Source organism: Cohaesibacter haloalkalitolerans (assembly GCF_003574655.1).
Classification (GTDB): domain Bacteria; phylum Pseudomonadota; class Alphaproteobacteria; order Rhizobiales; family Cohaesibacteraceae; genus Cohaesibacter; species Cohaesibacter haloalkalitolerans.
The window spans coordinates 1-57549 of record NZ_QNUM01000010.1; the positions used below are offsets into that span (position 1 = coordinate 1).

Below are 57549 nucleotides of genomic sequence, written 5' to 3' on the forward strand. Positions count from 1 at the left end.
CAGTGGACCGTTCGTGAACAGAATGATCTTATTGCCCTTCTCTTCGGACTTCAAAAAGTTAACGAAGCATGAAAATGACGCCGATCACAGGATAAATAGGGCCTACTTAAAACTTTGCGACGAGCCCCTTCTGGGAAAGCTTCGATTTTAGGATCATCTCCTCTGAAATAGCTGTCAAATGCCATCAGAGCATAGTCTTGCGCATTTTCTAGATTCGAACTAGCCATTCTCAGAATCTCCTAAAGTACATTTTTTCTAAAAGGTCGGGAAGAGACGGATGGAATGAGCCGACGAATCCCGGAGTGAGCCGGTTCCCCGAATTGTCTGAAAGCCACGGTAATCGGTGCAGAATACCCGTTGTCATCGGTCCGTTTGTAGTCGTGAGGCTTGCGCCGACAAACTTTACATTCTTGCCAAGTGTAGTTTCTGGATGATTAGGAAAAACACGCCTGACACTCGTAGAATTCTTTTCATCTTCAAAAGTCACCATAAGGGGCATATCTTGTGGCGGAATCTCACAAGATCCCGAAACGCGGCCCGCCATTCTGATCAGACTTGCGGGACCTTGGCGTTCGTTTTTCTCGTACAATTTACATGCGTTAAGGAACAAAAAGTTTATCCCACCATTGCCCCCCTTAAAGGCCCCATCTCTACCTGGGATCGCCAAAAGCGCGAAAACAGATTTTCCACTTGGTAAGTCAACGATAACAGCCTCACCATAGGTCCGGCTGTTAAACTCTCCAAAACTTAACGGCACTCTATTACGCACGATGGTGAATTTCTGTACGCCACTTCCCGTGACAGGAATGCCATCCACTTCAAATGTTACATCAAGACGATAGTAGATTGTGCGACTTGGGATAAATAGCTCCAAAATCAGCCAGCTGCAAAAAAGGAGGATGGCTAGACATATTACTAGCTGTTTAATCCGTTTCTTGTTGTTGGAAGACATTCCCTCACCCTTATCTCTTCCACTGGGACTCCGACTACTTGACAATGAACCAACCCTTGGGGGCAGTTAGCTATTTCCCATCTCTTTTTGATACTTTACCTTCAACTTGCTTTGGATAGCTTCCGGCCCCGAAATCAGCACGAGCCATGGGATATCTCCGCTTGTCCAATCTTGAGGAGCAAGTTTGAACTGGGCTCCTGATTCCTTTTGGGCTTTAAGCTTTGTGTCGACTTCTTTCGATACTTTCGCCCACAGGGCCAGTCCAATCGGTATTGTCGCGCCAGTTTCTTCACCATCTCCATTCTTCACCTTGCCCCGCAAGGTCATAAACTGGTTTGCAAAGATTGCTGGAGCTATCAGCCATTCGATATCGGCAAGGCTAGCGTACCGCCATTTAGGATCCCGTGCTAGCAACATGACTGCTTCGCCGATACTGGCATGAATGGTCGCAAGAAGCATTTGCGGGGAAGGTGCTTCTCTCTTTTCAACTTTCATAATTTCTGGTTGAGTATCGCTTTGATCGTGGATTGCAGTCATTACTAAGGCCAGTTTGGATAAAATCTGATGTAAACTTGTTGCTAATTATATGATATATTGGAAATTTAGCATCTTTCTGCCAATTTCAATTTGTTTCAGTCTGGACAATTTTGATCAACATGTCACGACAAAAATTACAATTTCAGATAGGTTGAATTTTGAATGGCAAGCTCAATCGTCTAACCAGTTCAATTTTAGATAGAATTTTCTTGGGGAAAGTGGATTGCAAGAATGGCTCACCAGGGGTTGTTGCTACTGAGAGTAACACTAATTTTTCTCGATCGAGTCCATTATCGCTTCGATCGGCTCTGTTGCAAAAATATAGTTGCATCTGTTCTAGACTGACGCTTACGAAGGGAGATGGGCAGTTTGGACCTGCAGTAAGTCCCAACTTTGGACCGCCGGGAATTAGATTTTTCCGGCTTTCATCACAGTGACGGGCTGGTTACGCCACCGGGATTATGCAGAGCAATCGGGACGTTGTATCCGATTGCCGAATGAGGCCGATCCTCATTGTAGTGCTTGAGCCAAGTCTCCAACTTTTCGCGCGCATCCGCAAGGGTCATGAACCAATTTGCATTCAGACATTCTGAGCGAAGCTTGCTGTTGAAGGCCTCAATGAAGCAATTGTCCGTTGGTTTCCCTGGTCTTGAGAAGTCCAGGACCACCCCGTCTAAATGGGCCCATAGGTCGAGATCGCGGGAGCTGAACTCACTGCCGTAACACCTTCGGAATGATGTTGATTTGAGGTTATGATTGCCTGCACAGCCCTAAATAGCGTAGCAGGCGATCATAGCCGCACCTCAGACCAAACTATCAAAATATGGCAACGCCAGATTACGCCGCTCATTATCGATGACTAATGACCTCGATACAGGCATCAAGGAAGCGCAATTTTTGCATTGCGTCGCCTATTGGCAAAACGCTTGTCGGCTCAGCCTGTGATCTGCAGTTCGAATGCCACCATTTGTGACCATTTTTCGCTTGCATTTGTTGAGGCGTTGGCTCACTTCCGACACAGTTGTCTTGCCCTTGGTTGAACGATGCAGAAACCTGCCGTGATTTCTATTGTGACTAGTCGACGGATCGCCCGAGCAAGCCGGCGTCTTCGAGCGCTTCCATATCCGGCAGGTCTCTGAGGGTCTCGAGTCCAAACACGATCAGGAAATGCTTTGTCGTAATGTAGCTATAGGGCGCACCGGGCGTTGGACTTCTCGGCCCTGAGGCAATGAAGCCGGCTCCGCGCAGATTGCCGATCAGATCACGGGACACGTCCTTGCCGAACAGTTTGGTCAATTCATTGCGGGTGATGGGCTGGAAATAGCTGATCGCGGTTAACACAGCGGCCTCAAATTGGGATAGTTTGGCAGCGGTAGAGCGTGTGGGCGCGTTTGATGCCCGAATGGCCTCGGCAAACCGAGCCCGGGTCCTGTGCTGCCAGCCTCCGGCGACAGAAACAAGCTCGTAGGGTCGATCACGCAAGTCCTCGATGAGATCCTCAATCAGCAGATCGACGCTGCAATCCTTCCCAACGACCCTTTGTAACTGCTCGCGAGAAACCGGTTGCGCAGAGGCAAAAATCACGGCCTCAACGCGCAGCATCCATTCCCGCCAGCGCAGCTGCGCTGGTAGATCAAGGAGCTCCCGATCAAGAAGGGTATCGTCCGATGCCGGGCTGTTTTGTGCCCCCCTGCCCTTTGCATGCTCTCGTCCCATCATCACAGTCCATATATCTTGAAGGATGCGCGTCCGGACAATTCCCTGATCGCCCCCAAATCCAGCAATCGCTGGAACAGGCGCCGGCTGGCCCAACGCGATAAATGAAACCCGGGGGCTGATGCCAGCAGGGCGTCGTCATCAAGCAAGGCCTTGATAACAGGTTCGGCTCCTCTGGTACGAAGCTTTGGCGCCATCGCAACAAGGCAGTCAGCGCGACGCGCGATTGGTCGGGCCGATTGCAAGGCATGGTCTGCCGCATGGATCAGGGACAGGCACACGGCTCGCTGAAACGCTGTCTCTCCTGGCTGCACACGCCGGGAGTCTGCCGGAAGGCGAAAGGCTTTGGCATAGCGCTCGGTGACCAGCAGCGGCACGGGGGAGTGCCAGCCAAGCCTTGAGGCAATCAGCCAGTCTCCCAGCAACCAGGCGAGACACTCGGCATCGGGTCTCAAGGCCATCGCTGATGCCAACAGGTCTGCTACCGCAAAAGGCACAGCCTTTCGTACCTGCAGCGCGTCGTCAAAGAGAGTGACAAATCTGGCAAGCGCGTCATCCCAGGGCACACCGAAGGCGTCAGCCAACCTCCGGAGCGTCTTGGTATTGACCGTCCCGTTTGATTTGGTCCAGTTCCTGTAGCCAGTGGCGATACGGCCAGCCGGGCCCGGATCATCCCCCGGGGCCGTGAGCAGGAGCATGTCTCGCAAGGCCGCAGCTTCCTGGCGACGCCCCATCATTTGCGAGGTCACAACCGCACAGGTGAGGGCTTGGCGTGCCCGCCAGCAACCGGCCCAAATCGGTTCACTTTTAACGAGATTATCGAGAGAAGTGAGGGCGATACCGGCAGAAAAAGCCGCGTCTGAGAGAGACAGGTGGGTTTCATCCATACGTCCCCAATGCGGGATTGCAGGGATCTCGCCTGGTATGATTGGCGGTTGAGACAGCGGGAAAGTCATGCACAGGGCAGCCAATTGATGAGCGGTTTATAAGGATAATATTGCATAAAAGCGCACAGCTTGTCTAACGATAAGAATGAATGATAATGTTGCATTATCAGTCGTTTTTCGATAGACATGAAATCATGGCCCCTGATAGCGAAAAGTTCGACCAAATAGCCCCAAACGCCTCTGTGCCCGACGAGAACGGCACTGCGGATAAAGCTGCGCCCACAGAGAAACATGGTCATGGCACATCAGCCCTCCCATCCTCTCCCCAGCCCCATCTGGCACCCCTGATCGATCGTGCCCGGGACTATGTCGAAGCGGCATCCTCTGCCAATACCCGGCGCGCCTACGCATCCGACTGGAAGCACTTTGTCGGTTGGTGCCGCCGCAATGGCGTCTCCGCGACGTCAGGAGAGCCTCAAACGGTTGGCCTCTATATCACGGCCCTGGCTTCAGGAGAGGCAACCCCGACCAAGCGCCCGGCAGCGGTTACCACCATTGAACGTCGCCTGTCAGCCATTTGCTGGAACTATACGCAGCGAGGTCTGCATCTGGAGCGCAAGGATCGCACGATCGCCACCATTCTCGCCGGCATCCGTAATCGCCATGCTGCTCCACCACATCAAAAGGAAGCCATTCTGCCGGAAGATCTCATGAAGATGCTCGACACCCTTGATGCGGGCAGCCTCAGGGGCCTTCGGGACCGAGCCATGCTGCTGCTCGGATTTGCAGGTGGGCTCCGGCGCTCGGAAATCGTCGCCCTTGATCTCGGCCGGGACCAGACAGAGGATGGCAACGGCTGGATTGAAATCCTCAATGATGGTTTGCTTGTTACCCTGCGTGGCAAGACAGGCTGGCGAGAAGTAGAAATAGGCAAAGGCTCTTCGAGCGCGACCTGCCCTGTCGAAGCCGTGCAACAGTGGATCAAATTTGGCAAGATCGCTCACGGTCCGTTGTTTCGCAGGGTGACTGGCAGAGGCAAGAGGATTGGGCCGGATCGCCTCAATGCGCAAGAGGTGTCCCGCCTCGTCAAACGGACGGCCGCAAGAGCAGGTATCCGGGGAGATCTCCCTGGGGAAGAACGCGAGAAACTCTTTGCCGGCCATTCCCTGCGTGCCGGTCTGGCGTCCTCCGCAGAAATAGACGAACGCTACGTTCAAAAGCAGCTCGGTCATGCGAGTGCTGAAATGACGCGCCGTTATCAGCGCCGAAGAGATCGGTTTCGTGTCAATCTGACCAAAGCGGCGGGGCTTTGAAGACTATCTGGTAGCCGTTCAGCTGTTACCAGCAAGGGCTTTCGGGCGTTCGCCGTTTTGGGATGTCGCTCATGGTAAGTCGTTTTCTCAGTATTCCTGCCATGAAGAGCAATCGCAGGCACCATCGCCGGCAAGCGGCGACCGGGCTCTAGTCGCTTTGCTCCCCGAACCCCTGCGGGTTTCGGCCATGGGGTTACGATCCCTTGGTGATGTATTTGCCACCACGGCTGAAGACACTCTTCCCTCCCTACATCGGGCGCGTTCCCTTGGGGCCTATGGCCCGTTGGTAGGGCGCAATGCGCCCTTCTCCTCCCTGTTCTCTGGCTAGGGCCAGATCAGCGGCAAGGCTAAACAGCTGCGCTGCATCCGATCCCCCTTCCTCCATTCCCTGCGGTCATTGCGTGCAGGCGGTCCCCTCACCGGCGTTCGGATCTACTGGCCTTGCCCCTGCCCCGGCCTGTCGCACGACGAGAGAATGTGAAAGGCGAGCAAACGAGCCGCCAGCTACAATCCAACCGCATCGAGGTATGCATCATGACTTTCATCCCAACGGCAAAAGGGTCGCTCGACCCCAAAACTATAAGTTCCAGTAAGCCGCTTTCATTTGGCAATCTGATCGATCTGGTTCAGACCCTGCCTGACTTCAAACTCAAACAGGGACAGTTCATTCCAAGCCATAAGAAGATTCTCTATTGGACACACCGTGGCTACGACAGTTTTGAGCTTGAGAATGGTGGCCGACTGATCACCTACAAATTCATTCCTCATGATGATGATGCAGACGAGTTGATCGGTCTTTCCTTCCAGACTGCCGAAGCGTTCCTCGTTCTCTTTCTTCAAACCGGCTGGCGCGATACCGCATTCGCCGCCGCCAAAGACCTCGCCTGATCCAATTCCCAATCCAAACACATAGGGTATGCACCATGACAAAGAAATCTGCTTCCAAAACCATCGCCAACTTCCCGCTTTCCAAGCTGGTCCTCTCACCTATCAACCCGCGTCAGGACGTGGACGCCGCAGACATTGAAGCCCTCGCCCAATCCATCAAGGCTTGTGGCCTCCTGCAGAACCTTATCGGCATCAAGGAGGGTGACACAATCGGCATCGTGGCCGGGGGACGCCGTTTTCGTGCCCTCACCCACCTACTCGAAACCAATGACATTCTGGCAAGCTTTCCGGTGCCTGTTCGCATCGCGGATGATGAAGAGCAGGCCCTTGAATGGGCCAACACCGAGAATAACGCCCGTAAAGACCTCAACCCCGTTGAAGAAATCAAAGCCTATGGCACCATGGCGCAGAAAGGCTTCACCTCTGAAAAGATTGCGATTGCCTTTGCCCAGACCGTGCGCCACGTCAAAGGTCGCTTGAAGCTGGCAAACCTTGCCCCTTGCATTCTTGAAGCCTTGACAAAGGGCGAAATCACTCTCGACACAGCCGCCGCTTATACCGTCTGTGATGATCAGGAAAGACAGGCTGACATTTTTGAAAGCCTTAGCCATTCATGGGGAGGTGATAACGCTCGCACCATCAAGCGGCTTCTGATGGAAGAAGCCAACACCGCCACGGATCGCCGTGCCCGTCTTGTCGGCCGGGAAGCCTATGAAGCGGCTGGTGGCAAAGTGCGCGAAGACCTGTTTGGGGAAGAGGTCTATTTCCTCGACTCCGATATCCTTGAACGTCTGACCCGCGAAGCCCTTGAAGCCGAGCGCCAGACCCTTCTGGCCGAAGGCTGGAAATGGGTCGAAGTCGGGGAGGATATGATGTCCTACGATGAACGGGCCAAGTTTGACCGCCTGTACCCGACCCCATTCTCTCTTTCAGAAGAAACCCAACGCCGCTTTGATGCTCTGATGGTCCTCTATAACGAAGGCAAGGCAACCGAGCTGGAAGTCGAAGAGTTGACTGGACTGGAAGAGGTTCAGAAACCCCAATTCCTCCCTGTTGATATGGACTTCTCAGGCGTTTACCTCTGGCTTGATGGTCAAGGCACGATCCGTGCAGACGAAGGCTATGTGCGACCTGAAGATCGCGAGGGAGCGGTCAAAGCTGGTCTTCTGGCAGAGAGCGAGGCTGTCGCAGAACCCGCCGTGATCAAGGAAGAAAAGCCGGATCATTCCCAAGCCCTGCTTGCTGATATGGCCGTAATCCGTACCGGGGCGTTGCAAGCAGCCATTCTCGAAGACGACGACCTTGCCAAGGACATTGCCATCTTCGCCATGGTGACAAAGGCTTGGGAAAGTGCCCTGCCCTGTGATATCGCCTCTGGTCTCGCGCAGAACGAAGTTGAGGAACATGGCCAGACCCTGCCTGAGGCTTTGACTCTCGGGCTCGACTGGAACCGCCCAAGCGCCAATGTCGTGGCCGAGCGGTTTGCAGCCTTTCGCAAGAAGACAGATCAGGAAAAGACCGATATTCTAACCGCTGCTGTTGCTCGCTCTTTGACCGCGAACATCCATGTTGGCAATCCTGTCCCTTTTGTGGACCTGTTAGCTGACACAGTGAAGCTCGATGTCCGCAACACATGGACACCCAACAGCACCTTCCTTAAACGCCTCAAGTCGCCTCAATTGGACGAGATCATGAGCTTCATTGATAGCAAGCCTGTTTCTGCCAACTTTGCCAACATGAAAAAGAGCGACAAGGTGGCACGGCTCCATGGCCTGTTCAACAATGAAGAGGACCGCAACGGCCTTTCACCAGAGGCAAAGGACCGCATTGCATCCTGGGTGCCGGACTGCATGATCAACCAGCCCTTGACCCTTGAGCAGACCTCCTGCCAAGAAGAAGACGAGCAAGACCTCGCAGCCTAAACCAGCAGTCCCGCCGCGACCGGACACAAAAGTCTGGCGCGGTGGGTTCCCTCTTGAATTGAAGACACCGATTTGATAGATTGTAGCCTGTAGGATACAGTTAAATGATTGAAGTGAGACAAACAGAGGTATTTGAAAAATGGCTGAGCCGTTTGAAGGATACCAGAGCGAGAGCCAAGATATTCGCTCGCTTGAGAAACGTAAGCTTGGGGAATTTCGGGGACGTGGAGCCAGTTGGGCAAGGTGTCAGCGAACTCAGAATTCATGAAGGCAAAGGCTATCGGGTTTATTTCGTGCAGAAAGGTGACGTTCTAGTCATTCTACTATGTGGAGGTGACAAGAAATCCCAGCAGCGAGACATCAATGAAGCCAAGCGCCTTGCAGAGCAATGGAGAGATTGAAATGCCATTGAAGACAACGCTGTTCGATGTTGCAGACTATCTGACGACTGAAGAAGACATAAAGGCATATCTCGACGAGGCTTTGGCTTCTGGTGATAGCCGCCTTGTTGCCGCCGCGCTCGGTGACGTTGCCCGTGCGAAGGGAATGACCAAAATTGCTGAGGAAACCGGTCTATCTCGTGAGAGCCTTTACAAATCTCTCAGTGACAAAGGAAATCCAGAATTTGGGACCGTATTCAAGGTGCTGAAGGCCCTCGGCTATTCTCTGCATACCGGAGACGCCGTTGCGGACATCAGAGAGGCGTCCTAACCCGTCCGACATATTTGAAGCTCTTGCATTGCATACCCCGCGAGAGCTTCAGAAAGCCCTTCCCGGTTTGGTTCGGGAGGGGCTTTTTTTGTGTCTTGGACCAGAAAACCAGAAGCGGGAAATGGAAGGGCGCAAAGCGCCCTGCTCTATCCGTGTTCCTCTGGCTTGGGCCGTAGCGGGGTCAAGGCTGAACAGCTGCGCTGCAACGTGTCCCCTTCTTTCATTCCCTTCGGTCATTGCGTGCAGGCGATCCCCTCACTGGCGTTCGGCGCTTATGACCTCGACCCCGCTCCGGCCTGTCGCACGACGAGAGAAAGTGAAAGGCGATCAAACGAGCCGCCAGTTCCAACTCGAACGCATAGGGGTATGCATCATGAAACTCACCAAAGCACAGACCAAAGCCCACAACGAAGCTGAAGCCATCCTGACCAAAGACCGCCTGACTGATGACGAAAAGCTTTTTGTCCTCGACAACTGGCAGGAAGGCGCAAGCCATAACAACGCCTATGCCGGTGCATTCTTCACGCCTAGCGGTCTTGCTCGCGACTTTTCCCTTGAAATTATGAATGGCCATGTCATCGACCTTTGTGCTGGCATCGGGGCTTTGTCCCTTCATGCCCTTTGGTCGGGCCGCGTCGAAAGCCTGACGTGCGTAGAAATCAATCCTGCCTATGTCGAGATTGGCAAGAAGATTGTCCCCGAAGCCAATTGGATTTGTGCATCTGTCTTTGATTTTGCCCCTACCCGTCGCTTTGATTGTGCCATCAGCAACCCGCCGTTTGGTAAGGTTCGGACCCGTTCAGAAAAAGGAATGGATTTTGAGTTTCAAGTGATCGAAATTGCATCCCGCATGGCTGAGTTTGGTGCTTTCATTCTACCCCAGACCTCAGCCGGTTTCCGCTACTCTGGCGAACGCTACTATCTGCGCTCCGAAAGCCGGAAGTTCAAAAGCTTCTCGGAGAAGACCGGGATTACCATCGAGCCGGGATGCGGCATCGATACCGAAATCTATCGTGGCGACTGGAAAGGGGTTTCCCCCAGCGTCGAGATTGCGGTTTGTGAGTTTCCCGCTCCTACCATTTCCGTGCCCTTTCAAACAGACCTGTTCGATATGGTGGCATAGGCTGGTTGGCTCGGAGGGGTGAAAGCCCCTTCAGAGCAGATCGCCTTGGGGCAAACCCAACCGGATCGACCGGCTGGCTTTGCCTCGAGGGGGCCACACCCGCCCCTCGAACTCCCCTCCGACCGGGCTACCGGTAAAGGTGAGGCGGAACATTCGACCCTTTTGATCCTCCTTTCCTCGCCGTTCTTATTCCACCATCCAAAGGCTAATCGGGGAAGGGCGCTCGCGCCCTGCTTTGTCCCTGTTCTCTGGCTAGGGCCAGATCGGGGTCAAGGCTGAACAGCTACGCTGCACCGCGTCCCCTTCCTTCATTCCCTACGGTCATTGCGTGCAGGTGATCCCCTCACTGGTGTTCGGCGCTTGTGACCTTGACCCCGCTCCGGCCTGTCGCACGACGAGAGAAAGTGAAAGGCAATCAAGCCGAGCGAACAAGGAGCATGTCAATGTCGAACACCGAAACCAAAATCGAACGCGTTGAAGGCGTAGAAGCCACCTATTCCCCCGAGGACAACAAACTTCGCCTCTATTCCGATAGCAGATTGGATACGGCTACCTACGCGCTGGTGACGAAAGAAGGATTCAAATGGGCACCCAAGCAGGAGCTTTTTGTAGCCCCGAGTTGGACCCCTGCCCGCGAAGACTTCTGCCTTGCGATTGCTGGTGAGATCGAGCCAGAAGGCACGACCCTTGCCGAGCGCGCCGAGATGAAAGCCGAGCGGCTGGACGCCATCGCCACTAACAAGACCCGCAAGGCCAATGCATTCACCGCCACTGCCGACACGCTGTCCCGTGCTTTCGAGTTCGGCCAGCCGATCCTTGTGGGGCATCATTCCGAGCGCAAGGCACGCCGGACCCAAGAGCGTATGCATAACAATATGAGCAAAGCCGTTGAGAGCAGTTGTGCGGCTTCTCACTACCTCTACAGAGCCGAGAGCGTGCAGCGTCATGCTGACTACAAAGCGCGGCCCGATGTACGCGCCCGCCGCATTAAAACCCTACTCGCTGATCTGCGCGACCATCAACGCACGCTTAACAGCTACGCCAAAGCGCTGGAAATTTTCCAAGCAAACCTATCGCATAAGCTCATTATAAAGTTGGTTGGCGTCGGTCAAATCGGGACCGTCTGCATTGCCCCCTTTGGCACATGGCAGAGAATGGTCGATGGAGAGATCGACCCGCAAGCCTATCGGCTCGACATGATCGAAAAGCTTACCCGCCTTGTAAATGACAGCATTGCCCATCGCTGGATTGAGCATTTGTTGAACCGTCTTGCCTATGAGCGTGAGCTACTGGGAGACGTGGTGCGCTTCGAAAACGCTCTGACCCCAACCATCCTTCAGGCTTTTGCCCGGGAGCATGGAGCCGAGAAGCCGAAGGCAACAAGGACGGAGGAGGGGAGCTTCAAACTCGAATGCCTTGTCCCGCTGCCTCTTCATCTGGTCGGCGGCACGTCTACCAAATACCTCATCCTGTCTGATGATGCTTGGCGCGACCTGATGCAGAATACCGGTTATCAGGTACCAGCCAAGAAAACCGCTAAGCCTTCTATCCTCAATTTCAAAGCCGAGACGCTTGATTCCGAGAACGAGTATCATCCTGGAGAAGTGATAACCTACACTCAGATCGAACTCACCAAGGCTGAATACTCCGCCATTGCCTCCTGCTATCGCGGCACCCGACTTTCCAAATGCAAGACGTTCCGCTTCAAGACCTGTCTAGACCCACGCAAGCGGCGGCCCGGTCAGTATCCGCAATGGGTTGCTGTCTATCTCTCTGACAGCAAGACCCACCCGATCCCGGAGAGTTTGCAGACTGAAGAGGCCAAAGATGCTGCGTAAGCCGGAGCCAGTCAAGAAGGACACGGCGCGAAGGCGCCGTGACTTCATCGCCATGCAGGAGCCAACCCGCAAGCGCTCGATCTTCGTTCTTTATGAGAACGGGCGAAGCGTCGATGTCGCGTCGGACCTTCGAAGTGCCAAGCGGTTCATGAGAGGATGAGTCCTGCCGCTACGAGACGAGAGCGAAGGGCAGGGGGCAAGCATCGCGGCGCAATTCCTGTCGCGCTTCCCGCGCCTGGAATTGCGCCCTCGCTCCTGTTGTCGCTCATCGGCTTTATATGGTAGGAATGTGTGAAAACAAAAAGAGGTTAGCTAACCCCCTACTTAACACATTGAATTTATTATCTATGGTGACTTTGGATGGCCAAAATGCAAGACAAAAAACTCGATCCTAAGTAACTTACCGGTGATGAGTATAATCGGTAGGCTACAGGGAGAATCGATTCTGACATATTGAGACTTAATTGAACTCTAGGGGGAGAGTCCACTGTTATCCCTCAGGCTGGGATCTCGAAATATTTGCTATGTTTTCATAAGGTTAAACCGATATTAACTCTCTATTAACCCTATCTTGCTTGACAGGATGGGACTCCTCAAACATGATCTGCTTACGATTTTTTGCGGGCCTTGATCTATATTCCGTAATTTTTTGGTCTGCTAGGAGATGGCTACGTTATGGACGCTGTTCAGGAAACAGATACGGAAGAGTTTCTTTCTGAAATGTCGTTGCTGTTGAATCAACAGATCAATCGCATTTGGACCGCAACTTATCCGCCCGAAGCCAAAAAGACCCTAAGGTCTTTTACGGCCAAGGAAGCTGCGTCGCTTATTGGTGTAACAAGCACCAGATTGCGACAACTGGAACTGGATGGTGAGATTCCGCCAGTTGCTCGACTGGGGAATTCGGCTCGACGTTATACTCTCTCTGATATTGACGACATTCGTCAATACTATGCCACTAAAAAGGCTTCCGATGCATTGAGGTTCCTTCCACGCAGACAGGGCGAGGAAAAACTACAGGTCATCACTGTCGCGAACTTCAAAGGTGGGTGTGCCAAGACGACAACGAGCATTCATCTGGCACAGTATCTCGCATTGAAGGGAATGCGTGTTCTTGCAATTGATCTAGATCCACAGGCGAGTTTGACCGAGACATTCGGGATCCGAGCTGCGATTGATGTAGGGTCGATGGAATCGATTTATGGGGTGGTTTGCTACGATGAAGAGCGCCCGGGGATGAAGGATGTGATCCGAAAATCCTATTTTCACGGGTTAGACTTCATTCCGGCACATGCTGAGCTGAACTATTTCGAGCACGAAACACCTGGAGCAATTTCCAACCCTGAGTTCGTTGGGAAGTCGCATTTTGTGCGGCGGATCGCGACAGCTCTCGAGACGGTTGATGAGGATTATGATGTCGTCATCCTCGATGCTCCCCCGCAGCTCTCCTACATGACACTGAACGCCATTTATGCAGCGACGGGATTGATAGTTCCCGTCCAGCCAGCGATGATTGATGTGGCGAGTATGTCTCAGTTTCTGTCGATGTTGGTCGAGATGCTTTCGGCTTTTAAAGACGCAGGGACGCCATTTGCCCATGACTTCTTCCGGTTGCTGATCACCCGGCACAATCCGAACGATGTACCTCAGACCACACTGGCCGCGATGATGCGCTCACTGTTTCTCGATAAGATCATTGGGACTACTGTGCTTGACACGACTGCAATTGCAAACGCCGGTCTTGAGAACAAATCGCTGTATGAACTGAACCGTAATGACGTTAGTCGCGACACTTACATTCGAGCGATTGACTCTGTGAACGCGGTAAACGGTGAGATCTTCGATCTGCTTGAAAAAGCATGGGGGCGGAAATGAGCGCAAATGATAAGAGGAAGCAGAAGCTTAGTGCCGCTTACGATGTGTCTGATCGCGCCGCCCTGCTTGAGAGTGCAAAGAAAGACGCTGGTCGCCGGTCAGCGGCTTCCATCCCTACACAAGCGCTTAAGACCTCAATGACTGCGATCGAGCAGCGTGTGATAGAGCTTCAGAGCCAGCTCAAAGAAACCGCGTTTCAGATGATCGATCCTCAGAAGATTCTTGATTCCGCAGTCGCTGATCGTTTCCCTTGGAGCGAAGACTCTGAGGAGTTTATCGCACTCAAGCAGTCGATCCAACAGGAAGGACAGAAGCTTCCCATTCTTGTTCGGCCTCATCCTGAGAAGTCTGGACACTTCCAAGTTGCCTACGGCGCGAGGAGGGCTCATGTCTGCCGCATACTCGGCATGGAGGTCAAAGCCTTTGTGCAAGAGCTTTCGGATGAGGAGCTGGTCATTGCCCAAGGCATTGAGAACAATGATCGTACAGATCTGTCCTTTATCGAGAAGGCGCTCTATGCGAGGTCGTTGCAAACATCTGGATATACCCATTCCGTAATCGGGAAAGCCATCGGTGTTCAGGATAAAGCCAACCTGCGAAAGCTATTGCGCATTGCTGATGCAATTCCCAATGAGGTTTGCCATTTGATCGGAAGCGCAAATAGCATCGGACTTCCTCGCTGGTCGACCCTTGCTGATGTGTTCGTGGACCACCCAAATGTTGCTGAGGATGCTATTGTTCAGGCTTCGGACTCTGCTGCTTGGAAAAAGGCAGACAGCAACGGGCGCTTCGGCATCGCTCTCAAGGTGGCCCAACGCTCCAAGCTGAAAAAGGCGACATCAACGAGTAAGCGCACCACTGAGTTCTTCCAATCAGGAAAGGGCGAAAGGATCGTGAAATTTTCGGAGAAGACCAAGACCTTGGACTTCTCGATCGATCGCTCTACCGGTGAAGGTTTTGCTGAATTTCTTAGACGAAAGATGGAAGCGCTGATCTCTGAATACGAAGCAGAGAAGGGAGCAAAGCGATGATCTGATCTGAGGGAAACGAAAAACCCGTCAATCGGCAAATTGACGGGTTTGATTCGATAGACAAAAGCGACCTACTTTAGTCACTCTCAAATATATGCATAGATGACTATAGGTGTGATGGACTCATTTGGCAAGACTCCTTCTTGACCAAAAACGGGTTTTCTATGGCTTTTGTCTGGAGTACAGGATCTCAAACCGCTGTTTTGCGGGAGGTACCATGTCACAGACATACACTACAATTGCCAAGTTCCGGTCTCTCTCGGATGGCATAATCATAAGTGCAATTCTCGCTCAGCAGGACAATCGCCCGATCATCGAAAAGCATGAGCTGTCTTTGACCCTCAAGCGCGCAGCGCCGGCTCTAGGCATCAAGGGTACGGCTTATCATATTCTGGATATTCTGCTCGGCTTGGTCCATGCGGACGACTTTCAGGAAGGCTGCACGCCTATCGTTGCCATTTCTAATCAACGCTTAGCCGAATATACGCAGCACACGACCCGAACTGTAACCCGGGGCCTAAAGCAGCTCGTTGAAGCAGGTATCCTGGCTTACAAGGATAGCCCGACAGGGCGTCGCTTCATTGATCGCAATAGGGAAGGGCAGGTTGTTCAGGCCTATGGCCTCGATTTTACTCCGGCCTGCTTCAACCTTGCTGCCTTTCGGAAGAAGGCTGATGCTTTCCAGAAAGCTTTGAATGCAGAGAGGGAAGCCAAACGATCTGTGACGCGGTTGGCGCGTGCTATCCTTGATCTTTCTATGCAGGATGATGTGGATCTTGGCAAGCAGGTTGAGAGTGCTCAACGTGTCTTGGATAATACAGGAGCAAGTTGGCATGACCGTGCAGATGTGATGAAATCCATCTATCAGGAGGCACTCTCAAAGCTTGGTTATGATGCGGATAAAACAGAAGAAAATGCAAAAATGTCACCCGCGCATGACACTAGTGTCGCGACCATACCTATTACATCCTATTCCGATAAATTTAGTAATAAGAAATTGCGGTCTTGCTCTAACGAGCAAGTCTCAAACTCTAAGAGCGGACAAGCCGCTCAATGGGCTTTGCGAGGAAAGCCTAGGCGCGAGATCGAGCAAAAACAATTACCATTTTTCCCAGTCGAAGGGCCAGAGCGGGGCAAAATCGATTGCATGGATCAGGTATCCATCGGGTTAGTACAGACTGCATGCAAAAAGGTGCAAACCGTGACTGGCTGCACCTTCGGATCATGGCAGGAGCTGATGGGATCAGCGCAAATGCTGAAGCTAACAATTGGCCTCAGTGACCGGGATTTCGGCTGGGGTGTTGAACGACAAGGCAACCTGATGGCGCTCGTCTGTCTGGCCGTTATTGTCGAGAAGGCGCTCAGAGATCCCGAGCTGATTTCTCATCCGGCAGCGTATTTCAAGGCAATGATCGACCGCGCAGAGGAAGGAAATCTCAACCTGGTCCGATCACTCCACGGCTTGCGCATGGAGCCTGTCTGATGGAACCAGATGTCCGAACTCTTTCAAGATCCTGTCTCGGCGCAGCTCGGAGGGGGGATGCGAGCGTTGCATCGAAACGAGAACACCGCCACCTTTCCAGCGTTCGGTTTTTCCAAAATCGTCGAGAATATCTGCAAAGTGTTTTGGCCCAAGAAGGCGTGCTGCGAAGGCATCCGCTCGATACTCGACCATTTGTCGCGTTAAATCTGAAAGAAATTGCGACAAGAAAAGTGGAATTTGCGCTACTGCAACAAACAAGAAGTTGATTTGGCTTAGAACTGGTATCCAGCTGAACAGCAAATTTAGAATGAAGATCGCAAGATGCAGAGGGTAGAACAGAAAATTCTGAATTGTCCCGAAAAAGGTATCCAAGTTTTTATGGTGCCCCAACTCGTGAGCCGCGATCGCAGCTAGCATGTCAACCTGATTGGGAAATGCTGCGTACTTTCGAAGCATGTCGGTGGTAAACACTATACGATTGGTTCCATATGCAAAGGCATTGGTGTCATCATCGTCCATCATGCGATAGATCACCCGGAATATGTGTGTCTTATTTTGCTTGGCGGCGACTGTAAGTTTTTCGTTGACCTGGGCAATGACAGCAGTTTCACGGGCGGAAGGTTTGCGAGCGCCAAACCCTTGATCCTGAATCCAATTACCAATTGGCGGAACAAGAAAAGCAAGCACAGCCGGGCCAAAGGCGATAGGCAGCCATAACGCCCACAATGACGGGTCTGACCAAAATCCTACATGCTGTTTCCAACTTTCGGGAATTTCAACTACGAGGGGAAGAATGATGAAGATAGCGAATACAATCACTAGCGAGAGCGCCATTGTGGTTGCTGTCGCAAGCAAGAGCGAGACAATTCTCACCAGATTTACGGCCAAGGATGCAAGCATCTTACGCATAGTCTCTACTCTTTAGAGTGTGTTTGTTTCTTTAACTATTTTAGCTTTAGTGCCCTGTTAAGTCACGGTATTTATTGAGTTTTGTAGAACAGATGCTTAAAATCTTCCTATCTTTTGTGAAGAAAGGGACAAAATGAAAAAGGCAATTTTGGCGGGTTTGATTGCGGCTGCATTCTTGGCTAGTCCCGCGGCCGAAGCATCCAGCCGTCTGGCGGTTCATATGACGCAGAAATCAATTCCTATGGCCAAAGTGGAGGCGAAGCGGATCTTTACGAGATCCACACTCGGCTACTCGGTTACGAAAGAAACCAAAACGTCCTTGCTGTTTAGCAAAACCTTCTCCGAGAGCTACGGAAAAAATATCGTTGAGTTGCGGAACCGCATAAAGGGCAATCCAGTCGCTCAGGTTGAACTTATGTTTTCAAAGCACGGAAACCGAACCAAAGTGACCGGTGACACATGGTTCATTCTCAACCCGAAGGGTAAGAACAAGGATATTTACAATACCAATCACACGAAGACCTATAAGGACCTCAAACGGCTCCTGGCCGAAATCAGGTGAGTGTATTGAGACAAGCTGTCGGATGTCTGAAGTATGAAATTCCTGACCTCGGTTGACAGATTTTGATAATCTTAATGCCGAGGAAGGAAAATTCATGGAACAACGAGCGCTCAGTGACATTGCCCGCAAGAAGCGGGTGTTTGCCCACGCCAAGAAGATCGGCAATATTGCAAAAACCTGCCGATACTTTGGGATCTCCCGTGAGACTTATTACAAATGGAAAAGGAGCTTTTCTGAGAAGGGTGACATAGGCCTTGTCAACTCCAAGCCTTGTCCAGAGAACCCGACCCTCCGGGTGCCTCAATCAATCGAAGAGAAAATCCTGCACCTTCGCAAGAATTATCACTTTGGTCCCGAACGGATTTCTTGGTCGCTGGAGCGCTATTTCAACATGAAGGTATCCACTTCAGGGGTCTACCAGGTCTTGAAGCGCCATGGCCTGAACAAGCTTCCCAGAGGAACGCCCAAACGCTCAATAAAAGACTTTAAACGATATGAGAAGCAGGTCCCCGGCCATCGGATTCAGGTCGATGTAAAGTTCCTGACTTTTTACAAGAATGGCGAAAAGATCCGGCGCTTTCAATATACTGCTATCGATGACGCCACGCGCGCCAGGGCCTTGCAGGTTTATGATCGGCATACGCAGGAAAACGCCATCAAGTTCATTGACCACATCCGGCAGACTTTTCCATTCCGCATTCACACTATCCAGACCGATAACGTCCTATATTCGGAATGAAACTCTGATTTTGGCGTCAGGTCATTGTCATGCTGAAGAGCTCCAGCAAGTTTGATCTTGTATCAGTTCGGCGTTTTGGTCAACAACGTGTCTCTCCCATAACAAACACAGAGTACGCTTTTTGCGGCTCTCACCGTCCTTAAGACGAGATCTCTTTGTCGTTGAGCAGAAGGCCTGAACATTATCTACGAGGTCAGTAATTTGCCTCTACGGCCCTATCAGACAAGGGTCCTTCTGCTGTCGATCACCCCTCAAAGAAGGGGCGATAGGGTTCACCGCGTTTTATGATCCCGTGAACTGTTCGGGCCATTTTGGCGGCGATTGCGGTGTGCGCCTTTCGGCGCAAATGGGTATTGTGTCGGTCCTTGGATATGTATCGCTCGAACTTATCGCGGAAACTGTTAGCACTTTGCATGATGGCTACCTGACCAGCCATCCATAGTGTGCGGCGTAATCTGGCGTTGCCATATTTTGACAGCTTGGTTTGTCCTCGAAAGGTCCCGGACTGAATGGTCGCCAGATCCATCCCGCAATATTTGAGGAACTGGCGGTGATGAGGAAAGCGGCGCAGATCACCTGCCTCTGCCAAGATCGTCAAGGCATTGATTGGCCCGATGCCCGGGATCGAAGTCAGTAGTTGATAATCAGAGTTGTCTTTTAAAAGATCGACCGCGCGATCCTCAATAGCATTGCGCTGAGCAATGAGGCTGCGGCCTTCACCAAGCACCAATCTGAACATTCGCGCGGCATCGGAATCTGGAGTGATAGGTAAGCCTATGGAGGATCTGGCAGTCTGATAAATATCTGCAAGCAAACGTTCTTTTGAGACTTTGCGGCCGACAACTTCCCAAGCGTCTACAATAAATTCCTCCTGGCTCATCGCCGAGATAAAATGAGGAGACGGATAGCGCTCCAGAAAGGCGAAGAACCAATCACTGCGTGAACTACGGTGAAAGCGCTCTGCCTCGGGAAAGTATAAAGGTAGATAATGGGTCAGGATCCGATGCCAAAGTTCCGTCTTTGAACGTGAGATGATATCGTGTGTTTTGGACAACTCCTGAAGATCATTCGTGCCGCACAGCAGTGGATCAAGGTAGAACTGCTCGTTCCCGATCTCCATCATATGAAGGATGACTTGCGCGTCTTTGGGGTCGTTTTTGTCCCAACTGTTGTTCAGCGCTTCGCGGGTGCGAGCCAAAGAAACAGAAGAGACCAGTTTGACTTCGAAACCGGCCAACCCGAGCCGATAAGCCAGTGCTCGATGATAATTGCCGGTGGCTTCAAAAGCGACACGGACAGGGCAATCATAATCTGCAAGTGACGCAACCAGTCTATTGAAGTCCTCCAACCGGTTTAAAACCGTTAACCGGCGGCGACGTTTTTTGCCTGGAATCGAAATCAAAACTTCATGGCGGGACTTGGCAATATCAATTGCTACCAAAATAGTCTCTGGCTGTGCAATACTGGCATCGATCATAGTCGGCCTCCTCTGTAGTGTGGTTTGTTACAAAAACCACTATAGAGACCTGAAACCCGGCTATGATCACCTGCTACGCTATTTAGGGCTACGCAGCCAATCATAGCCTCAAATCAACATCATTCCAAAGGTGTTATGGCCACGAGTTCCAGGCCAAATTCCACTGGCATTGTGAGGATCTCGGCATTCGGCATGTCTATATCAAGCCAGGATCGCCGCATCTGAATGGCAAGGTCGAGAGGTCGCACAGGACCGACAAGCAGGAATTTTGGCAGCTCGTTGACTATATTGATGACATTGACATCAAGGTAAAACTGAAAGAGTGGGAAGTTTATTACAATTGCCACAGACCACATGCTGGCCTGAAAGGAAAGGCTCCATTCGAAGTCCTTCGAGAAAAGCTTCAATCACAGCCAGAAAAAGTCTAAAATGGTTCGTCAACCGAGGTGAAAAACATCACATCTGAAGGCTGAGGAAATGACCCTCGGCCTTTTTTCGTAGGCGAAGATTCCGAACCTTTTCTTCCTTTTCTCCTCGTCGTTTCGCTCGCGTCAGCAAAAGGCTCTGCAGTGAAGGTGTCCATGACGCGAGTTGATCGGCACAACCGCCGCCATGGCTAAAGACACTCTTCCCTTCCCGCATTGGGGCGCGTTCCCATGGGGCCTGCGGCCCGTCGGCAGAGCGCAAAGCCTCTTCTTATCTCTCTTCTCTGGCTAGGGCCAGAGCGGTGTCAAGGCTGAACAGCTGCGCTGCACCGCGTCCCCTTCCTTCATTCCCTTCGGTCATTGCGTGCAGGCGATCCCCTCACTGGCGTTCGGCGCTTATGGCCTTGACCCCGCTCCGGCCTGTCGCTCCGAGCACAGAAAACGGAAGCCATGAAGGAGCCACGCCAATCAAAAGAGCAGCACGCAAGCGAAGTGTGAGACGCGCTTTTGCGCTGGCTTCAGAGGGGAAAATCTCTCTTTTTTTGACGTTTTCTTATTGACGCGTTTTGAAGCCGAGCGGTCGCAATCTATTGCAACAAATCGCTGTTTATAGCAATTCTTCTCCGAATAACTCGAAGAATCTGACAATATCTCGTGGAAATCTCGGATAATCGCAATAGTTCAATTTGTTTCGCATTCTATCGAAATTTATTGCAGTTTGTTCTTTTTATGTTCCGAATTGCAACCAACGGAATCGCAATCTGTCGTAATTCATCGCCACCTATCGCAACAAATTGCAATAGGTGGGACGGCAGGATAGGTATGACGGTACCGTTCGTCATACAAGAGAGTTCTTATTCGCGTTTCACGCTCAACGATTGGTTGAATTTCCTAGCGCGCAGTTAAGACAAATTTACTCAACATTAGTGATGATTTTTGAAATTGTGGAAAAGGAATGGGAGAGGAGTCAACCTCCCGTATACAGGGAGTCACCTTGACACTATGGTGTGCTTTGTAAGCCGCTAGCGGTTCGAGTGGTCTCACTTCCACATAAGACCACCCGAACCTAGCGAACATTAAAGTACCAGTTTAACATTCGCATTGGAGAACCAACTTACCCAAAATCTGGCAATTGGTCGCTGACTTTCGCGCTCCGCGCTTTGTGCATTGAAGCCTACTAATGGCTGAATCGCTTTGTTATTGAAGCGACCAATTCGCCAATTCCACAAAAATTACCATAAATAGTAAGGGCGCGCCTTTTGGCGCGAACAATACCATGCCGTCTGAACGGACCTCAGTCCGTCAGCCCTATGGTCAATCTCGCTTTGAGGTTGATGCTGTGCTGACGGAAACGCTACAACTTTGCCTTGTGAAGCCGAATTTAAAGGAGGTTTGGCTTGATCTCAATAACCGAGGGCGTGTCTCCAGCTCATATTCTTCCTTTATGCGTAGCCTCAAAAGTGCAGTGAGCTATCGAGATTTCTCCCACCTGCGCTCTATGGCTCGCACCAATTCTCACGAACATGATGGGTCTGGTCGGGGCAATGCCGGAGGGAATGTCCCGACGACAGAAAATCTCGCTTCGGTTTCACAAAGCACATTCCAAAATTCTGAAGCTGCGACCCAGCCAACATATTCAAAAAAAGTCGATCAATCAAGGTCAGCGGCTGAACGCTTCCGAAATTCCAAAGATAACCCTTTCCGAAAAATTGATCGCAAAAAGAGGTTTGAATTCTAATGGAAAAAACCTTCCATCTTGTCTTGCAAGCAAAGGGAGGGATCGGCAAAAGCCTGACCGCTTCCATCATTGCCCAGTACTACTCCCATAGAGCTGTTTCGGTAACTGCGATTGATTGTGATCCCAGCACGCCTACTTTTTCGACAATCCCCGGGCTGAAAGCTATTCCCCTTCAGATTATGGAGGAAGATGACATCAACCCTCGTTGTTTTGATCAGATGATCGAGACAATTGTTGAAGCAGAGGCTGGTGAGCAGATCATCTGCGATATTGGCACGAGTGCTTATGTGCCCTTCACATCATACCTCATTCAGAATGTGGCCCTTCCGTTTCTGCAGGACAGTGGAACGCGCGTTTTGATCCATTCTCCCATTTGTGGTGGTCCTGCATTTCAGAGCACGCTCGACGGTCTTGGAGAGCTGATTTCGCAGTTTGAAACGGCTCAATTTGTCATCTGGGAAAACGAATTTTTCGGGCCTGTTGGTCGGGAAGGGAAGAGCTTTAGCGAAAGTAAATTCTTCCAGACCTACAAAGACAGGATTTTCGAGCTGCTTTTGCATCCTCGCGTTCAACAAGCAACCTTTGGCGCTGACATAAGAGCGATGATGGAGCAAAGCCTCACTTTTGAAGCTGCGATCCAGTCACCGGACTTCAAAATCATGAGCCGCCAGAGATTGCAACAGATCTGGAAGTCGCATGTGGCTCAACTAGACCAATCCAGGCTTTCTGCTGCGCTTGTTGCCGAAGAGGCCGCAGAATGAGCGGGATCGATCACTCCCCAGATCAACTGGACCTGGAGTGGGATGCTCTCAAGAAAGAAGATGCCAGAGAAGCCATTATGCGGCATTCCGGCGTCATTCTGTCTGAAGATGATCCCATAATGGCGCTTGTGCCCTTGCTCAATGCCTTTTCAGACACGCTTAAAGCCAATCTTTCAAAGGCCATGGATCTTTTTGGAGAGCGCAGCAAATCTGGCGTGCGTGAAGTTGTCGCCACCGTCGATGACAGGCTGAATGAAGCGGTCACCTCTGTCTCAGAGATCAACAATGCGGTGACACAAGAGAATATCGCCACTCACCTTCAGGCCGTCGCTCATTTCACAGAGCAAACAACGCTTGTCAAACGCTCCATGCAGCGCATGACCCGTTGGAATGGCTTCTTTGCCTCCATCAACATTCTGGCGGTTATCGCCATCTTTGTGATCCTCAAACAATAGGAAATCACCATGTCTCGTATTCATTTCCCAAAACCCAAGTTACGTCTGGCCTTGGCCCTTGCCGGTATGGTCCTTGGCAATTCCAACGCCTTGGCTGGCTCTGACTGGGCCTCTCCTGCCACGTCTCTGGCAGAATCCCTTCAGAGCGGTACCGTGAGCATTGCGACTGCAATTATCGGCTTCGGGCTGATCCTTTACGGCATCTACATCATTATTTCAGGGCACTTCGATATTCGGCGGGTACTGACCTATGTGCTCGGCGGCGCTTTGATCATGGTTGGTCCTAGTATCCTGACGACCCTCTTGTCGGCAACGTCATAAGGGAGCAGCACGATGAAAGCACAAAGCAGCGTTGCTACCTATGTGCAAGAGCCGATGAAAATTCTCGGTATGTCACCTTTTCACTTTTCCGTTGTCGTCATTGGAGTGGTCCTCCTTTCCATGCTTGGCGGAGTTGTGGGCGGTCAATCTGTTGCCTTTGTGCTTTTCATCGTGACGATGCCGCTTGGGATCGTGTGGGCCGTTCATATGCGCCGCAAAGATCCTCACTCCGACACTCTTTTCCTTCTGCCCAATACTTTTCTGAGAGGCAAACCAAGCCGCCATCTGGTCGCTGGTGAAAAGAAGAATTTGGAGAAGTAACCAATGCTCACCCAAGCATTACTCATGACAACAACAGCTCTTTTTGCCGGGGTGCTCTTTCATCCCAAAACATCGCGCTATTTGCTCGGTGACATTGATGAGGATTGGCTGGCTAATGAGCTGGAATTTGATCAAATCCTTGCTGACAATCAGACCCTACAATTGAAGGATGGGCAGTATGTCCGCATCTTCACCTTGTCCGGAGTGGCCTATGAGACGCGTTCTCTGGCTGAGCAGGATATTCTTGCAAAAACCCGATCAACTGCATTCCATCAATTTCTGAAGCCCAACACAACGCTGCGTATCTTTGGCGTGAAGCGCTCCCGAGATGTCAGCTTTGATGCAGAATGGCCGACTATCACGCTCAAGGAAATCGGTGAGAAAGAGCAGAGCATTTACCAGAATGCTTTTGAGCAGATCTGGTGCCTCGTCCTTACCTGTCCGACCATGAGCGAGATGGACAAGACGAGCAGGGGCCTTTCCTCCTCCTTTGAGAGCTATGGCTTGCGGCCTGTGCTGGCAGCGACAAAGCTTCATGATCCTTGCGAGCTCAGCAGCTTTGTCAATTATCTGATTAGCGGACAGTTCATGCCCTTCCTGCCGCGTATCTCTCAAAATATGAGCGTCAATATTCCGGCATGTGATCTCGATATTGCGACGGACGGCCTGATCAGGACAACCGTTCCGGCCCCCTATTTCAATAAAATCATTGCAGTTCGTACCTGGCCGGAAACCATGAATGGTCTTCTGATCTCCCAGATTTTGGCGTTGCCAGCCGAGATAGAGATTTGCCATATCGTCAAGCCGCTTGATACTACGCAACAGGTGGCTCTCTTCACACGGACTGTCCAGGAGCAGAAGCATAACTTCTTTGGGACTGGCACACAGCTAGCAGAATTTGAAGGTGCGCTTGAGGACTTGCTCAATGATGAACATCACCTCATGGAAACGCAGTTTCAGGTGGCTGTTCGGGCAAGAGATGAAGACAAGCTCAATGAGGTGATCGACAGGATCACGGCTATCTTTGACAAGGCACGGGTGCTCTACTCTGTCGAGACAAAGGGCGCTTGTGTCGCTTGGTTCAACCGAATGCCCGGACGTGAAAAGCTTCTACGTCCCTTGCGGCTCTATGAGAGCAATATCTCAACCCTCTGGCCATTCCAATTTTCCCCTATCGGTATGTGGAAGTCGCCTTTTGGGGATCGCCCAATCCGATTGTTCAAGACGCCGACCGGCGCCAATTATGCCTTCCAGTTTCACGTATCGGACAAACCGCAGAGCCCCGGCAATTACCTTGTCTTTGCTCCGACTGGTTCAGGTAAGTCCACCCTTATCATGCATTTGCTTGGAGGCCTGTCGAAGTTTCCAAAAGTTCGGAACTATGTGTTCGATTCCAAGGATGGTGCGCGCTTCATGGTAGAGGCCATGGGAGGTGTCTATCAGGGATATGACGAGCTTGCTCTCAATCCTCTGGATACGGACCTGTCGGACAAGACCGCCAAACTTAGGGCGCTTCAAATTATGCGCTTGCTCGCGGGCAACGAATATACGGAGAATATGGAGGCGTTGCTTAGCAATGCCATTGATATGTCTGAATATCTGGAAGTTGGCGAACGGACACTCAACAATATTTTTACGGCTTCCTTCCCTCGTTTATCGACCGAACACAGGCTTTTTGAAAAGTGGGTCTCTCTTGAAGAGAAAGAGGGGCAATATGCCCATGTCTTCAATGCGCCTCGGGATCAGATTTCCGGTTTTCTGGAAAAGTCATTCCTTGCAGGGATCAATATGAACGAGGCGTTGGAAGATCCTCTGTTGGGGCCTCCGGTGATTGCCCATATTGCCAACGCGATTTCTCAAGCCGCTCGCAAAACTGATGGTGGCTTTTCCATCTTCATCGATGAAGCTGCAAATCTTCTGCGCAACGATGGCTTCCGCAAGCTCGCGCTTGAGATGTATCGCGAATACAGAAAGCTTGATGGGCTCGTGGGGCTGGCCTTTCAGGAACCGGGAGCCTTGCTCTCGGTAGAAGGAGCCTCGGGCATTATTGAGAATGCCCAGACCATGTTCTTCTTTCCCAACTCCAACGTCGATACCAAAAATCTCGAACCGCTCAATCTATCCTCTGAACAGATCGCATTCATCAAGGGGCAGGGGGATATGCGTGGTGGCCGACAGGTCATGATTGTCAAGCGGTTCGAAGCCAGCTCTTTCAATGAGAGCGCCATCATCGACATTGACCTTACGCCTTTTGGAGACGCAATCCGTTTCTACCGCTCCGGTCCAGCCCCAATTCGCGAACTCAACGAAATCAAACAAAAATGGGGGGATCAATGGCTATCCCATATCTAAGATCACATTTGCTTGCAGCATCACTTCTCGTTGCTCTGGTGGGCGCTCCATCGACATCACAGGCTGCGATGCTGGTTGTCGATACGAGCAATCTGGCAGAGGCGCAAAAGTCAGTTGCAGCGCTTAAAAGCCAGCTTGAAACCGCTAAAAACCAGCTCAACACGTTGAAAGAGAGTCTGGAGGTGGCAACCGATCAGCTCAAGAAGCTTCAGGAAGTGAAGAAGGTTGCCGATGATACTTTCTCCGCCATTGGTGAGATGGGGCATATCACGATCCCATCCATCAACTTCAAGAGCTTGGCGAACTCGATTGCGAGTGCAAAAAGTTGCCTCGTTCCTGATTACAAGAACCTGATGCCATCAGTTGATCTTGAGAATATGTCCTTCAGCTCAATTTGTGACCGCAGCTCGGCTTACAGCTCTGGGTTGATCACAAAGAAGGAGAGCCTTCAGACCGGGTCATGGGCAGAAAAGAAGGAAGTGCTCAAGGGCATCCAGACGAACCGGGTCAACACCATCACGGATGCGTCTGTCAAAGGTTTGGCACAGGCCGACCAAGCCATTGAGACAGCCGATGAGACGTTGGAAACCGCTCAGGATTACAAAAAGGCCGGTGAATCTGCCGCCGACATGAATGCCCGTCTACAGGTGCTGATTGAAGTCAATGTGGCGCGCTTGGTTGCACAAAGCCATATGAACCAGCTTATGGCCCAAATGCTCAAGGTTCAGGCCGCTGCAACCATCAATGAACAAGTCCCTGTAGAGAATGATCTGGCTGAAGAGACCGATGCAGAGGGGCAAGAATAATGGATTGCACCACCTGCACAGTTTTTGAGGCCTTCGTCAATAACTCGTCCGGTTTTGTCGATCAGATGGTTTCCAACGTGGAAGGACCTCTTACCGGGCTTGTTATCGCAATTGCAACCGTTTGGATCGTCTGGGTCGGGATTCAGGTGGTTTTGGGCTCGCTTGATGTACCTCATGCGGTGAAACAAGTTGTCTTTATGGTTCTCGGCTTTGGGGCATTTCTCGGTGTCGATGCTATTATTGGTACAGTCTTTGACACCGCCATTTCCGTTTTGGGCGGCTTGTCAGCTTCCATTACAGGCTATAGCGGGGACGGTGCTAGCGGAATTTCTTCGCTATTGATGGCAATTGAATCTCAGATCTCCAAGGTTGTCACAATCGTTGCAATCTTTATCGGTGACGGCAGTGGCACTCCCTGGGGAGTGGTAGCCTACGTCATGCGTGCCATTTATGGTGTGTTGCTCCTGATCCCGTATGGCTTGCTGCTTATCCTCTTTCTTGCCCAAACGGCAACCTGTCTGTTTCGGGTCACCCTGATTTGCGGTCTTTCTCCCTTCATCGTTGCTCTGTCCGGATTTCCTTTTGGTTCGGGGCTTTATGCTCAGGCCATCCGCACGCTCATCAGTGCGATTGCAACCATGCTCGCCGTAACACTGGTCTTTTCCATCGTCACCAAATGCTTCGACATACTGAATATTGGAGGCGAATCCTCCCTCTCTCCTGAAGAATTTGCTTCTCTTTCATCCGGGCCATATCTGCTTGCCCTCATCATGGGCTGGCTTGGTTGCGCTCTAATGTCAGAAGCCATTTCGATTTCAGGATCTATCGCTGGTGCGATGCTTGGCTCGGTTGGTGCAAGCACTCTTGCAGGCAGAACCCTTGGGGCTGGAGCTGCCGCAGGTGGCGTTGGAGTGGGTATCACGAAATATGCTGGCAGCAAAGCGCTAGACGGAGCCAAGTCAGGCTACGAAAAATACAAAAATCGCAAAAGGCCGGGCGAAATATCCACCCCTACAGAATGAAATTCGAAAGGTATTTCAAATGATTAAAGTAGTCTTGAGTGCGCTTATTTTTGCCTCATCCATAACCATGACAGGCTGTTCCACATTCTCGAAAACGGAAATGCCTATCAAACCGGATGGCGTTGACGAAATGCGCAAATCTCCTTGTGCTTGCACTGAGATCCAGTATCAGGCTCCCCGTTTTGAATGGGTGGGTTGAGGTTCCTTATGCGATTTCTAACCCAAATATTCAGAAAGCTGCGCAAGCCCCCTAGGGAGGTTGTGCGCATCGAGCCAGAGGCTGTTTCCTCATCATTGATGCTTACTGTCGCAAATGACGAAAAGCAGGCTGAAGGAGACGCAAGGAGGAGCGCGTATGAGCAGCAGGAAGAACCTGCTGTCTACTACGGCTCGAAACTGCCATTTCATAAAAGAATGCTCTCTTTTGGCAAGAAGCAAAGCCGCAGAAAGCCGAAGTCCGACGACAGGGCGGCAAGCAAGGAAAAAAGAGCAGCACGTCAAGCTGAGGAAGGGATCGGCAACCACAGAGCCGTGCTTGACGCAGATCCGTTTGCCTTCAAAACAGCGGCACGCCGGAACGCCTTTTTCTTACGTTTCTTCGTCGTCTATTCGACAGCCGCGACCTTGGCGATCATTGTTCTTGTTAGCACCATAAGTGAGCTTTTCCCGCTTAAAACAACCGAGTTTGCTTTGTTGCGGGTGGACCCCAATGATGATCGAATCTACTCGGTCGAGCCGGTTTCTGTAAAAGTCCCTGGCTATGAACTGATGGTCGAGAAAATCGCGCGCCGCTATGTTCGCGATATTCTGGCCATTGATGATGTTACTCAGAATGAGCGCTTCAATCGCGTTCGTCGCTATAGCGATAGCGACTTCTTCAACGCCTATCTCAAAGCGAACAAAGATCTTATCTCCCGCGCTCTAGGGGATGGTTTGAACCGATCAATCACAGTGGTCGGCGCAAACAAGATCGTTCGATATGACGACATCTACCAGTTTGTCGTTGAATTCATCCAGACAGACAAGATCGGGCGAGACAAGCCAAAGAAGCGGCATTTGCGTGCCTATCTCGAACTCGAGCCTCGCCAGCAAGACGTTCAGGAAGTCGACAAGTTCGAAAATCCCCTCGGTATCCGCGTCCTCAATATGGCAGTCAAAGAGGAACCTACAAAAAATGAATAAGTCCATATTCGCATCAATTCTGGCCGCAGTGGTGTTCATGAGTGCACCTGTCGCCCATGCTCAGACTGCAATTGTGCGGCAGCCCCCTAATCGCTCTGCTACCGATAACACCAAAAGCCGGATTGATGGAGCCAATCAGGCCGCCGCGCAGGCCGCATTGGGGCTGGATGCAATCGCCGAAGAGCAGGCTCGCCTGCAAGCCTCAGGTGACTTCGGTGTTATGCAGCGCAATGTTTCCATCGGCGGGCAGATTCAGTCTGCATGGTCATATAAAGCCAAAGGGCAGGGCGTTCATATCGAAGCGCTTTGCGATACGTGCGTCTACAAGGTCCGTTTGCGCGAGTACATGACCACGGCCATCGTTTTGCCAGAGCGAATGGAGATTGAAAGCGTTGATCTGGGTGATACCAACCGGTTCGATGCCAAGCGTCGTACCAGGAATATTCTGGTGGTGAAGCCTCTTGGGTCTGGGGTTGATAGCTCCATGCAGGTCTATACCAAAGAAGGCCAGGTTCTTTCCTTCTATCTTCGCTCTGAATCGGTGCGGTCCAAGCACGCTCCGGACCTCACCTTCAAGATTGAGGACCGGATTGATACGAGTGGCTTGCAGGTCATCAACTTTGATGATGGTGTCAATGGTCCTGCCAACCCTTCCATGCAAGGTCAAACAGCGGCAACTGGCGCGAAAGACTTCCTGAAAACAGCGACTTTCGATCCTTCCAAAATTCGTGGTTTCGATAGCTACAAATTGTGGGGTGACAAGAACCTGAAGCCCGAGCAGGTCTATCGCGACGACAATTTCACATACATTCAGTATGGCGACAAATGGAATGATATCGAGCTTCCAACGGCATATGTGGTGGTCGATGACATTGACGAGTTGGTCAATACCCGCGTTGTCGGAACCACTTTTGTCGTTGAATCCACCCATCGCTTGATCACATTGAAGAGCGGTCAGTCCTATATGTGCATCCAGTATTTGGGAGACTGATCATGGGATTGTGCTCTGTGTTCCTGGCTCTCAATATGTCATTGGGGGGGCTCTGCCACGAAGCCCCTTCAATCCCGCGTGGTGTTGGGGAAAGTGACCCTCAGGTTTTCGACTATGAGAAACCAACGCCGCCGCCGCCCCCTCCCAAGCCACGCGTCATAACAATGCCGCCTGTTGTTATCAATAAGCAGGTCGAGGTTCCGGTTGAGAAGGAAGTGGTCAAGGAGAAAAAGGTCACCGAGTATGTGACGCAATATCTCCAACCCGAAGTGAAAGAGGAAACCGGCCCTACGTCTTTGCAGATTGCCTTGCAACAGGAAATGCTTGAGCGCCGTGCTGCTCAACAAAGGCTTGTTGAGGTGGATCTTGATGGAGACTTGGCCAGCAGGCAGGCTCCGGAAGGGCGCTACAATGCGAACCTTCCGAATTTTCCGCCGCCTGATGGCATTGACAAAGAGAACAGCAAATACAGCGCTCAGCGCAGCTATTCCACCACTGCGGTAGACAATACCCGTATTCTGGCCGCTGACCGTATCATCACTGGCATTCTTGAGAATGGCGTGAACTCGCAGCTTTCAGACAATGGATCTGTGATCGTGCAAGTCTCTCGTGATGTTTACGGGGCTCATGGGCGAACCAAGCTGGTTCCCAAGGGCTCGCGCATGATCTGTCACTATGATGAAGTCGATAAGGTCGGGCAGACCCGTGTCGGCTTTACATGCAATCGAATTCTTCTGGCTGAAAGCCGCGCTGAAATCTATCAGCTTTCCTCCCATATAGGCGATGGCCAAGGCTATGGCGGCCTCTCGGGTGAGGTCGATAATCGCTTCTGGGAAAAGTATGGCAGCGCCATCCTGACGACTGCCCTTGGGTCGGCAGTCGAAGCCGGCGTTATGGCCGCATCCTCAGCTGATCAGTCAGATTCCAACATCATCGGTAATGGAGCATCCGGTGTTTCCGAGAATGTGGGGCAGATTACCGCCGCCATTCTCGAGGACACGGTTGATCTTACCCCGATCATCCGAATTGCACAGGGAACCCGCGTGCAAATCCGACCAGAGAAAGACTGGTATCTGGCCGATCCGGTCAAATCAAACTAAGGAGCATATCTATGAGATTGCGAAAGCAATTGAGCTTGGGATTCGTGATGGCAGCTTTGCTCACACCAAATCTCGCTATGGCTCAATCGTCACCCGATAGTGGTGCGCAGGCAGCAACGACAGATACCGCTTTGGCAGCATCGAGTCCAAGCGACGCCAAAGCGGTTATCAAGGAAAACCTGTTTACCGTTGTGCCCACGCTGGAAACAGCAATGACGGAAGAAGGATCTCCCGTCAATCTTTCCTTCTCCGGATCTCCCAACACGGAGACACCGGTTGATTTAAGCGGGATCTCTGCGAAGGGGTTTACGCGAACCGTGACAGTTGATGGCGAGAAGATTGCCCAGGTTGTTGTTACCAATCTATCCAACGAGGATGATGCGTCGGTCGCTCTTTCGGCCGACAAGTTCACCAGCCAGTTCAATATTGAATCTGACATGTTGGAACCAACAACGGCCATATCTGTCAACGGGAATGAAAAGGAGTTTGTCACGGCTGTCAAATCCCTCCAGAAAACCCCATCCGAAGAAGAGGAAGATCCAGAAGAAAAGGACACGGAGAACGGAACAGATCGAGGAACCTCCACAAGCGGTGGAGGGAGTGCAAATGATATCGCTGGTTCTTACCAGACCCCTGAAAGGATCGAGCCGGAAGAAGAAGAGCCTGAAGATACTGTTGAAGTTCGCGTGACGACTGTCGGCTGTCCGGTTGTCATTGACGAAACCCAAGGTGTTGTTCGGGTGCAATCCAAGAGCCAGACCTTCACCAATGGAACGATGACCTCGGAAGATGCCTGCACCGATAACGGTACGACCTATACCATCCAGAAGTCTTATGCGACTTGTAGCGATATGGTTGATCTGGATGGTAAAACCGCCAGCCCTCAATATCTGTCCTACTATATTGACGCAGAGGCGACCCGCAAGGAAATCTCCGACTGCCAGCCTGATACCGAGAAAACCTATAAAATCTCCGAGATCGAGAATGGCTGTTCTGTGTCGGTTGATATCGACAATATGAAGGTCAGCCGGAATACGTCTCTTGTTTATACAAATGGCAATAACACCCAGATCAAGGTGCAGGATTGTTCACCATCGGAGACATTGGAGCCTTACAAGCTTGTTGCTGATAGCTACAGCTGCACGATGAAGCATGACTTCTCAAAGGGCGTTTCATCGGAAATGGTGATGTATGCCTATGAAGGTGAGGATGGCAATTACTATCAGGTGACACCATGCACGGAAACCGGCAACAGATATCAGCATTCGAAGGTTTTCTATGAGGGTGGCATTCGGCTTTGTCCGGTACTCGTCAATAAAGCTGCAGGGACCGCAACAGAGCAGTATCGCACACAGATTATGGTCGATGGAAAGCCGCAATATATCAGCGCCTGTGTGCCTGATACCGCAAATTCCACCACGATTGAAGAAACGACCAACGGATGTGACGATCCGGGTAACTGGACCCATGATTTGAGTGCAGGTGTGTCATACGGTCAATCCCGCTTTTATTATGACACCAAGCTTGGTCGCGAATATGTCACTGGCTGTATGAGCAATACCACGACCTATCCGCACAACGTGACCGTTACTGGCTGGAAGAATAATGATGAAGCGCTTTTTGCTCAGCAGCTTGTCTCTATCTCCATCAACGTGAATGGAACCGAATATCCGATTGCGTCTAACTATTTGATGGATGGGACCGCCCAGATTTCCTATGCCCATGACGGGTTTGAGGACATCGCAGACCCCAAGCGGGCATATTATGAGACCTGCAATCTTTTCTATCCAAGCAATCGAAGTGACGTCTACACCCGGCCTGATGGGTCCAAATACTCAGTTCCGATCGGTGATGGGGCTACCAAGGATCAGGGTGATAAGTGTGTTCGGATGTTTGATGGCTGGAAGAACAATGATGAAGAGCTTTATGCCCAAAAGCTTGTCTCAATCACTCTGAATGTAGACGGGGTCGAAAAGCAGATTGAGTCTGCCTATCTGGCGGATGGAGCCGAAAAGATCCCATATACCCATGATGGTATCGAAGAAGTGGAAGATTCTTCAAGGGCTTATTATGACGCCTGCAATCTTCTCTATCCGAGCAATAAAAGTGACATCTACACCCGACCTGACGGCACCCAATATGCAATTCCTATCGGTGATGGAGCTGTCGTTGACAAGGGTGACAAATGCGTTCGTTCCGTTGTCTCGGATGAAGTGAACACCAAGGATGTTGTGATCACTTCCAATGTCGATAGGAAACATGGTGCGTCTGTCATGGACACAACCGGGCAGATAATTGAGGTTGGAACGGGAGGCACAGTCAAGGCAAATCTGCCAACATCCCTCAACTTCGCGGGCACCCGTATGTGTCAGAAAGGCTGGAACATCCTTATTTCTTCGTCAGCGAGGCTGACCCATTACAAAGCCAAGAGAACCAGAACCAAGATTGAGTATCCGGAGGGGGCAATAACCTATGCGGACGAGACGCTTGGGGATGAGTTTGCTTCAAGCGTTCAAAATCTGACCTATAGCCATCAGTGCTACGACGATTAGTGATCAGTGTGCGGCGCTAAGGTGCCGCACGTCCTTCCCCTGATAAATGTCAATGTTACACTGGTACCTATTATGTCTGATCTGCTGCTTCAACGGCTGCTCAAGCCCCTTTCCCGTCACTATGACAATCCCGAAGTGGTTGAGTTGCGATCAAAGAAGGTTGGCGAAATTATCCTTGAAATGAGAAGGGACGGCAATCGCTACAAACGGGTTGCCGAGCCGGAACTAACCCGAAAGCGAATTATAGAAATCTGTATGGGTTTGGCGCACATTTCCGGGATCGAGTATAATCCCGATACCGCGCCCAAACTTTCGGCACGTCTCCCTGGAAATCACCGGTTTGAATGCCTGATTGGCAACTCTGTTGCCTCTGACATGTCCTTGGCTATTCGCCTGAAACACCCTTACGACGTGTCTCTGGAAATGATGGGCCTTGATCCCCATCACATTGCCTATCTGGCCAATGCCCTTAGAAACCAATGGAACATCGCGATTTCAGGTTCCACCAATACGGGCAAGACCACCCTGCTCAATAAGTTTCTGTCCTTCCTGCCGGATGATAGGCGTGTGGTAAGCGCCGAGGATACGCTAGAGCTGGAAACCGACCGCTTTTACAATGGTGTTTCCCTGATTGCTGCGCGTGATAAGGCCGCCGGTGCTGGTTTCATGGACTGGCAACAGCTCTTTGACCATCAAATGCGTATCTCGCCCGACAATCTCATCTTCGGGGAAATATCAACCCAGAATGCTTTTGCAGCATTGAATGTGCTCAACACAGGCGCGCGCGGTTGGCTCTGCACGGTTCACGCCGAAAGCGCCGCTCTGGTGCCTTCAAGGTTTCAGGAGAACATCAATGCATCCGGTCAGATCCTTCCTGATGCTGCAGGCTTCATGTCCAGGTTGATCGATCTGGTGGTCCATATTCGCCGTACCAATGATGGCCGTCGCTTTGTCTCTGAGATCTACGAGATGAAGAATGACCGCTATATTCTGCGACGCTTGACGCCTGATGGCGAAAACCTTGCAGCGTGAGGAGATATCATGGGTCCGATCATTCGTGTCATTGGTTTTGTCCTCCTTGTCGTCACCATCATTGGAAGCTGGCGCTATTCCTTCGGCTTTGACTTTGCCAATCCTCAGTGGTGGTTATGGCTGCTTGACCAGTTCAAGCATCCTCTAGCGAAAGTGCCGAACGAAATTCTTTATCCGGTCTATTATGGATTGGGGGTGTTTGCTGTCGTGATGGGCATCTCTGCTTGGGCAGACAGGCGCGCCAGTTCGTCTCTTGTCGGCAGTGATCGCAATACCAGGGATCTGCATGGGTCCGCGAAATGGGCGACTGCGAAAGACGTCAAACGCTCAGGCCTGATGTCCGATCAGGGTGTTGTTGTTGGGGGATGGCGCAAGCGAGGCTCGGTCAGGGCGCTTCGCCATGATGGTCCGGAACATGTCTTCTGCTTTGCACCGACCCGATCCGGTAAAGGTGTGGGGCTTGTCATCCCAACCCTCCTTTCATGGCCGGAATCCGCTCTTGTTCTTGATATCAAGGGAGAAAACTATGCCTTGTCTGCGGGATGGCGGGCCGCGCAAGGCCAGAGGGTCTTTCGGTTTGATCCTGCTGCTGTTTCAGGATCAGCCAAATATAACCCTCTCGAAGAAGTGCGCATTGGCACCGACTACGAGATTGCCGATTGCCAGAACATCGCCATCATGATCATTGACCCTGATGGAGCCGGGCTCAAGGACTTCTGGCAGGAGGAGGGCTATGCATGGCTTTCAACCGCAATTCTCCATGTGCTGTATCGGATCAAGCTTCAGGAAAAGCGCACCGCCACATTGGCCGATGTTCGCCAGTTTATGTCTATCGGTGATGATGAGAGTGTCGGTCAGACCATTCGTGAATTGGCCGAGAAACCATCCAATGGCGAGGAGGATGATAGCTTCGACCGGTTATTGCGCGATATGGATGCCTTTGATCATGCCGGGCGCAAGATCGTCAATGATGAGGTTCGCATTGGTGCCGCGCGGATGCGCAAGCGCTCATCGAACGAACGCTCTGGCGTTCACTCAACCGGAACGTCCCAGCTCGCCCTTTATTCCGATCCCATTGTCTCGAACAATATCTCAGCCTCAGATTTCAGGATTGCGGATCTGATGAACGCAGAGCAACCAACGACCCTCTATATCGTCATCCCTCCTTCTGATATTGCCCGGCTGCGCCCGTTGGTGCGGATCCTGCTCAACCAGTTTCTAACCCGCCTCACATCGCACATGGCTTTTGAAGGGGGACGATCTGTCAAGCATTACAAGCACCGGATGCTCTTGATGCTTGATGAGTTTACCTCTGTTGGCAAGTTGGAGATCTTTGAGAAATCCATTGCCTTCATGGGCGGCTATGGGCTCAAGGCCTTCATTATCGTGCAGGACTTGACCCAGTTGCAAAAGGCCTATGGTCGGGAGCAATCCATCGTATCGAACTGCCATGTTCGCATTGCCTATGCTCCGAATACCTTGGAAACCGCCCGGCTTCTATCCGACATGGCAGGAAAGACGACCATTATCCAGAAACGCACCTCTGCAAGTTGGCGAACCGATCAGCTTGGGGCCTCTCATTCGGAGAGCCTTGCTGAAATTTCCCGCCCCTTGTTGACCCCGGATGAATGCATGGCGCTGCCAGGTCTGCAGAAGAAGGCAAATGGCTCCATTTCGAAAGCCGGCGACATGCTGATTTTCCAAGCTGGCCATTCACCTATCTATGGTCGTCAGCTTCTGTATTTCCAAGACAAGGATCTACTTGCGCGGGCCCAAATGGTTCCTCCCAAAGCCGCGTAGACCTTGCCTTTTTCAATTTGAAAGATTTTCGAAATGCCAGACGAACGAACTTACCTTGCAGTTCCCTATGCCGAGCGCAGAGCCGCCGACAAAGCTGGGGCAATCTTCGATAATTCGAGGAAGCTTTGGTATGCCCCTTCAGAAAAGCTATCTGATGCCTTGCAACAATGGTTGCCGAACAATACGCGCAGCACGCAGGATCTACGCGCTCAGTTTGCCAGCTTTTTGCGCAGTCATGATGTTGACCTTAGAGGTGAACCAGAGATGGACGGCTCGTGGCACCGTGTGACCATCAATGGCGAGCGAAAAAGCAATGCCTCCTATCGCGGCTTTGATGATGGCGGTGTTCCCAATGGACAACTGAAGCTTTTCAAGGGAGATGAAACCCTTCAATGGCGTGGGGAGGCCGTTGAAATGAGCCGGGAGCAGCGCGAAGCTATCATGGCTCAGGCCGAGCATAATCGGGAAAAGAAAGCAGAAGATCTCGCGAAAGAGCGGGATGCTGCTGCAAAAACCGCCTTTGGGATCTGGAAGAATGTCCCCCACTGGGCAACTCAGAAGAGGTGTGACTATCTTAAGCGCAAAGGCGTTGACGGATATGGTGTCAAAGCGCTTGATGATGGCCGGTTGCTTATTCCGCTTCGTGACACAAACGGGCACCTGCACAACGTTCAATTCGTTGGGAAAGACAAGTTCTTTCTTGAAAATGGTCGCAAAGAAGGGCTGTTCCATGTGATTGATCCCAAGCGTCAGCTTGAAAGTGGCGTTGCCAAAGCGGTGTTCATTGCGGAAGGCTATGCAACGGCGGCCTCGGTTCACAAAGCAACCGGACTTGCCTCCATTGTCGCCTTTGATGGTGGCAATCTGGTCAAGGTTGCCAAGGAAATTCGGACTAAATATCCCGATCTTCAGATCTGTATAGCAGCTGATAATGACCACCAGTTACCGCTCAAAAACCTTCCCAATGTTGGCCTTGAAAAGGGTCGGGAAGCGGCAAAGGCGGTCAATGGTAAGTTGATCGCTCCTCCATTGACCAGCAAAGAAAAGGCCAAAGGCCTTACTGACTGGAACGACATTCATGCAGAGCGGGGCCTTAAAGGCCTGGAAGAGGCGCTGCGGCAGGTTTTTTTGTCTCTCTCTCGAAACTGTAGCCAAGATAAGATTCTAGGGCGAACGAGGGAGATGGCTCGATGAGAAACTTGCCCGATAAGGAGCCGCGAAAGTTCATAAAGGTTTTCGTTACCAAGCAGGAGAGGGAGTACATCGCAACCTTGGCAGAAAACGCCAATGTCTCCCAATCCAGATTGCTGTTGACGGTTTTCCTGCGAGGGAAAATGCCGGACATCTCAACCAAAGAACTCATAAGGGAGTTGATGAAACTACGGGCTGACTTAGCCCGATTGGGTAACTTGCAGCTCAAGGGCATGAACGAGATTCAAAATGGTAAGCTCGTTGCCGAAATGCAATTGCTTTTGCGTGAAGCCAGAGAGAACCAGACGCTGATTGCCGAGAAGATCAAGAAGATTTCCATATGATTGCCAAACGAACTGCTCTTAGAAACACGCGAGGGGCCGGGAACCTCATTCGCTATATTGCTGATGCCAAAGAGAAAGGCGAAAAGCTCGAAAGTTTTTGGATGACGAATTGTGATGCAGGAACAGAGTTGAAGGATATTGATTTTGCTATTATCGAAATTAATGCCACTCAGGGCATGAACCAGACCAGCAAGGCAGATCCCAATTATCACCTTGTCGTCTCTTTTGCTGAAGGTGAAAAGCCGGACATTGATGTTCTCAAGGATATTGAAAAGGAATTTGCTGACGCTCTCGGGTTCTCCGACCATCAGCGGGTAATCGGTACGCACAAGAATACCGACAATTTCCATATGCATATCATGTTCAACAAGGTGCATCCGGAAACCTTAAAGATGCATACCCCTTATCGGGATTATAAGATCTTGCAAGAGACTTGCATGGTTCTTGAGAAGAGATATGGCCTCAGGCCGGAAAAGGGGCGCGAGGAGAAAAAAGAGCGCATCAACTCCAGAGCGCAGGATATGGAAGGCTTCACATGGGAGAAATCCTTCTCGACCTTCCTCAAGGAACGAAAAGACCTGCTCATCAAAATGCGCGAGACCTCCTCCTCCTGGGCCGACTTCCATGAAAAGCTCGATCGTCTTGGGGTTTCTATCAAAGCGCGCGGCAATGGCCTTGTCTTTGTCGAAAACCAATCCGGAACGCGGGAAAAAGCCAGCATTGTTGACCGGTCCTTCTCAAAAGCCGCATTGGAGAAGACCTTTGGGCCATTCGTGGCGATCGATCAGGAAAAGATTGGAAGAAACACAGATCCCGACAGGACCTACAAAAAGGAACCTCTGGATCCGGACCTTAAACAACATCCCGCCTGGGAGAAGTTCAAGAAACAGAAGAAACACCGGCGCTGGCGGCAGTTCCTTGAATCCTACGTGGTTCAAAGCGCCGAGGTTCGGGAAGCTCTTGCCATTCAGGAAGCCTATCTCTCCATCTTCTTTGGCGGAAAAACCCCGAAAATCAAGGAACGCTCAGTCCGGCCACGAAAGGGACGCTCGCGGTAAAATTAGAAGGAGCCATTAACAAGCCAAGCGGAGCGAAATGTCGCGTCAACGGAAGAAGAAAATGATCGACAAAAGCAAAGTTGCGAATGAGAATGGGTCAGCCAAAACCATAAATATGGAGGACTATTTTGGGCTGGCGGGTCACTCCCAGGATCTGTTTCTCGCTGTTCAGAACTTTGTCACAAGGCATGTCGAAACCATTAGCTGATGCCGTGCAGTTCCTGAGGCGCTTCGAAGAGAATGTTGCAGCGGCTTCAAACGCCATCAATCGGCATGCTGAGTGATGAACTAAATATCATCCAGCCAGTCTTCTCTTGCATGGCGTATGCTGATGATGAAGATGTCTCGATTGTTCTCTACCCGATAGATGATGAGATGTGACCCATGGGGGTGAACTCGAACGGGCGGATGAAGCTCTGTTCGTTCACGCGCCAGCTCAGGGTTCTGGGCCAGTATGTCAAAGGTGGTCGACAGGCTTGCATGGTAGTTTTCAGCCTGCTGCTCAGTATAGCGCTCAATGCCATAGAGGTAGATATCTATGATCTCATCTTGAGCTTTCTGTGATAGTCTATAACTCATTTGGGGGGGCGGTCAGGCCAGCTTTTGTTCGTGCCATCTGTCTAATGTCTTCCATTGAGGAAGAGCTGACACCGCTTGCTAAACCTGCATCCACATGGCTTTGCATCGCAGCGATCTTCTTCGCTCTAGCCTGATCGCGGCGAATGAGATCGCGCACATAGTCGCTAGCATTGCTATACCGCCCGTCAGCGGTTTGCTCAGTCACCCAATCTTTCATGGGCTCCGGGAGCGAAACATTCATTGTTGCCATCAGAGAACCTCCAATGCTGCAGTATATCATATCTTGGCAAAGTTTGCCAAGATGTCGATGTTGGATTGAGAACGGCGGTGCAAAATTAGACCACGGTAGCGCCGTCGTGTTGACGGTGCGGGCGGCGTAAAAGATGGGGTGGTTGTCGCCCTCTTCAGACGGCATCACAATGTGCCAATATGGTCGTAGAGCAACGACATAGATCCATTTTTGAACGACGATGTGGGCTCGAGCTTCCAGTTGTAGATCCCGTTGTTCAGGGTCTGAACTATAGTCACCAGCCAGCGCCCGCTCTATATCGACGGGATGGGTAGTGTGGCCTTCAATGAGATTGCTGTAGTAGCGGTTCATTGACCGGATCAGATCCGAAAGCGAAGAAGCGATGGAAAGAGGCAGGGAACTCCTGAAAGCTGCAGACCGCTCCGCCAGCTCCAGAGCAAGATCATTGAGTTCAGGTCGCTGTCTGGCCTCTTCGCTAACCATCAGAGGCTCGAACAGCCCGATTGTTTCTCCATCATTACGCATAACCGCATGTTCTTTACTTTGGCCGCTTCTTTGTCCTCATGCCTTTCGATTGCTCAGCGCGACGGCCTGTTACCATGCCGATTTTCGTCCTCATTCACAGTGCTCTCCAAAATAGGCAGCTACTTTTCAAACGATGGACATTTTCCAGCAGCGAAAGTGGACTTGCAGCATATGCTCGCCAGAGAACGTCGGCTCGGGGCTGCACTGCTGATTACAAGCCCAAAGGGGTGTTTTCGGGTGATAAAGCGAGAAAATTTAACAGGAAATGGCACATAAACAGCACGCCCATCTTATTCAGGTCTTGCCTCTTTATGTATGGAGATTTTTCTCCTTCCCAGCCATTGCCGCACCTTGGCAGCCGCATCGAGACCGGGAAGGAGGCGCTTTGACTTACTATTGTCAAAGATCGTCAACAGCTGAGACAAGCAGACCTACGCCACGATCTTCATATGAAACAGCGCACTCGGATCCGCGGCCATCAGCTTGGCCACCATGCCATGCTTGAAAGTCTGATAGGCTTCTTGAGTGGCTTCATCGCCCTTTCTTGGCTGGAACTGTTTGACCTGCGCGCGGAATTCGTCGGTGAAATAGCCATCCACCGGCCAGAGCGCGATCCGCTTGCCACGATATTCGAACTCGAAATAGAAGCGCCCGATGAGTGCCTCGGGAGCTTCCATCGGCAGGTCATCGGTCTTGATCGTGATGTTATGGGCGTTGCGGGTGCTGCCGCGCAGCACAAGCTCGATGATGTCGGTCACACCCGGGCCGGGGAACCCGACCTGAAGCTTCAGCTCGTTGCGTTCCATCGGCTCATCAGGTGACAGAGCCGTGCTGGCGCGGGTCAGCATCTGGAACATCAGCGCCGAAGCGATGATCTGATCCGGACCGGCATAGCGGATGAAATCTTCGCGCGTGAAGGCAAGCGGGCAATCGCTCTCCTTGAGTTCCACAACGGGAGCGTGGCGTGCCAGAACGCCATATGGATTTGACTGTTGCATGGACATGAGGGCTACTCCATCGCACTTGGGGCAACGACGTCACTGATGTCAACCGGCCCCTTGATCAGGTCATTGGCGATAAGGAAGTCCATGTCATCCTTTATGCTGGCAAGATCGTCCTGATCAAGGCTCGTTGTGAAGCCTGCCCAGTCGGCCAGCCTAGTGGCATCCTCAATGGAAATATTCTGCTCCCTGGCACCGAGCGCGATGGCTTCGGCGCGGTTGGCGTCGATATAGCTCTGGGCTTCCTTGTGCACCTTGATGACACGGGCCACCAGATCGGGATGCTCGGCAACAAAGTCAGGGCGGGCGGCAAGCACCAGCTTGGGCGTGACAAGACCCTTGGCCGTGGTGATCACGTGAGCACCTTCTTCCTCGGACTTGATGACCAGAGAAGCGGCCAGCAGAGCGGCGTCGACATTGCCCGACAGCATGGCCGCGCGGGCCTTTGGCAGATCCATCGAGACGAAATTGACGTCGCTTTGCTCAAGCCCGGCCTTGGCGATGGCTGCCACCAGCATCTGATGCAACACGGTGCCCTTCGGGCCGGCGATCGTCTTGCCCTTCAGCTCGGCAACCGAGTTGGGGCCATCCTTGGCAGCGACCAGCGCGAAGGTCTCCGATGGACGCGAGACGGCAGATACGATCTTGATCGGGTTGCCTGCGGCGGCGGCCATAAGCACGGAAGTGGAGTTCATCACCATGCCGAAATCGAGCGATCCTGCAGCCAGAGCCTGCGCCTGTTTGGCACCCGAGGTGATCTCGTGCCAGTTGATGGTGATGCCGTCCTTTTCGAATTCCTTCTCTAGCCGTCCCTGCAGCTTGGTCACCATGACCTGCAAGTTGAAAGGCGATGTCACATAGGAGACGTTGATTTCCTTGACCTCGTCGGCAACAGCCGCAGCTGCGGACAGGGCAAGACCAAAGGCCGCGGCCGACAGGGCCTTGATGCCAGTTTGAAGTGACTTCAGCATGGGCTGACTCCTCCGTTTATGGGGTTGATTGAATGGGAATTGGGCGTGCTTTCGCCGCGATGACTGACCAGTCCGCGCAAATGGCGCTGGATGGTGCGGATCTCGACCCCGTCCAGATCGCGAGGCCTTGGCAGGGCAATCGGAAAATCTTCAATGATCCTGCCCTCAGCCATGACGACCACCCGGTCGGCCAGCTTGACCGCCTCTTCCAGATCATGGGTCACGAACAGGATGGTGCGAGGGCTTCGGGCCTGAAGGGCAAGCAGCAGGTCGTGCATGTCCGCGCGTGTCAGGGCATCAAGCGAGGCGAAGGGCTCATCCATCAGCAACAGGGCCGGCTCCTGCAAGAGGGCTCGCCCAAGAGCAGCCCGCTGCGCCATGCCACCCGACAATGCTGAGGGGCTGGTCTTGGCAAAGGCGGCAAGATCAAGTGCCCCGAGCATGTCTGCGACACGTCTCAGCCTTTCTTTCCTGTCGAGTGTCTTCCGCGCTCGTAAGGCTAGCAGCAGATTCTGTTCAAGACTGGCCCATGGCAGCAGGCGGTGATCCTGAAAGACTACGGCACATTGCGCAGCAAGCCCATGAGGCTGGATGCATCCGGCATCGGGGGCCACAAGCCCGGCAAGGCAATGCAGAAGGGTTGTTTTGCCACATCCGGATCGCCCGATCAGCGCAACGATCTCGTTGGGGGCTATGCTGAGCGACAGCTCTTTGATGACAGCGTGACCGGCTGGCTTCGCGCTATTATCGTCGGCCCGGACAAAGCGCTTGCTCACCCCTTTGATCTCGACAGGAGCGGTTGGGCTTCTCATGTCCATCAGAAAACACCCCCGAGCATGCGCTGCCGATCATCGGCTGGCAGCAGGCGGCGGAAGATGGCATCCAGCACCATGCCTGTGATGGCAATGACGACGATGCCAACGAAGATCCTGTCGGTCCGCGCCAACTGTTCGGAATCTAGGATGAGATAGCCAAGCCCGGCGCTCGCGGCGATCAGCTCCGCCCCGACAAGGGCACGCCAGGCATAGCCAAAGCCAAGACGCAAGCCGGTAGAAAGACCCGCACTCGCCCCCGGCACCAGCACAAAGCGGACGGTCTCCAGCTTGTTGAGGTTGAGGGTCTGGGCCATTTGCAAAAGTTTGGGGTCAACCGTCTGCAGGGCAGTCAAGGCAGACAGGTAGACGGGAAAGAAACTGGCAAGAATGATGACGGCGAGTTTTGACCCCTCCCCGATGCCGAACCAGAGAATAAGCAAGGGGACCAGTGCCAGCGGCGGGATCACCCGGATGGCTTCGAGCGGCAGGAAGGTCATGCGCCGAATGAGCGGGAAGCGACAATTGAGCGCCGCCAGCAGCAAGGCCGAAGACCCTGACAGTGCAAAGCCGACAAGCACCCGCATCAGGCTCACCTCAATGTGCTCGGCAAGCAACCCCTTGCCCCAAAGATCCACTGCTGCGGTCCAGACTTCCACTGGGGGCGGTAGGAGATAGGCATTGAACCAGCTTCGCGTAGAGCCAAAGTACCAGAACGCAATACCGAGAACCGGCAATACCAGGACGGTCATCAGGGCGAGTGGCCTTTGCCAGGAAGCAAAGCCTTTGAAGATTGGAAGGCTCATGAAGACATGCGCTTGTCAGTGCGCAGCCTCGCAGACTTGGGTTGAACGAGCTTCCACGCATTAAAGTTGAGAATTTAACTCATGTATATACAGAATATTTCTTGAGTCAATAACTCAAATTTAATAACGGTAAAATCCGATCAATGAATTATCGGTTCGCATTGATGCAGGATGGAAAATACCGATGGCCACCACGATTATGCTGCGCTTCACCCGAATGTCCGAAATGGGGAAGCTTGCTTTTGGGGAGTAGCCCTCTCCGAACGCCCGTTTTGGGCTGCGGTTTCCGGGCACCCCTTTCGCGCTTGCGAAAGGCCCCACCATTTTCAATGTCGTGTTTGGGCCGATTCCGTTGAAAAAGGGTCGCACTCAAATTCCTTGCTGAAATCCTAGAATTCAATTTCTCACAGTGGCGCTGAAGCGGATTGAAATCCAAATTCTCAAGAACACAGGAATGAAATTCTACGAAACCTAACCTGGAGGAGTGATCAGCGACTTTTTCAACGGAATCGACCCAGACCTGACCTTCATCGGTTGAGTTCGGTTGTCTGTAAGCTGCCGTTCGCGCGAACCGCAGCATTTTTAGTCAGCCGCGGGACAGGTTCGCGGACTTTCTGAATATTCGATGCAGCGCCTAAATTTCATGGCACCAGGGTGTGCTTCTGGCAAAACGGGGCGTTTGCAGACATTTGGTGCTGGTACGAGAACTCCGAAGCCGTCGATATAATCGGCCATTGGAGGGATCTTGAGGCGCATCTAGGTGATTGTGACCAGCTCGGTTTGATCATTACCAAGAGCCGTCACTCCCCTCGCGAAAATCTTACGAGGGGAGCGTGAAGCATTGCCAATCCGAACAGGCTCTATCTAGCCGCTATTTCAGGTTCATTGTCCTGCTCTTGTGGCAGATCTTGCAATTGAAGCTTTCTTTCAACCCGATAGGCATACCGGCAATACCCGGCAAAGAAGCTTAGGATTATCAGGGAAAACAGAATGTCACATGCAATCAGCATCGAGCCTCTGGCATACTGAACTGCGATCCCGAGCAGCACGGCTCCGATTTCGGAAGATATGATCAGTGAAACACCGGCAGCTCCAACCGCTGCGTTGATAGTGGATTTGGTTACAAGCATTTGTATTTGTCTCCAGACAAGCTGATTTTGGTATCAGGAAACCATCGCCTTCCGTTGTGCGGATTGCGCCCGGGCCTGAAATGGCCGATCCGGCTCTGACTGAAACCGGGGCATCACAACGTATTTTGGGGCTGATTTCATTGAAACATGTTCTGACGCTGATACGGAGAAAGTCTTCAGCCGCGGCCTACAAGGACAGACGGCGGCCTGCTGCTTCCGTGATCGCGTCAGATAGCCATGCCAGGAGGCGCGCGTGAATAGCGGTACTCGTCTGAGAGCCCGGTCGGGACGATCTGATTGTACAGCCGAGGATATAATCCGTCCCATTCGGCATCATCCAACAAGGCGGCCGTTCCGCAAGGGATGACGGGATTGTCGTTAGCGTCCGATCGATCCAGCCAGAATTGGCTTGATTGCAGCCGCTTCAGCCGCCCGATCTGTAGATCGCCCGACGGATCAGAGACGAGAGCGAGACTATGCTCAGAGGCAGAGATCTCAGACAGTTGATGCTGATGCGAAATAACGGCAATGTTCTCCGCCCGAAACGGTAGATTGGTTGCCAATAGCAATAACAACCAGATCAGGAGATTAGCCGCAAATCGCATTTGCATTGGGTCCCTAGGCAACAAACATGTTGTTCAGCTGAAAGAGAATGGGGATTCTGCTGTGTCTGTACAAGAGCTTGGCTCCCCAAAATTCTTGTGCCCCCCAAGGCTAGACACGACTGAACCAGATGGGGCGAGACGCTATCTATTTTTCAAAAATATAGTTTTTGCAGATATTGAAACGTCCCGGGCGCAATCCATATCTATCCATCTGTTGACCTCACCACATATTTGCTCATGAGACGCATATATGTTGGGCTGGGGTACTCAGGAGAATTTATGGAATATCTCTTTGTCTTGGCCGGTCTCGTTTTTCTCTATTTTGGCGGCGAATGGCTGGTTCGCGGCGCAATTGGCGTTTCGCGCAAACTCGGCTTGCCTGCATTTCTGATATCGCTGACAGTGGTCGGGTTTGGCACTTCGATGCCAGAGCTTCTGGTGTCCCTAAAGGCGGCGGTTGGCGGTTACCCGGGCATTGTCCTCGGCAATGTGGTGGGGTCTAACATTGCCAATATACTGCTGATCGTCGGCCTTGCTGCGGTTATTGCTCCCATAAAGGTTTCAAAGGGCATGTCCAGGCGCGATGCTATCGTCATGGTAATTTCCGCCATTGCCCTTGTCGCAGCTCTCTCATTCCAAACCATCACCCTGTTGGCCGGTGGTGCGATGCTTCTGGCCCTGTTTGCCTATCTTGCATTGGCCTACATGCAGGACAGGAAAGAGGGGTGCAGTGAGAGTGATCAAATCACATTCCCCCTTTCAACGTCTCGTGTTGTAATCCTGCTTGCCGTAGGGCTTGTCATGCTGGTGGCCGGTGCCGATCTGCTAGTTCGTGGCGCTACCACTATTGCCTCGGATCTGGGTGTTTCCAATGCCGTCATCGGTCTCACGGTCGTCGCGGTGGGCACGAGCCTTCCAGAGCTGGCAACCTCGGTGGTCGCTGCCCTGCACCGACGTTCCGATATTGCCATCGGCAATGTCATCGGCTCCAACATATTCAACATATTAGGCATATTGGGCATCACCTCGCTGGTCTGCCCGGTTCCTGTTGCCGAGCGGTTTTTCCTGATAGACGGATGGGTCATGCTGGGTGCAACATTGCTGCTGTTTGGCCTTCTGCTGTTCTGCCGCCAAATCGGACGTCTTGCCGGAAGTGGCTTTCTGCTTGCCTATGCCGCCTATGTGGTCTCAATGACATAGACTTCACCATTGCGTTCGTGAAGGCAGCCTTGTCCGCAAAGCCTGTTATCCGATAGCAGATAATGATGTGCTTCGTTCGAAGGTCCGCAATGGGGAAGCGGGCTTGCTGCATATCTTAACCAACAAATGACCGGTTAGGTGAAGGATTTTCGACGCGGGTCGCGGCGCGATTTTTGGGCTGGATGAGATTTCGGCCCGCGTTGGAAATCCTCCCAAGGCGGTCATTGAAAACATTGAGGTCTTTGGTGCCTGTGAAAGACGTGCTCGGAACTCGCGTCTGTTACCTGACCCTCATCTTTTCCGCAGCGGAGGTCAGCTCGAGCTCAAAAGCTACTTGGTCGCTTCGTCACTATTCTTTGTTGAATCAAATGTTCCAATTGTGATCTCGTCTTCTTGGTTTGGCAAAAACTCACCGCTGAGCTCTTGATGAGTTTCTCCAAAGCGAGGATTGTACCGTAGGGCATCAACCAGCTCTATTACTGGAATCTTATGCTTCGAAGTGTATTGACGGCCATGTGTGTCCCTGAGGCGCACCTTAACCAGTGTGTAACCAAGTCTAGGACTTGGGAAACACCCGCCCCAGCTTTCTTTCTGCTCAAAATAAACAACCCCATTTGTCGCGTCGCCAATCCTAAGATAGGTTTTCGGCTGCGCGGCTGATAGGCGGTTCATCTGCGTTAAAAATGGGAAGACTTTCGTGCTGCTTCCAATAGAAATTTGGAAATCAAGCAACGCCACTGATTGGTCCGTCAGCCAAAACCATCCTACACGGTACTTCCACCATAATTTAGAGAATGGACGTAAATGCCAATGATAACCAACTTCCACGGCCGTAATCGCGGTAGGTGCGTTTCCGCAATTTGATATATGTAGATAAAGAGCTATTCCCGTTCGATGAGCGTCGAAGCCATCATGTTTCTCTCCTGTAGCGAATGTACAGGAAAATGTGGGCCCATCGATTAGACCCACCTTCAGTTTTGGTCTATGGCGGAGCCCGGAAAAAATCCCACTAGCCCAACCAAGTATTATTGTTGTCAAAAATATAGAGAATGTTAGGACACCTTGGTTCGCATTCATCCAAGAGAATAACCTTAATAATAGCTCCACTAGTTGGTATTCTTTCATCACAAAGGCCCCCCGCTCTTGCCTCGACTTTGCTCGAGGCCAAAGTCCTTCTCTGTGGTTGTCACGCCTTCAGTTTTGTTGTCCTCGGTCATATAGCCTCCTCTTTGGTCGTTGATTGGGAAGGCAAAACAGTATTCCTGGCCAAAATCTAACCTGTGGCCATTTCAAATGAATAACAAGGGCACACGTAGGAGCCGAGCAATTAATAGAATGACCCAGGCAAGCAACCAAGTCCACCGTACGATTCCAGGGCTTATAGGTCGCGCGGGGAAGACATTCGAGAACCACGCAGCGAAAGTTCACTTCCCTGAAGGTTTTCGATGCGCGCCATGGCATGAGTTCTCTGCGGGCACATATGGCGCGCATTGACAAACCTCGGAAGGGCGAAGCCGAGAGGGTCATGGTGTGATTTATGGGGAAAGCGTTTTGAAGGTTGGTGCGATGGTGTAGCAAAGCAGATAGTCGGATGGTTGTCTCATCTTCACCCAGGCGCCTGAAGTTGGCCAAAACATCGAGCTTAATATTGCTTTTGTTTCTTCTGCCAGCCGAAAGAATAGCGTGAAAACTCTAATTTTAAACGATCCCCTTTTTAGGGTGCAGAGCATGACCAATTGTCGATTCCACCATCGGACAGCGGCCAACTTCGCGATCCATTTAAAAGCTCAGTTAACTCCTCCGCTTCCGAGGAAGTGTCAACCGTTTGACAGACTTGCAGGAACGCCGTTGCTACAGTGCGGCCATCCGTGAGGAAATTCAGACACAGGAAGCCGCAATGAAAATCACCAAACTCACCACGTTTATTATGCACGTGCCGGTTACAAAAAATATTATTGGCGACTCAACCCATAGCATTACCCATTGGGGAATGCCGGGGGTGATGATCGAAACGGATACCGGTCTTGTTGGCTATGGTTATACCGGGACGCACGCAGACATCACCACCGACCGCCTTATCACCACCATCATTCAGGACGTTTTCGGCCCAATGCTGATCGGCGAGGACGCCAGCGAAGTTCGCTATCTGCATCGTAAGATGTCTCGCAGTTCGACCAATATCTGGGTCGGTCGCGGCGGCTTGATGCAAATGGCGCTCTCTGCCATTGATATCGCGCTGTGGGATCTCAAAGCAAAAATGGTGGAGCAGCCTCTGTGGCAAGTCTTTGGCGGTTCGAAAAACAACCGCGTTCTCGCCTATAACACTGACTGCGGCTGGCTGGTCCGCGATACGTCGGAACTGGTTGATGACTGCAAAAAGATGATTTTTGAAGAAGGGTTTAATGCCATAAAAATGAAAATCGGTAAGCCGGATCCGCGAGAGGATCTCAAACGTATTGAGGCCGTCAGAAAGGCGATTGGCGATGACGTGAATCTGATGGTCGACGCGAACGCCAAATGGGACATCAGTACCGCTAAGCAGTACGGCTCGCGGCTCGCCGATTTCGATATCACCTGGTTTGAAGAGCCGATGTGGCACGACGACGTCGCGAGCCACCGTACGCTGGCTGAACATATAAACACGCCGATTGCGCTGGGTGAGCTGCTCTATCAATTCGATTCTTTTAAAGAGTTTGTATTGGCTGGTGCCGTGGATTACCTGCAACCGGATGCAACACGTTGCGGGGGGCTGACGGCGTTATGGGAAATTGCCGATCTTGGTCTGGCTTTCAATCTACCGGTAACGCCGCATCACGGTGACATGATGCAGGCGCAGCTGCATCTGGTGATGGCGCATCCTTCCTGCTCATTGCTGGAATTTATTCCTTGGACGCTGGACTGTTTCGTCAATCCGGTTGAAGTCAACGAAGGGTACTACTCTCTCCCCACCGCGCCAGGTGCAGGCACCACGCTTCGTCAGGATGCTCTTGAGCGCTTTCGCGTGAGATAATCAACCTTTATCGCCCGGGCCGCTACAATACTGACAAATACAAAGAGGTGATTAATGCTCGACTTGCTCTGCGCTCTTAAAACTGGTAGCGGCTTGGGGCGCAGGCCAAGTTTAGTAACTCGATGGGAAATCTGGGGGGAATTAGTTGCGCCAAATCCGCGCCAATTTGTTCATGGCAAATGATACAGTGCTACGACAACAAACGTCCTCAGGAGCCACAACGATGGTTAAGATATTGACCGTTGTACCGTCACATAGCCCCGTCATTTCTACGGAAGAGATCAACCATATTCTACTTGGTAGCAGTTGGTTTCGAGCACTACCGGACTATCTCATCGAACAGATTATGTCCCGCGCCAATTTGTATCAATACGAGAATGGCGAAATCATTCACTACCGCGGTGATGAATCGCTTGGCTTCTATGCGGTCATCACCGGTTCCGTAAAGGCAAGTACAGTCTCTGCCGACGGCAAAGAATGTATTTTCCGCTATCTTTCGCCTGGCAACTGGTTTGGCGAAATTGGCATGATCGATAAATCCCTCCGTACCCACGACGCCAGGGCGATCGGTAAAACCACACTCCTGACACTCAAACCCTGTGATGTAGAACACCTTCTGCAAAGTTACCCGATTTTTAATCGATTTCTGGCGCTACTGCTGTGTAAAGTGGTACGCAGTGCTTTCGCCATGCTGCATGACAGCACACTTTTATCGGTGTCTGCCCGCTTAGCAAAGCGGCTAGTGAGTCTATCTGAGGGATATGGAGAGCCGCACGAACGGGGAGTGCTGATCAATCTCTATCTAACGCAGGACGATCTGGCGACAATTATTAACACGACCCGTCAAACTATCAACAAACGGTTGGTCGCGTGGGAAAAGTTAGGATGGATAGATGCTAAGTACGGAAAGATTCTGATCGTCAATATCAATGCGCTTAGGCAATTATATGCTGACGAAGACGAATAGCGCTGCTGATCACTTTTCATTTTGCGCTGACGAAAAAGACACCCGTCAGGATTCATGCAGGGCGTTTTCGACAGACCGGAATCTTGCCGCGAGAGTATGAAAAGCCGTGGGGCAGGATAGTGTCCCACTTCTTGGTGTAGGTCGCCAGAAATGGCCCTTGATCTCTTCACTTACCCGAATTGTATTCGCATTATGCTACACCAGTCAGATTTAGCATGGCCGCTGATCGAGGAATCTGGGCATGTGAAGTGGGGTCTAACAAAGAAAAAAGCGGCCAGAAATGCCATCAAGAAGTCTTTGGCGGTATTTCTGATCTTCGGGCCAGTGGTTCAGAACGCGGTGGCTATGGAAATCACCGGCTCCTATGCCATCCAAAATGTAGAGACCGGTTTGGACTTAAGGCCCTTTGAAGCAAGAAAAGAGGGCGGTAATCCGGTCATACTCTACGATCATCATTTCTGGCGCTGCGTCACAAGGACCTTTGTGGCAATCGAGGATGGTGTTTAACCGGCAGAACCACATTGAAGCATGAATGAAATTCATGGCTTCAAACAAGAATTACTCACTACCATCCTCCTTCCTAAAGACCATATTCGTATCATCAGAATTTTAACGGATTGGCGAGCAGGTAAAATCCAAGGAGGCCCCTTTGAATAAAGATAATAGTATCCAAAATTCAAGTAAATTTGGGATTTCTAGTAGAAGAAATGTTCTGAAATTCGCAGGTGTTGGCGCGGCACTTATTGGTGCGACCTCGCTATTCAGCAAAACGGAAGCAAAGGCGAGCAATATGACTGATGAATGGGACAAAACATTCCCGAAAAGCGAAAAGGTCGAACACAAAAAGGTCAGCTTCAAGAACCGCTATGGGATTACCTTGGCTGGCGATCTCTATGTGCCGAAAGATCATGCTGGCGGCAAGCTTGCGGCCATTGCCGTGAGTGGACCATTTGGGGCTGTCAAAGAGCAATCCTCTGGGCTCTATGCCCAAACCATGGCTGAACGTGGTTTCGTTACGCTCGCCTTTGATCCTTCCTATACTGGTGAAAGTGGCGGGGAACCGCGCAACAGTGCTTCGCCCGAAATCAATACCGAGGATTTCAGTGCGGCAGTCGATTGTCTTGGCATGCAGCCGATGGTGGACAGGGAGCGCATTGGTATCATCGGGATCTGCGGTTTTGGCGGCATGGCACTGAATGCTGTTGCATCGGACAAGCGCGTGAAAGCCGTTGTGGCCAGCACCATGTATGACATGACCCGTCTGATGTCGAAGGGCTACAATGACAGTGTCACACTGGAACAACGCACACAGACTCTCGAGGGCCTGAGCCAACAGCGTTGGCAGGACGCGGAGAATGGCAGCCCTGCCTATGGTCCTGTATCTCTCGAACTGAAGGGAGGCGAACCGCAGTTCGTCGTGGAATATGCGGACTATTATAAAAAGCCGCGCGGCTTTCACAAGCGATCGGTCAACTCCAATGGCTCATGGAGTCTTACAACGGCGATTCCGTTCATGAATATGCCAATCCTGACCTATATTGCGGAAATTTCGCCGCGTCCGGTCTTGTTCATTCATGGTGAGAAAGCCCATTCACGGTATTTCAGTGAAACGGCCTATGCGAACGCAGCAGAACCGAAAGAACTGATGATCATTCCGGGCGCCAACCACACCGATCTCTATGACCAGTTGGACATCATCCCGTTCGATAAACTGCAATCCTTCTTCGAACAGCATCTGGTAGCCTGATCGCCTTCATAGAAAGATAAGAGGCCCGCGATCTTGAGACCGCGGGCCTTTTTTACTTTCACAGGAGAAGCAATCAAAGAGCTTTAGACCTGGAGACGTTTTGTGCTTTGAGGCGATCAATCACGAGCCTCAACGCCGAGCTCATCTGGCGGCGGCTCGAATAGAACAGATGGTATCCTTCGAACGGTTCGCACCAGTCTTCCAGGAGGCGATGAAGGGAACCATTCCGGATATCGTCCATGACTTCATCTTCAGTTACATAGGCAATGCCAAGGCCTTCTTTTGCGGCCCTGATCGACATATCACTGTCGTTGAACACAAACGCGCCGGATACACGGGTGACTATTTCTTCTCCATCCTTCTCGAATTCCCACTCATACATGGCCGCATTAGGATGGAAACGGTGATTGATGCAGCGATGGGCACCAAGATCACTTGGATGCGTGGGAGCGGGATATTTCTTCAAATAGTCGGGAGAGGCGACAACTGCGATACGAACAGGCGGCCCTATGCGCACCGAAATCATGCCCAGACCAACAAATTCTCCAAGACGGATACCTGCATCGAAACGGTCCTCGGTAAGATCGTTCAGACGAGCGTCCAGATTGAGTTCAATCTCGATCTCTGGATAATCTCGGGCGATTTTCGAGAGCACCGGCCAAAGCAGGATCCTGGCTACGGGTTTGCTTGAGGTCAGCCTTACCAGCCCTTTTGGCGCATCGCCAAGAGATCTCAGTTCCTCAATCCTGTCGTCTATCTGTCCCAACCCGGGCCGCAAGGCTGCCAGTAGCCTTTCTCCAGCGTCTGTCAGGGAAATGCACCTAGATGTGCGGTTCATCAGTTTAATGCCGATCGAGCTTTCCAGACGTCGTATTGTGTGACTGACAGCTGACTGTGAAACTCCAAGGCGTGCAGCGGTTCTTGTGAAATTTGTTTCTTCCGACGCGACCATAAAGACCGCCAGATCGCTGAGATCTTCTCGTTTCATTCATGCCTCCTGAAGGAAAGACGTTCCATTTGTTATCTTTTCTCTATTTAGAAGCATTGTCCATGAAATTGATTCATTGTTGAAGAGGCGTCGGTCGTAGGGCCTTTATTCACGGGCGCTGATAATCAGGCGAGCTGCGATCAATGCAGTGCAGGCCACGACAAGGGCGCTTGCTGCAAAGATTGTATCAAGGCCCGACCATCCGGCGATCCATCCCAAGGCTGGGCTTCCTATCGCCATGGCAATGTCAAGAAACACGGTGTAAAGCCCCATCGCCAGACCTCTATTGGCGGCAGACGAGCCGCGAACCGCTTCCACACCCAACCCGGGATAGACAAGCGCATATCCGAAGCCTGCCAGTGCGGCCCCGCAAGAGGCAATGAAGGCATTTGATGCCAACCAAAGAATGAGCAATCCAAGGGTTTGAACGAGCACAAAGGTAAGCGCTATCCGCGCCCCACCGAATTTATCCGGCCAGTGACCCGCAACAAGCCTTGCAAAAATCAAGGCCAAGCCGAAGGCGGAAAATGCCAGCCAGATGGGGTGCCACTCCTGCTCGTCATAGTATAGCGAACTGAAGGTCAAAATCGCGCAATAGCCAATGCTGGCAAAAGCCGCACCCAATCCGGGAAGCCAAACAGAACCTAAAACTGACAGGGCTGACTTTTTGGACTGTGCCGGATGTAGCGGCACCGCTGGAATTTGGATCAGGGCCACGAGAACCGCAAGCGGAATAAGGGCTGTGGCGAGAGCTATGGATACAAAGCCATAGGACGAGAACAAAAGGCTGCCCAACGGGCCTCCAAGTGCCATGGCTGCAAACATGGCCGTGCCGACCCATGCGATTACCTTGCCAGCGTGAACATCATCGACCCGGCCCAACCCCCAGCTCACTCCACCGGTGATAATAAAGCTTTCGGCACCGCCAAGAACAGCGCGGCCAACAATCAGAATGATGACCGACATGAGTGGCGTGCCTGCTAGAGCGAGCGACAAAAGATAGAGCAATCCCGCCACAATGGCTGTTGTAAGTCCCGTAATGACGCCAGCCTTGGGGCCGTATCTGTCGGAGAAGGCACCTGCCCAGACGCGGGAAACCAGCGCGGCGATAAACTGGGCCCCGGCGACCAGGCCGACCACAAAGGCTCCATAACCAAGATCATCGGTCACATGCAGGGGCAACACCGGCAGGGCAATGCCTATGATCAGGAAGCCTGCAAGCACTGCAGCCATGATCGGCGTGAGAATGCGGAATACAGCCGGTGAAGCACCAGCCGATTTAGATATTTGATCGGTCATGAGACGCTCTATATGCGGCCAATAGCAGCAAAAGCAGAATATGCTTCCTGCTGCTGGCTCTAGTCCTTCAGAAGCTGAAATGTCACCTCGGTGCTGCCAACCTGTTGGAAGATTTCGACGTCGCTGTCGATGCGCCCGATTTTTTGCAAATTGCTGATGCGCTCGCCGTTTTGCGCATACATGATGACAAAGCTGTGCCTTGGCGTCCAATAGACGATGTCCCCGACATCATAGTTGCTCGTGGTTGTCTCATTGGCAGGCAGAGCGTTCGGGAAGCGATAAACCAGCTCCCGTGCGTATAGATCCTGCATCGGGACTGTCAGGGGGAACTTAGCGATCAAAGCTCTGCTCGTAGCATTGTCAATGAATGTGGCTGTGGCCTCTTTCCCGCCTGCAATCACTTTGACCCGGATGAGACCTTTGTCATTCTTCTCAAGCGACGAAGCCTGAGCGGCTCCAGATCCTGTCATCAAGGCCGCAGCCGTCAGCGCCGCAGCACCAGTTCGCATGCCTCGGCGAAATAGTGACCGAGGTTGGGATGAATTCAGGCCTTTACTCCTTTTGCTCATGACTTACTCCTCTCGCATCTGATCAATTGTAAATACAAAGTCTTGACCTGCTTCACTTTGGTGGCAACTCATGCAACGTTGTCCATTTTCGGACATGTTCGGCGATCGATCGGGCGCGAACTCACGAAATTCCCAATCTCCAGCTCGTGCACTTTCCGAATAAGCTTCACCCCAGCCTTTCTGCTTTTCCATCACGACATATCGATGGAGTTGATCACCGCGATAATCTTCCATCATGATGAAGGTGCCATCGGGAAAAGGGTCGCCCCTCTTTGCGGCAGCAATCGCTTCAGGGCTTGTGTAAAGCTCTTCGCGGACACCGCCCCGGTTGACCGTCGCGTAGTGCACGCCGTTCTTGTAATTTTCAGGAAATTGAACGCGATCATTTTCTGCCCAAGCCTGCCAGACGGATGCAGCCCCTATGAGGGTCAAAATCGCCAAGACTATGGGAGACTTTCTTGCAAGAGACATGGCTCGTTTCCTTTCTCAAACCAATTCTCAATAAAATAGCGCAAGACAGACTATGCGATTAGATGCTAGATTCAGTATGCATCAATAAGGAAAACTTCTAAATGTCTGGAGAGAGTCTCAACGATCTGGCGGCGTTCATGGTTGTCGCTCATGAGAGAAATTTTACCAAAGCTGCCAAGCGGTTGGGTGTGTCACAGTCTGCGTTGAGCCAGACAATTCGCGCTTTGGAAGCTCGTTTGGGATTGAGATTGCTCAACAGGACGACACGCAAGGTTGCCCCGACAGAGGCAGGTGAGCGGCTCCTGCACAATATTGGCCCTCGCATTGAGGAAATTCAGCACGAACTGATGATGCTTGGTGATCTGAAGGAAAAGCCATCTGGTGTCATTCGCCTTACCGCCACAGAATTTGCAGCGGAGTCGATCCTGTTTCCGGCAGTCTCAAAGTTGGTACAACAATATCCTGATATCAAAGTGGAAATCGTGACCGATTACGGTCTGACTGACATTGTCTCCGAACGGTTTGACGCGGGTGTCAGGCCGGGGGAAACGATTGACAAGGACATGATAGCTGTGCGCATCGGGCCTCAAATGCGAATGGCCGTAGCCGGTTCTCCCGACTATTTTGAAAGGCACTCAATTCCCCGTAAGCCGCAAGACCTCACGCAACATAAATGTATCAATCTGCGCCTTTCTGGACATGGTGGCCTTTATGCATGGGAGTTTGAAAAAGAAGGTCGAGAACTCAGTGTAAGAGTGGATGGACAGCTTGTTTTCAATACCGGCAGTCTAATTCTGAAAGCTGCCCAGAATGGTCTGGGACTGGCCTATCTGCCTCAAGCCCAGCTATCACCTCTGATTGAAAGTGGCAAACTGGTTCATGTTCTTTCAGACTGGTGCGAACCATTTTCGGGATACCATCTCTATTATCCCAGCCGCCGCCAACCAACACCTGCCTTTTCCCTTTTAGTGGAGGCATTGAGATACCGGTCAAAGTGACAAATGAAGTACGCAGGAACCTGATTTGAGACAGATGGAACTTCATCAACCGATTCATGAATTTTCTTCATTGCCACATGCCGGATTGCCTCTCTAGGACAAACAATCAATGAAGGTTATCTAAGCCCGGAAACAAATAGAGGGTTTAGTATGACTGTTCTCATGGATGAGCCAATTGGTGTTAGCGAGAGCGCACCAACCCGCTGG

General features: G+C 51.7%; 55 protein-coding genes and 3 pseudogenes (1 of these 58 only partly in view). 37 read left to right on the forward strand and 21 right to left on the reverse strand.

All coding sequences use genetic code 11. The annotated features are described in order from the left end of the window. Positions 1-50 precede the first annotated feature (50 nt). From DSL70_RS22360 to DSL70_RS19905, 6 genes and pseudogenes are all read right to left on the reverse strand, one after another. Positions 51-227 (reverse strand): hypothetical protein, encoded by a 177-nt coding sequence (locus tag DSL70_RS22360; protein ID WP_162916938.1) that lies wholly within the window; start codon positions 225-227, stop codon positions 51-53. A gap of 2 nt (positions 228-229) precedes the next feature. Further along, complete coding sequence (locus tag DSL70_RS19885; protein WP_119309737.1) at positions 230-952, reverse strand: hypothetical protein; 723 nt, start codon at positions 950-952, stop codon at positions 230-232. Positions 953-1018: 66 nt separating this feature from the next. Continuing rightward, positions 1019-1489, reverse strand: coding sequence for a toxin-activating lysine-acyltransferase (locus tag DSL70_RS19890; protein WP_119309738.1), 471 nt, complete (start codon positions 1487-1489; stop codon positions 1019-1021). Between the two features lie 428 nt (positions 1490-1917). Further along, positions 1918-2208: pseudogene (locus tag DSL70_RS19895) on the reverse strand (integrase core domain-containing protein); the annotation flags it as partial. Between the two features lie 355 nt (positions 2209-2563). Then, complete coding sequence (scpB, locus tag DSL70_RS19900) at positions 2564-3205, reverse strand: SMC-Scp complex subunit ScpB (protein WP_425359368.1); 642 nt, start codon at positions 3203-3205, stop codon at positions 2564-2566. A gap of 2 nt (positions 3206-3207) precedes the next feature. Then, positions 3208-4161 (reverse strand): DUF1403 family protein, encoded by a 954-nt coding sequence (locus tag DSL70_RS19905; protein ID WP_119309740.1) that lies wholly within the window; start codon positions 4159-4161, stop codon positions 3208-3210. A gap of 125 nt (positions 4162-4286) precedes the next feature. On the opposite strand from DSL70_RS19905, the gene DSL70_RS19910 reads away from it, so the two are divergent. The 11 genes from DSL70_RS19910 (at position 4287) to repC (ending at position 16276) form a co-directional block, all read left to right on the forward strand. Continuing rightward, positions 4287-5405: a site-specific integrase gene (locus tag DSL70_RS19910; protein WP_245418300.1), complete on the forward strand. Its 1119-nt coding sequence runs from the start codon at positions 4287-4289 to the stop codon at positions 5403-5405. A gap of 477 nt (positions 5406-5882) precedes the next feature. After that, the gene (locus tag DSL70_RS19915) at positions 5883-6293 is read left to right on the forward strand and encodes a hypothetical protein (protein ID WP_162916940.1); all 411 of its coding nucleotides are present in this window, start codon (positions 5883-5885) and stop codon (positions 6291-6293) included. A gap of 35 nt (positions 6294-6328) precedes the next feature. Beyond that, positions 6329-8215: a ParB/RepB/Spo0J family partition protein gene (locus DSL70_RS19920; protein ID WP_119309743.1), complete on the forward strand. Its 1887-nt coding sequence runs from the start codon at positions 6329-6331 to the stop codon at positions 8213-8215. A 104-nt stretch (positions 8216-8319) separates the two neighbouring features. After that, positions 8320-8616 carry a type II toxin-antitoxin system RelE/ParE family toxin gene (locus DSL70_RS19925; protein WP_119309744.1) on the forward strand — a complete coding sequence of 99 codons (297 nt, stop codon included), beginning with the start codon at positions 8320-8322 and terminating at the stop codon, positions 8614-8616. Between the two features lies 1 nt (position 8617). After that, the gene (locus DSL70_RS19930; protein ID WP_119309745.1) at positions 8618-8926 is read left to right on the forward strand and encodes an addiction module antidote protein; all 309 of its coding nucleotides are present in this window, start codon (positions 8618-8620) and stop codon (positions 8924-8926) included. Between the two features lie 316 nt (positions 8927-9242). Continuing rightward, complete coding sequence (locus DSL70_RS19935; protein ID WP_245418301.1) at positions 9243-10049, forward strand: methyltransferase; 807 nt, start codon at positions 9243-9245, stop codon at positions 10047-10049. 443 nt (positions 10050-10492) lie between these two features. Continuing rightward, on the forward strand, positions 10493-11887 hold the full coding sequence (locus DSL70_RS19940; protein ID WP_119309746.1) for a DUF3560 domain-containing protein: 1395 nt from the start codon (positions 10493-10495) through the stop codon (positions 11885-11887). Beyond that, the gene (locus DSL70_RS22365) at positions 11877-12047 is read left to right on the forward strand and encodes a hypothetical protein (protein WP_162916941.1); all 171 of its coding nucleotides are present in this window, start codon (positions 11877-11879) and stop codon (positions 12045-12047) included. The genes DSL70_RS19940 and DSL70_RS22365 overlap by 11 nt, the downstream gene beginning before the upstream one ends. A gap of 515 nt (positions 12048-12562) precedes the next feature. Next, positions 12563-13762 carry a plasmid partitioning protein RepA gene (gene repA, locus DSL70_RS19945; protein ID WP_119309747.1) on the forward strand — a complete coding sequence of 400 codons (1200 nt, stop codon included), beginning with the start codon at positions 12563-12565 and terminating at the stop codon, positions 13760-13762. Continuing rightward, complete coding sequence (repB, locus tag DSL70_RS19950; RefSeq protein WP_162916942.1) at positions 13759-14793, forward strand: plasmid partitioning protein RepB; 1035 nt, start codon at positions 13759-13761, stop codon at positions 14791-14793. Before repA ends, repB begins: the two co-directional genes overlap by 4 nt. A gap of 217 nt (positions 14794-15010) precedes the next feature. Further along, the gene (gene repC, locus DSL70_RS19955) at positions 15011-16276 is read left to right on the forward strand and encodes a plasmid replication protein RepC (protein ID WP_119309749.1); all 1266 of its coding nucleotides are present in this window, start codon (positions 15011-15013) and stop codon (positions 16274-16276) included. Here the strand turns inward: repC and DSL70_RS19960 are convergent. Next, the gene (locus tag DSL70_RS19960) at positions 16244-17185 is read right to left on the reverse strand and encodes a M48 family metalloprotease (protein WP_119309750.1); all 942 of its coding nucleotides are present in this window, start codon (positions 17183-17185) and stop codon (positions 16244-16246) included. The genes repC and DSL70_RS19960 overlap by 33 nt on opposite strands. A 133-nt stretch (positions 17186-17318) precedes the next feature. Here DSL70_RS19960 and DSL70_RS19965 point away from each other — a divergent pair, with 133 nt between their 5' ends. Next, a complete protein-coding gene (locus tag DSL70_RS19965; RefSeq protein ID WP_119309751.1) occupies positions 17319-17747 on the forward strand; it encodes a hypothetical protein in 429 nt (142 codons plus the stop codon). A gap of 94 nt (positions 17748-17841) precedes the next feature. Further along, the gene (locus DSL70_RS22845) at positions 17842-18486 is read left to right on the forward strand and encodes a helix-turn-helix domain-containing protein (protein ID WP_162916943.1); all 645 of its coding nucleotides are present in this window, start codon (positions 17842-17844) and stop codon (positions 18484-18486) included. Positions 18487-18704: 218 nt separating this feature from the next. Here DSL70_RS22845 and DSL70_RS19975 read toward each other — a convergent pair. Continuing rightward, a pseudogene (locus tag DSL70_RS19975) lies at positions 18705-19963 on the reverse strand (IS110 family RNA-guided transposase). Positions 19964-20100: 137 nt separating this feature from the next. Between DSL70_RS19975 and DSL70_RS19980 the strand changes: the two are divergent. The 17 genes and pseudogenes from DSL70_RS19980 to traI all read left to right on the forward strand — a co-directional run. After that, positions 20101-20391, forward strand: a pseudogene (locus tag DSL70_RS19980) (integrase core domain-containing protein); the annotation flags it as partial. 1734 nt (positions 20392-22125) lie between these two features. Then, positions 22126-22887, forward strand: a complete 762-nt coding sequence (locus tag DSL70_RS19985; protein WP_119309754.1) for a nucleotide-binding protein — start codon at positions 22126-22128, stop codon at positions 22885-22887. Further along, positions 22884-23342 (forward strand): hypothetical protein, encoded by a 459-nt coding sequence (locus tag DSL70_RS19990; protein WP_119309755.1) that lies wholly within the window; start codon positions 22884-22886, stop codon positions 23340-23342. The genes DSL70_RS19985 and DSL70_RS19990 overlap by 4 nt, the downstream gene beginning before the upstream one ends. Positions 23343-23351: 9 nt before the next feature. Next, positions 23352-23663 (forward strand): TrbC/VirB2 family protein, encoded by a 312-nt coding sequence (locus DSL70_RS19995; protein WP_119309756.1) that lies wholly within the window; start codon positions 23352-23354, stop codon positions 23661-23663. Positions 23664-23675: 12 nt separating this feature from the next. Further along, entirely contained in the window at positions 23676-23984 is a 309-nt protein-coding gene (locus DSL70_RS20000) for a hypothetical protein (RefSeq protein WP_162916944.1), read from the forward strand. Between the two features lie 3 nt (positions 23985-23987). Beyond that, the gene (locus DSL70_RS20005; RefSeq protein WP_119309758.1) at positions 23988-26336 is read left to right on the forward strand and encodes a VirB4 family type IV secretion system protein; all 2349 of its coding nucleotides are present in this window, start codon (positions 23988-23990) and stop codon (positions 26334-26336) included. Then, positions 26318-27142, forward strand: a complete 825-nt coding sequence (locus tag DSL70_RS20010) for a hypothetical protein (RefSeq protein WP_162916945.1) — start codon at positions 26318-26320, stop codon at positions 27140-27142. Before DSL70_RS20005 ends, DSL70_RS20010 begins: the two co-directional genes overlap by 19 nt. Then, a complete protein-coding gene (locus DSL70_RS20015; RefSeq protein ID WP_119309760.1) occupies positions 27142-28164 on the forward strand; it encodes a type IV secretion system protein in 1023 nt (340 codons plus the stop codon). The genes DSL70_RS20010 and DSL70_RS20015 overlap by 1 nt, the downstream gene beginning before the upstream one ends. A 207-nt stretch (positions 28165-28371) precedes the next feature. Next, positions 28372-29346 (forward strand): VirB8/TrbF family protein, encoded by a 975-nt coding sequence (locus DSL70_RS20020; protein WP_162916947.1) that lies wholly within the window; start codon positions 28372-28374, stop codon positions 29344-29346. Next, positions 29339-30337, forward strand: coding sequence for a TrbG/VirB9 family P-type conjugative transfer protein (locus DSL70_RS20025; protein ID WP_119309762.1), 999 nt, complete (start codon positions 29339-29341; stop codon positions 30335-30337). The genes DSL70_RS20020 and DSL70_RS20025 overlap by 8 nt, the downstream gene beginning before the upstream one ends. A 2-nt stretch (positions 30338-30339) precedes the next feature. Continuing rightward, complete coding sequence (locus DSL70_RS20030) at positions 30340-31437, forward strand: TraB/TrbI/VirB10 family type IV secretion system protein (RefSeq protein ID WP_119309763.1); 1098 nt, start codon at positions 30340-30342, stop codon at positions 31435-31437. An 11-nt stretch (positions 31438-31448) separates the two neighbouring features. Next, a complete protein-coding gene (locus DSL70_RS20035; protein ID WP_162916948.1) occupies positions 31449-33989 on the forward strand; it encodes a hypothetical protein in 2541 nt (846 codons plus the stop codon). A gap of 21 nt (positions 33990-34010) precedes the next feature. After that, positions 34011-35021: a CpaF/VirB11 family protein gene (locus DSL70_RS20040; RefSeq protein ID WP_205563407.1), complete on the forward strand. Its 1011-nt coding sequence runs from the start codon at positions 34011-34013 to the stop codon at positions 35019-35021. Positions 35022-35030: 9 nt separating this feature from the next. Further along, positions 35031-36821: a type IV secretory system conjugative DNA transfer family protein gene (locus DSL70_RS20045; RefSeq protein ID WP_119309766.1), complete on the forward strand. Its 1791-nt coding sequence runs from the start codon at positions 35031-35033 to the stop codon at positions 36819-36821. A gap of 33 nt (positions 36822-36854) precedes the next feature. Continuing rightward, positions 36855-38015 (forward strand): DUF5710 domain-containing protein, encoded by a 1161-nt coding sequence (locus tag DSL70_RS20050; protein ID WP_119309767.1) that lies wholly within the window; start codon positions 36855-36857, stop codon positions 38013-38015. Further along, on the forward strand, positions 38012-38356 hold the full coding sequence (locus DSL70_RS20055) for a plasmid mobilization protein (RefSeq protein WP_119309768.1): 345 nt from the start codon (positions 38012-38014) through the stop codon (positions 38354-38356). The genes DSL70_RS20050 and DSL70_RS20055 overlap by 4 nt, the downstream gene beginning before the upstream one ends. Continuing rightward, positions 38353-39414 (forward strand): TraI/MobA(P) family conjugative relaxase, encoded by a 1062-nt coding sequence (traI, locus tag DSL70_RS20060; protein ID WP_119309769.1) that lies wholly within the window; start codon positions 38353-38355, stop codon positions 39412-39414. The genes DSL70_RS20055 and traI overlap by 4 nt, the downstream gene beginning before the upstream one ends. Positions 39415-39702: 288 nt before the next feature. Here the strand turns inward: traI and DSL70_RS20065 are convergent, their stop codons facing one another. The 8 genes from DSL70_RS20065 to DSL70_RS20105 all read right to left on the reverse strand — a co-directional run bounded on the left by DSL70_RS20065 (position 39703) and on the right by DSL70_RS20105 (position 46093). Beyond that, positions 39703-39993 (reverse strand): type II toxin-antitoxin system RelE/ParE family toxin, encoded by a 291-nt coding sequence (locus tag DSL70_RS20065; protein WP_119309770.1) that lies wholly within the window; start codon positions 39991-39993, stop codon positions 39703-39705. Then, positions 39983-40243, reverse strand: coding sequence for a type II toxin-antitoxin system ParD family antitoxin (locus DSL70_RS20070; protein WP_119309812.1), 261 nt, complete (start codon positions 40241-40243; stop codon positions 39983-39985). The genes DSL70_RS20065 and DSL70_RS20070 overlap by 11 nt, the downstream gene beginning before the upstream one ends. A gap of 956 nt (positions 40244-41199) precedes the next feature. Beyond that, positions 41200-41772: a hypothetical protein gene (locus DSL70_RS20080; RefSeq protein WP_119309771.1), complete on the reverse strand. Its 573-nt coding sequence runs from the start codon at positions 41770-41772 to the stop codon at positions 41200-41202. Between the two features lie 5 nt (positions 41773-41777). After that, entirely contained in the window at positions 41778-42740 is a 963-nt protein-coding gene (locus tag DSL70_RS20085) for an ABC transporter substrate-binding protein (protein WP_119309772.1), read from the reverse strand. Continuing rightward, a complete protein-coding gene (locus DSL70_RS20090) occupies positions 42734-43558 on the reverse strand; it encodes an ABC transporter ATP-binding protein (protein WP_119309773.1) in 825 nt (274 codons plus the stop codon). Before DSL70_RS20090 ends, DSL70_RS20085 begins: the two co-directional genes overlap by 7 nt. After that, positions 43558-44358 (reverse strand): ABC transporter permease, encoded by an 801-nt coding sequence (locus tag DSL70_RS20095; protein WP_119309774.1) that lies wholly within the window; start codon positions 44356-44358, stop codon positions 43558-43560. The genes DSL70_RS20090 and DSL70_RS20095 overlap by 1 nt, the downstream gene beginning before the upstream one ends. A gap of 860 nt (positions 44359-45218) precedes the next feature. Beyond that, positions 45219-45488, reverse strand: a complete 270-nt coding sequence (locus tag DSL70_RS20100) for a hypothetical protein (RefSeq protein ID WP_119309775.1) — start codon at positions 45486-45488, stop codon at positions 45219-45221. A gap of 227 nt (positions 45489-45715) precedes the next feature. Next, on the reverse strand, positions 45716-46093 hold the full coding sequence (locus tag DSL70_RS20105; protein ID WP_119309776.1) for a hypothetical protein: 378 nt from the start codon (positions 46091-46093) through the stop codon (positions 45716-45718). Positions 46094-46372: 279 nt separating this feature from the next. On the opposite strand from DSL70_RS20105, the gene DSL70_RS20110 reads away from it, so the two are divergent. Then, positions 46373-47293: a calcium/sodium antiporter gene (locus DSL70_RS20110; RefSeq protein ID WP_119309777.1), complete on the forward strand. Its 921-nt coding sequence runs from the start codon at positions 46373-46375 to the stop codon at positions 47291-47293. 330 nt (positions 47294-47623) lie between these two features. Here DSL70_RS20110 and DSL70_RS20115 read toward each other — a convergent pair whose 3' ends face one another. Then, positions 47624-48418: a hypothetical protein gene (locus DSL70_RS20115; protein ID WP_205563409.1), complete on the reverse strand. Its 795-nt coding sequence runs from the start codon at positions 48416-48418 to the stop codon at positions 47624-47626. Between the two features lie 772 nt (positions 48419-49190). Between DSL70_RS20115 and DSL70_RS20120 the strand changes: the two genes are divergently transcribed. The 4 genes from DSL70_RS20120 to DSL70_RS20135 all read left to right on the forward strand — a co-directional run bounded on the left by DSL70_RS20120 (position 49191) and on the right by DSL70_RS20135 (position 53017). Further along, on the forward strand, positions 49191-50303 hold the full coding sequence (locus DSL70_RS20120; protein ID WP_119309813.1) for a mandelate racemase/muconate lactonizing enzyme family protein: 1113 nt from the start codon (positions 49191-49193) through the stop codon (positions 50301-50303). 223 nt (positions 50304-50526) lie between these two features. Continuing rightward, positions 50527-51270 carry a Crp/Fnr family transcriptional regulator gene (locus DSL70_RS20125; RefSeq protein ID WP_119309778.1) on the forward strand — a complete coding sequence of 248 codons (744 nt, stop codon included), beginning with the start codon at positions 50527-50529 and terminating at the stop codon, positions 51268-51270. A gap of 150 nt (positions 51271-51420) precedes the next feature. Then, on the forward strand, positions 51421-51777 hold the full coding sequence (locus DSL70_RS20130) for a hypothetical protein (RefSeq protein ID WP_119309779.1): 357 nt from the start codon (positions 51421-51423) through the stop codon (positions 51775-51777). Positions 51778-51919: 142 nt separating this feature from the next. Further along, complete coding sequence (locus tag DSL70_RS20135; RefSeq protein ID WP_119309780.1) at positions 51920-53017, forward strand: alpha/beta hydrolase; 1098 nt, start codon at positions 51920-51922, stop codon at positions 53015-53017. Between the two features lie 73 nt (positions 53018-53090). Here the strand turns inward: DSL70_RS20135 and DSL70_RS20140 are convergent, their stop codons facing one another. From DSL70_RS20140 to DSL70_RS20155, 4 genes are all read right to left on the reverse strand, one after another. After that, entirely contained in the window at positions 53091-54005 is a 915-nt protein-coding gene (locus tag DSL70_RS20140) for a LysR family transcriptional regulator (RefSeq protein WP_119309781.1), read from the reverse strand. A 105-nt stretch (positions 54006-54110) separates the two neighbouring features. Further along, entirely contained in the window at positions 54111-55304 is a 1194-nt protein-coding gene (locus tag DSL70_RS20145) for an arabinose transporter (RefSeq protein ID WP_119309782.1), read from the reverse strand. 59 nt (positions 55305-55363) lie between these two features. Beyond that, on the reverse strand, positions 55364-55873 hold the full coding sequence (locus DSL70_RS20150) for a cyclophilin-like fold protein (RefSeq protein WP_342635301.1): 510 nt from the start codon (positions 55871-55873) through the stop codon (positions 55364-55366). 3 nt (positions 55874-55876) lie between these two features. Then, positions 55877-56344, reverse strand: a complete 468-nt coding sequence (locus DSL70_RS20155; protein ID WP_119309783.1) for a cytochrome P460 family protein — start codon at positions 56342-56344, stop codon at positions 55877-55879. Between the two features lie 101 nt (positions 56345-56445). Between DSL70_RS20155 and DSL70_RS20160 the strand changes: the two genes are divergently transcribed. Together DSL70_RS20160 and DSL70_RS20165 are read left to right on the forward strand one after the other, a co-directional pair. Next, positions 56446-57342 carry a LysR family transcriptional regulator gene (locus DSL70_RS20160; protein WP_119309784.1) on the forward strand — a complete coding sequence of 299 codons (897 nt, stop codon included), beginning with the start codon at positions 56446-56448 and terminating at the stop codon, positions 57340-57342. A gap of 150 nt (positions 57343-57492) precedes the next feature. Beyond that, positions 57493-57549: the start of an MFS transporter gene (locus DSL70_RS20165; protein ID WP_119309785.1), read on the forward strand. The gene runs 1146 nt beyond the window's last position; 57 of the gene's 1203 nt are visible here — the first part of the coding sequence; it begins with the start codon at positions 57493-57495; its stop codon lies off the right edge, out of view.

Bases quoted from the DNA above. Each gene is read 5' to 3' on its own strand.
- DSL70_RS20125 (WP_119309778.1), top strand. From the start codon at position 50,527: ATGGTTAAGATATTGACCGTTGTACCGTCACATAGCCCCGTCATTTCT.
- DSL70_RS22845 (WP_162916943.1), top strand. From the start codon at position 17,842: ATGGAACAACGAGCGCTCAGTGACATTGCCCGCAAGAAGCGGGTGTTT.
- DSL70_RS20160 (WP_119309784.1), top strand. From the start codon at position 56,446: ATGTCTGGAGAGAGTCTCAACGATCTGGCGGCGTTCATGGTTGTCGCT.
- repB (WP_162916942.1), top strand. From the start codon at position 13,759: ATGAGCGCAAATGATAAGAGGAAGCAGAAGCTTAGTGCCGCTTACGAT.
- DSL70_RS20155 (WP_119309783.1), bottom strand. From the start codon at position 56,344: ATGTCTCTTGCAAGAAAGTCTCCCATAGTCTTGGCGATTTTGACCCTC.
- DSL70_RS20015 (WP_119309760.1), top strand. From the start codon at position 27,142: ATGGATTGCACCACCTGCACAGTTTTTGAGGCCTTCGTCAATAACTCG.
- scpB (WP_425359368.1), bottom strand. From the start codon at position 3,205: ATGGGACGAGAGCATGCAAAGGGCAGGGGGGCACAAAACAGCCCGGCA.
- DSL70_RS19885 (WP_119309737.1), bottom strand. From the start codon at position 952: ATGTCTTCCAACAACAAGAAACGGATTAAACAGCTAGTAATATGTCTA.
- DSL70_RS19965 (WP_119309751.1), top strand. From the start codon at position 17,319: ATGAAAAAGGCAATTTTGGCGGGTTTGATTGCGGCTGCATTCTTGGCT.
- DSL70_RS19905 (WP_119309740.1), bottom strand. From the start codon at position 4,161: ATGACTTTCCCGCTGTCTCAACCGCCAATCATACCAGGCGAGATCCCT.
- DSL70_RS20050 (WP_119309767.1), top strand. From the start codon at position 36,855: ATGCCAGACGAACGAACTTACCTTGCAGTTCCCTATGCCGAGCGCAGA.
- DSL70_RS20070 (WP_119309812.1), bottom strand. From the start codon at position 40,243: ATGGCAACAATGAATGTTTCGCTCCCGGAGCCCATGAAAGATTGGGTG.
- DSL70_RS22365 (WP_162916941.1), top strand. From the start codon at position 11,877: ATGCTGCGTAAGCCGGAGCCAGTCAAGAAGGACACGGCGCGAAGGCGC.
- DSL70_RS20055 (WP_119309768.1), top strand. From the start codon at position 38,012: ATGAGAAACTTGCCCGATAAGGAGCCGCGAAAGTTCATAAAGGTTTTC.
- DSL70_RS20150 (WP_342635301.1), bottom strand. From the start codon at position 55,873: ATGAGCAAAAGGAGTAAAGGCCTGAATTCATCCCAACCTCGGTCACTA.
- DSL70_RS19985 (WP_119309754.1), top strand. From the start codon at position 22,126: ATGGAAAAAACCTTCCATCTTGTCTTGCAAGCAAAGGGAGGGATCGGC.
- DSL70_RS20085 (WP_119309772.1), bottom strand. From the start codon at position 42,740: ATGCTGAAGTCACTTCAAACTGGCATCAAGGCCCTGTCGGCCGCGGCC.
- DSL70_RS19910 (WP_245418300.1), top strand. From the start codon at position 4,287: ATGGCCCCTGATAGCGAAAAGTTCGACCAAATAGCCCCAAACGCCTCT.
- DSL70_RS20080 (WP_119309771.1), bottom strand. From the start codon at position 41,772: ATGTCCATGCAACAGTCAAATCCATATGGCGTTCTGGCACGCCACGCT.
- DSL70_RS19990 (WP_119309755.1), top strand. From the start codon at position 22,884: ATGAGCGGGATCGATCACTCCCCAGATCAACTGGACCTGGAGTGGGAT.
- traI (WP_119309769.1), top strand. From the start codon at position 38,353: ATGATTGCCAAACGAACTGCTCTTAGAAACACGCGAGGGGCCGGGAAC.
- DSL70_RS20030 (WP_119309763.1), top strand. From the start codon at position 30,340: ATGGGATTGTGCTCTGTGTTCCTGGCTCTCAATATGTCATTGGGGGGG.
- DSL70_RS20065 (WP_119309770.1), bottom strand. From the start codon at position 39,993: ATGAGTTATAGACTATCACAGAAAGCTCAAGATGAGATCATAGATATC.
- DSL70_RS20105 (WP_119309776.1), bottom strand. From the start codon at position 46,093: ATGCGATTTGCGGCTAATCTCCTGATCTGGTTGTTATTGCTATTGGCA.
- DSL70_RS19920 (WP_119309743.1), top strand. From the start codon at position 6,329: ATGACAAAGAAATCTGCTTCCAAAACCATCGCCAACTTCCCGCTTTCC.
- DSL70_RS20005 (WP_119309758.1), top strand. From the start codon at position 23,988: ATGCTCACCCAAGCATTACTCATGACAACAACAGCTCTTTTTGCCGGG.
- DSL70_RS20090 (WP_119309773.1), bottom strand. From the start codon at position 43,558: ATGGACATGAGAAGCCCAACCGCTCCTGTCGAGATCAAAGGGGTGAGC.
- DSL70_RS19890 (WP_119309738.1), bottom strand. From the start codon at position 1,489: ATGACTGCAATCCACGATCAAAGCGATACTCAACCAGAAATTATGAAA.
- DSL70_RS19995 (WP_119309756.1), top strand. From the start codon at position 23,352: ATGTCTCGTATTCATTTCCCAAAACCCAAGTTACGTCTGGCCTTGGCC.
- DSL70_RS20025 (WP_119309762.1), top strand. From the start codon at position 29,339: ATGAATAAGTCCATATTCGCATCAATTCTGGCCGCAGTGGTGTTCATG.
- DSL70_RS19960 (WP_119309750.1), bottom strand. From the start codon at position 17,185: ATGCGTAAGATGCTTGCATCCTTGGCCGTAAATCTGGTGAGAATTGTC.
- DSL70_RS20115 (WP_205563409.1), bottom strand. From the start codon at position 48,418: ATGAAAGAATACCAACTAGTGGAGCTATTATTAAGGTTATTCTCTTGG.
- DSL70_RS20140 (WP_119309781.1), bottom strand. From the start codon at position 54,005: ATGAAACGAGAAGATCTCAGCGATCTGGCGGTCTTTATGGTCGCGTCG.
- DSL70_RS20145 (WP_119309782.1), bottom strand. From the start codon at position 55,304: ATGACCGATCAAATATCTAAATCGGCTGGTGCTTCACCGGCTGTATTC.
- DSL70_RS20010 (WP_162916945.1), top strand. From the start codon at position 26,318: ATGGCTATCCCATATCTAAGATCACATTTGCTTGCAGCATCACTTCTC.
- repC (WP_119309749.1), top strand. From the start codon at position 15,011: ATGTCACAGACATACACTACAATTGCCAAGTTCCGGTCTCTCTCGGAT.
- DSL70_RS20020 (WP_162916947.1), top strand. From the start codon at position 28,372: ATGCGATTTCTAACCCAAATATTCAGAAAGCTGCGCAAGCCCCCTAGG.
- DSL70_RS20120 (WP_119309813.1), top strand. From the start codon at position 49,191: ATGAAAATCACCAAACTCACCACGTTTATTATGCACGTGCCGGTTACA.
- DSL70_RS19930 (WP_119309745.1), top strand. From the start codon at position 8,618: ATGCCATTGAAGACAACGCTGTTCGATGTTGCAGACTATCTGACGACT.
- DSL70_RS20110 (WP_119309777.1), top strand. From the start codon at position 46,373: ATGGAATATCTCTTTGTCTTGGCCGGTCTCGTTTTTCTCTATTTTGGC.
- repA (WP_119309747.1), top strand. From the start codon at position 12,563: ATGGACGCTGTTCAGGAAACAGATACGGAAGAGTTTCTTTCTGAAATG.
- DSL70_RS20100 (WP_119309775.1), bottom strand. From the start codon at position 45,488: ATGCTTGTAACCAAATCCACTATCAACGCAGCGGTTGGAGCTGCCGGT.
- DSL70_RS20035 (WP_162916948.1), top strand. From the start codon at position 31,449: ATGAGATTGCGAAAGCAATTGAGCTTGGGATTCGTGATGGCAGCTTTG.
- DSL70_RS20045 (WP_119309766.1), top strand. From the start codon at position 35,031: ATGGGTCCGATCATTCGTGTCATTGGTTTTGTCCTCCTTGTCGTCACC.
- DSL70_RS19940 (WP_119309746.1), top strand. From the start codon at position 10,493: ATGTCGAACACCGAAACCAAAATCGAACGCGTTGAAGGCGTAGAAGCC.
- DSL70_RS20000 (WP_162916944.1), top strand. From the start codon at position 23,676: ATGAAAGCACAAAGCAGCGTTGCTACCTATGTGCAAGAGCCGATGAAA.
- DSL70_RS22360 (WP_162916938.1), bottom strand. From the start codon at position 227: ATGGCTAGTTCGAATCTAGAAAATGCGCAAGACTATGCTCTGATGGCA.
- DSL70_RS20130 (WP_119309779.1), top strand. From the start codon at position 51,421: ATGGCCCTTGATCTCTTCACTTACCCGAATTGTATTCGCATTATGCTA.
- DSL70_RS19925 (WP_119309744.1), top strand. From the start codon at position 8,320: ATGATTGAAGTGAGACAAACAGAGGTATTTGAAAAATGGCTGAGCCGT.
- DSL70_RS20095 (WP_119309774.1), bottom strand. From the start codon at position 44,358: ATGAGCCTTCCAATCTTCAAAGGCTTTGCTTCCTGGCAAAGGCCACTC.